Origin of the sequence: Streptomyces sp. NPDC002734, assembly GCF_040295685.1 — a bacterium.
Lineage (GTDB): Bacteria > Actinomycetota > Actinomycetes > Streptomycetales > Streptomycetaceae > Streptomyces.
This window is the reverse complement of record NZ_JBEOVU010000005.1, coordinates 1-55,632: the sequence shown is the minus strand read 5'-3', so window position 1 is coordinate 55,632 and position 55,632 is coordinate 1. Positions and strand designations below refer to the sequence as shown.

Genomic DNA, 55,632 nt, shown 5'->3' with positions numbered 1-55,632 from the left:
GGCCTGATCGAGGGCCGGGACGGCGGCGGCCAGGGCGAGCGGCTGGGCGAGGACGGCATGGCGGACCTGGTCCGGCACCACCTGGCGGCCGGTCTGAGCGGCGAGGTCCTGCTACGCGAGACGCTGGCGGAGGTCCGCTCGCTCAACGGCGGCGAGCTCACCGACGACGTGGCCGTCCTGCTCCTCGAGCGCGGCTGAGGGTCCGCGGACGCGCCCGGCGCACGGGGTGCGGGGCGCACCGCCCACTGGCTGCACCGCCCACCGGGTGGACCACCCACCGACCGACAACGCCCACGACGCCGGGCCGGCGTCGTGGGCGTGCGTGTGGGGCGGGCGGCGGACGGCGGGGGTCAGCGGCCGCCGTTGTACGGGCCGTAGGGGCCGTCGCTGCTGGAGCCGCCCCGGGTGCGGTTGCGCCCGCCGCCCGGGAGGTTCCGCAGGGCGGGACGCACGTCGACCATGTACACGATCGTCGCGATCAGACCGATGATCGGCAGGAACGACAGGATCGGGAAGATCAGGTTCACCACGAAGGCGAGCCCGAGGATGATCAGCCAGAACGGCTTGGTCTTCTTGTCGGCGGCCCGGTAGCCGTCCTCACGGCGGATCGCCGCGTCCACCAGCGCGAACCCGCTGAACACGATCAGCGCGAGGTTCAGCAGATACATCAGGTTGCTGAAGCCCTGCATCAGCACAACGTCCACCACCAGTCTCAGGTCGCCCGGGCCCGGAAGCGGGTCCTGGGGGAGGTCCTGTCAGCCACGGTACTCGTCTCCCGCCCGTGGCTCCCTACGGCTGTCCGTGGACCCTTACCCGGCGGGCGGGCCGGGCACCCAGGGGGCGCCCGGCCTTACCGCGCACGGCCGACGGCGACGGCCGCGGGGTGCTCACTCGGCGGGCGGCGTGGACTTCTTCGCCGTGCGCCGGGCGGGGGCCTTCCTGGCCGGGGCGGCCTTCTTCCCGGCGGCCTCCGCGGCACCGGCCTCACCGGCCTCCGCGTCGGTCTTCGCCTGCGCCGGCTCGTCCTGCGGGACGGCGGAGGCGGGCGGCTGCGCCACCGGGGTCTCGGCGGAGGCCGGCTTCGAGGCCCGCGGCTCGACCGCCGCGGCGGCGTCGACGATGCCGTCCGCCGCCTCGCCGCGCCAGACGCGGACCGCCTGCTCGCCGTGCTCGGCGACCCGCTCGTAGGTCTCGCGGGCCTTGACCGCGTACTCCAGCGCCCGGCCCACGCCGCGCAGCGCCAGGCCCTGCGCGGTCTCGCCGAGCTTCTTCAGGTCGGGCTCCAGGCCGGACACGACCTCGGTGACCTTGGCCTGGACGACCGTGGTGGTCTCCTTCACCCGGGCCACGGCCTTCTCCTTCACGGCCTCGGGGTCGGCGGCCTTGACCGCCTCGATCCGGCCCGGGGCCTCCGCCCGGATCTGCTCGACCAGAGCGGGCACCTTACGGGCCTGCTGAAGGGCCAGGTCGGCGGTGCCGGCGGCGAAGTAGAGGGGCGTCGGGTCGCTGAGGGTCTTGCGCAGGTCGTCGGTGATGGCCATGAGGATGGTCCTTCCCGGATCGCTTACTTCTGGAAGTCTGGTGGTGCCGGTGGCGTGCCCCCGCCGTCGGCCGGGCGAGGTCCGCCTGCCGCCGCGTCGTCCGCACCGTTCTCGTGGCGGAACGCGTCGTAGATCTGGACCAGCGCCTGCTTCTGCCGCTCGGTGAGCACGGGGTCGGCGAAGATGACGGTTCGGGTGTCCGGACCGTGCGTGGCGTCGTCCGCAGTGCCGCTGCCCCGTTCGGCGTCGAGAATGCCCGCCCGGACGTAGAGAGTCTCGGCGGAGATCCGCAGGGCCTTGGCGACCTGTTGGAGCACCTCGGCGCTGGGCTTGCGCAGGCCTCGCTCGATCTGGCTCAGGTAGGGGTTCGACACCCCTGCGGCGTCCGCGAGTTGCCGCAACGACAGTTGTGCGTTGCGTCGCTGCTCGCGCAGATACTCCCCGAGACCACCGACGTTGAGCGATGCCATGACCACACCGTGCCACCTCGCGCTAACTTTTGCAAGCGCCCTGCTAACAGGCTTGCGCGTCGCTCCCGGGGCGGTGTCCTCACGCCGATGCCGTTCCCTGCGGACGGAGTTGACGCATCACCAGTGACCGGCGCGCGGCACCGTCCCCTGCGGCAGCCGACCGACCCGGTGGCCGGCAGGGCGGTGCCGGCACAGCGTGCACAGCCGCGGCCGGAGCGCCTCCGTCAGCCGCCACTCACGCCTCGCCGTGGTCCGCCCTGGCCGGGACGGGGCAGGGCTGGAGCGCGTCGAGGACGAACTTCAGGGAGCCGACCAGGTGCTGGGCGCCGGCCTCGAGCAGGGATGCCTCCCGGGCCGCGCTGCGGGCGTGGCCGAGGAAGGGGACGCGGGCCGCGCGGGCGGCGGCGAGGTGGGCGGGGGTCTCGCCGACGAACAGGGCCTCCCCCCGCTCCGCGCCGAGCGAGGCGAGCGCCCCGGCCAGCGTGTAGCGGAACTCCTCGCGGCGGCCGGTCCCCCGGCCGCACACCCGGGGCAGCGCGTCCGTCAGCCCGCGCCCGGCCACGTAACGGCTCCCCGCCTCGGCGTCGTGGCGGGTCACCACCGCGGTGCGCACGCCCAGCGAGGCCCAGGTGCGCACCAGCGGGTCGGCCCACGGTGTGGGCGACGCCTTCGGCACGGCGCGGAGTTCGGCCGCGGTCAGCCGTGCGCGCAAGGCGGTCGCGACCGCCTCGTCGGGGCCCTCGGCCACGGCTGCGAGGACCGCGTAGGGGTCACGGCCGGCCCGGACGGCGGCCGGAAGCGTGCCGCCCGCCCCGGTGCCGTCGAGCCAGGCGATCAGGTCGTCGGCGAGCAGCCGCTCCTCGTCGCCGCCGGGGGCGAAGAGCCGGCACAGGGGTCCGTCGAGGGCGAGCAGGACGACACGGGCGTGGGAGACGAGGCGGTCCGCCTCGGCAGTCATCACATGAGGGGCCATCAGGACAGTGTCAGGTCAGTGGTGATGGTTGCCCAGAGGGCGTCGAACCACTTCTGCGACTGTTCCACGAACGCCGCGTCCCGCGAGGCCCCGGCGCGTTCGAAGGAGAACAGCAGGGACTCCGCGCTCATCCCGTCGAACACCTCGACCGCCTCGCTCTCCCCGACCGTCTCCTCCCGCCGGGTGATCATGTAGTAGGCCATCAGCGCCTCGGAGCCGTTGAGCAGGTAGAGCTTCATCGGCGGGGTGAACGGCAGCGCCCGGAAGGTGACCCGGACGTCGACGCCGTGCGAGTGGCGCAGCATCCGCAGGTTGTGGCGCAGGACGTGGCCCTGGGCGTTGCGCTGCGCCAGCCACCACTCGTGGACCGGGTCGGGCGGCTCGATGTCGCCGTCGGCCCGCCTGCGGCGCCCCTCGACCGGGACCGGGAAGGCGAGGTTGATGTTCCGGGAGGGGACCAGGATCCGCACGTCGATGGACTCCGGCCGGACCCGGCCCTCGTGGACCAGCCGCAGCGGCTCGGCGAGCGCCAGCATCAGCGTCTCGGCGGTCAGGCAGACCGCGTCGATCCGCACCGCGGGCTCCTGGAACGCCTGCACCAGCCGGGGCGCGAGGCCGACCATGGCCGGGCGCGGCTCGCCCGAGGCGGGGCGGCGCTCGGCGATCCTCGGTGGGCTCCCCTTGCTGACGTTGGTGAGCAGGCCGAGCTCCTGCAGGGTGCGAAGGGCCTGACGCACCGCGCCGCGCTCCACGCCGAACTCCTCGGCGAGCTCGGCCTGGGTGGGCAGCCTGTCGCCCGCCTTCAGCTCGCCGGCCTGGATCCGGTCGCGCAGCACCTCGGCGATCTCATGGGACGAGAGTCTCCTGTTGCCAGTCACTGCCACGTTCTCCTGAGTCACGACCAAACGGTACAACTTCCGTGCAGATTACGGAGGTTGGTTTCGCGAACCGCCAACTGGACATAACTCCAACCAACTTCCACACTTGGCAGAGTTGGACCGAGTTGGCCCCACTTCCATCACCGGGAGCGAACCACAGACCGCACCGCCCCACGAGACCGAGACCCCCTGGAGGCACCGTGCCCGCCCTCGCCGCCCTCGCCGCAGCCGTCGCCGTCGTCATGGTCGAGCGGTACGTCGAGATGAGGTACGGCACGGCCGGTCTCGTCGGCCTGCTGCTCCTCACTGTCGGCCACAAGGCCAACAGCCCGACGTGCAGCTCCGCGGGTGCGGTGGTGCTCGCCGTGACCGTCACCTCGCCGGCGGTCTGACCCGGCAAGCGTACAACTTCACGCCATTTCCGGGGAGTTCAGGTGAAGGTGGTTACCCCGCAGGGCGAGATGGATACAACTACAGATGAGTTGGTCGCCAACTCTTCCAACCTGGCGCAGGAGCCGGGCGGTTGGCGTCAGAGCCGGAGATCACGGCAGCGTTCCTCTCCGGAGGGGAGCCGGGAGCGCACTCCTACAACTGAAGAGCACGCTACGGATGCACCACCCAGCACAGTCCCGTCCACCACCGGCCGGCGCGTACCGGGCAGGAAGGAGGTCCGACCAGGAGAGTTCACGGCAGGGCGCCCGCCCGACCGGGCGGGGCCCCTGCGGCCCCCACGACAAACCGCGCGTAGAACCCCGCCGACCGCGCCCCGTCGGACGTCCCCGGCCTCAGAAGGCCGCGCGGACCGCCCCGACCTCCCGGCCGCCGCCCAGCAGCGGCGCGTGGCCGATGCGGTCCAGCACGGGGGCGTCGACCCCCGCCAGGCGCAGCACCCGTGCCAGCACCGGACCGAGCACGCGGGTCGCGCCGTCCTCCACCTTGAACGCCAGCGCCCGCCCGTCCGGCAGGGCCACGGCCTGCACGGCCTCGGCGCCCATCTTGGACAGGACTCCCGGCACCTCGCGCATCAGCCAGGTGTCCGGACGACGGGTTCCGGCCACGTACTCCGGGTGCGCCCGCATCGCGTCCGCCACCTGGCGCTCCGCGCTGCCCGGCTCCGCCAGCACGAAGGAGCGGAAGGCACGGGCCAGACCGGTGAGGCCGATCGCCATCAGGGGCGCGCCGCAGCCGTCGGTGCCCACCGCGGTCACCGGCTCCCCCGCCGCCTCCTCGACCGCCGTGTGCACCAGCCGCTGCAGCGGGTGCCCCGGGTCGAGGTAGTCCTCCAGCGACCAGCCGTTGAGGGCGGAGGCGGCCAGCATGGCGGTGTGCTTGCCGGAGCAGTTCATGGCGACCCGCTCCCGGACGCCGCCTGCGGCCAGGTACGCCTCCGCCTCCACCGGGTCCAGCGGCAGGTCGACGGGGCAGCCCAGCTGCTCCTCGCGCAGGTGGAACTCGTCGAGCATCTCGCGCACCAGCTCACGGTGGAACGTTTCTCCGGAGTGGCTGGCCGCCGCGATCGCCAGCCGCTCGCCCTTCAGCGTCAGCCCGGCCCGCAGGATGGCCGCGGCCTGCATGGGCTTGTTGGACGACCGGGGGAAGACGGCGACACCCGGATCACCGAGGGCGAACTCCACCGACCCGTCCGGCGCCAGCAGCACCAGGTGCCCGCGGTGCCGCCCCTCCACGAAGCCGGAGCGCACCACCTCGGCCAGCGGCACCGGCTCGACGGTGTGAGCGGCCGCGGCGAGAACGGCCTGCGCGTCAGCGGTGGGCGCGGGAGCGGCCGGCGCCGCCGCGGCGAAGGCCCGGTCGTCCCGGGATGCCCGGGCGGCCCGTTCGGCCTGGTCCGCCGGATCGACCCGGTCGGCCCGGGCGGCGGCCGGGGCGGGGCGGTCGTCGGCGGGGACGCGGGTCGGCTCGGAGGTCGGCTCGGACACGGTGCGGGGCCTTTCAGGAGGACTCAGAGCAGCAGGTCGTCCACCTGCGCCTCTCCTTCACGGTACCTGCGCGCCAGCTCTGCCCCGCACGCGTCGGCGGTGCGCTGCAGCTCCTGGCGGCGCGACGACACCCCGCGCTCGTGCCGCACCAGCCGGGCGAGGGCCACCCGCAGCTCCACGTCGGTCCGGGCGGCCAGGTCGGAGAGGCCGACCTCGTCCAGCATCCCGGCCACCTCCCGCCGGTACTCCTCGCTCCGCGGGGCGGAGAAGGTGACGTGCCGGGCCGACGAGGGGTGGCGGGCGGGGGCGTCCCGGAGGATCTCCGGCAGCCGCTCCATGACCCGCGCCGGCTCGGCGAGCGGCCCCTGCCCGGTACCGCCGCCCGGGCCCCTGCGGCCCAGCTCGGCGCGGAGGATGTCGATCCGGCCCTGCAGCAGCCGCCGCAGGTAGCTGAGGTCCGTCTCCTCGGCCTGCGCCCGGCGCCGCAGCGCGCGGATCTCGGCCATCGGCAGCCCGGCGACCGGGGCGACCGCCGGCGGCGTGCCCGCCCCGCAGGCCGCGCCCTGCGGGGTCGAGGCCGCGGAGGCAGCCGCCATGTCGTGCGAGGGCGTCCGCTGCGCGAAGGCGCGGCCCGCCACCGCCTGCCCGTCCCGCTCGGCCGCCCGACCGCCGATGTGCGTTCCCGGTGTCCTCATCTGCTCCAGCATCTCCTTGGTCGCCCGCGACCGGCGTGTGGACTTGCATCGTGCCACCCCAAGTGGCCGCAATGTGCGCGAGTGTCCATGATCGTCCCCTGATGGGGGGCGTCCGAACCTCCCGGGGCCGGGCTGAACCACCGTTCGGCGGCACGGCATGATGGGGCCCATGCGAGCGGTGGTACAGCGGGTGGACGGCGCGAGCGTCGTCGTCGAGGGCGAGACGGTCGGAGAGATCACTGGTGAGGGGCTGTGCGTCCTCGTCGGGGTCACCCATGACGACACCCCGGAGAAGGCGGCCCAGCTGGCCCGCAAGCTCTGGTCGCTGCGGATCCTGCACGAGGAGAAGTCGTGCAGCGACGTGGACGCGCCGCTTCTGGTGATCAGCCAGTTCACCCTTTACGGGGACGCCCGCAAGGGTCGCCGGCCCACCTGGAACGCGGCGGCGCCCGGACCGGTGGCCGAACCGCTGGTGGACGAGGTGGTCGCGCGGCTGCGCGAGCTCGGCGCGACGGTGGCGACCGGCCGGTTCGGGGCCGAGATGAGGGTGTCCCTCACCAACGACGGCCCCTTCACCGTCCTGCTGGAGATGTAGGGCCCGCGCGCGGCCCTACGGCTGCACCACGACCTCCTGGGCGGCCGCCGTCGACCCGGCCAGCAGCCGGGCGTCGACGGGCACGTTGCGCTTCACCAGGGCCAGGGCGACCGGGCCCAGCTCGTGGTGGCGCACCGAGGTCGTCACGAAGCCCAGCTTGCGGCCCTCGGGGCCGTCGTCCGCGTCGCGGATCTCCGTCCCCGGCGGCGGCAGGTGCACCTCGCTGCCGTCCAGGTGCAGGAAGACCAGCCGCCGCGGCGGCTTCCCCAGGTTGTGGACACGGGCCACCGTCTCCTGGCCGCGGTAGCAGCCCTTCTGCAGGTGCACCGCGCTCTCCAGCCAGCCCAGCTCGTGCGGGATGGTCCGGTGGTCCGTCTCGAAGCCCAGGCGCGGCCGGTGCTGCTCGACCCGCAGCGCCTCCAGCGCGAGGATGCCCGCGGCCGGCCCGTTGGCCTCGGCGAACTCCTCCAGACCCTCACGGGGCAGGAACAGGTCCCGTCCGTACGGCGTCTCCCGGGCGACCGCGCCCTCGGGGGTGGCGGCGATCGACCCGGCGGGCAGGTGGACGAGGGCGTACTCCGCGGTGCGGTCGGCGACCTCGACCCGGTAGAAGAACTTCATCGACTCCAGGTAGGCGATCAGCGCCTCCTGGGTGCCCGGCTCGACGTGCGCCCAGGTGGTGGCGCCGTCGTCCACCAGGTACAGCGCGTGCTCGATGTGCCCGTGCGGGGAGAGGATCAGCGCCTCGGTCGCCCGGTGCGCGGGCAGCTGCTCGACGTGCTGGGTGAGCAGCAGGTGCAGCCAGGCCAGCCGGTCGTCGCCGGTGACGGTGACCACCCCGCGGTGCGAGAGGTCCACGAAGCCCCTGCCGTCGGCCAGCGCCCGCTGTTCGCGGAACAGGTCTCCGTAGTGCGCGGCGACGCCTTCGTCCACACCCTCGGCGGGGACGGCGCCGGGCAACAGCAGCAAGGGACTCTTCATACGGATCACCCTACGTGTCTCGGTCGGCTCGATCCCCGGGCGCGGGAGCGGGGTCCGCGGCGGAGGGCGGTTCCTTGCCGCACCGCTCGCACCGCCCGAAGATCGCGAAGTGCTTCATGTCGGTGTCGAACCCGAAGGTCGCCCGGAGCTTGGCGGTGAACTCCTCCGCCACCGCGACGTCCGCCTCGATCACCTCGCCGCAGTCCCGGCAGACCAGGTGCAGGTGCTGGTGCCGGTCGGCGAGGTGGTAGGTCGGGGCGCCGTGCCCCAGATGGGCATGGCTGACCAGGCCGAGCTCCTCCAGGAGCTCCAGGGTCCGGTAGACGGTGGAAATGTTGACCCCCGACGCCGTTCTCCTCACTTCGCCGAGGATGTCGTCGGGGGTCGCGTGCTCCAGTGTCTCGACCGCTTCGAGCACGAGTTGCCGCTGCGGGGTCAGCCGGTAGCCGCGCTGCCGCAGGTCAGTCTTCCAGTCGGTGCTCACCACACCGAAAGTCTAGGTCTCTCCGGCCTACTTGAAGAAGGCGATGCCGTCGTCGGGCATATCGTCGGGCAGGGCCTTGGCCCAGCGCTCGACCTCCTCCGGCGTGACGACCTTCTTCAGGTGGGCCGACATGTAGGGGCGCAGCTCGACCTCGGGGGTCTGCTTCTCACCGACCCACATCAGGTCGCTCTTCACGTAGCCGTACAGGCGCTTGCCGCCGCTGTACGGCCCGGAGGCGCGGGTCCGCGCGACCGCGTCGGTGACGACGTCGATCTGCGGCTTCTTGTCGGCCATCTGTCCGTACCAGACCTCGACCACGCCGTCGTCGCGGGTCATCACGATCTCGACGTTGCGGTCCTTGTCGATCCGCCAGAAGCCGGACTCGGTCTCCAGCGGGCGGACCTTGTTCCCGTCGTTGTCCAGCACCCAGGTGTGGGAGCGGTACTCCAGGAAGTCCCGGCCGTCGTGGCTGAAGGTGACCTCCTGGCCGAAGTTGCACTTCTCGGAGCCGGGGAAGTCGTGCACGCCCGCGCCGGCCCAGCTGCCGAGCAGGAAGGCGAGCGGGACGAGGTCCGGGTGAAGGTCGGACGGGATCTCGATCATGAGTTGCTCTTCGTCGCGAGTGGCTTGAACGGATCGGTCGTGGCGCGCGTCAGCGCTGGCCCTGGTACAGCTTCTTCACGGTCAGGCCCGCGAAGGCGAGAACGCCGAGGCAGACAAGAACCAGCAGGGCCGAAAAGAAGATCTCCACGGGTGCTCCTCAGATGAGCGCGGTATAGCGGTGTACACAAGAGCCGGACCCCAGCTTACGCGCCCGGGGTCCGGCTCTTCCTGCGAGGTGCGGTCGCACCCGGTGGTCAGCTCAGCAGCTGGGACTGCAGCACGGCCGTCTGCTGGAAGGGGATCGCCGCGGCGGTGCCCTTCCTGGTCTGCGTGATCACGGCCAGGGTGTCGCCGGCGCTCAGGTAGGCGTGCCGGCTCTGCTCGTCGCCGTAGGGCTTGGCCTCGACGTAGGCGAGGAGCGGGACGTCCGCGACCTCCGCCTTGGCGGGCCAGTCCTCGTCGGCCTCCCACGCCTCGCTGCCCGCGGGCAGGAAACCGGGTTCGCCGTAGGTCGCCATGGAGTCCCAGACGCCGACCTCGAGCTGCTCGGCGGTGTTGAAGTGGAGCAGGTAGATCTCGGTGCGGGTGCCGTCCGGCATGGTCCAGCCGCGGGCGGCGATGTGCCGCAGGCCGTTGTCGGTGAGCAGCTGCGACAGATCCTCCCGGCCGTCCTTCTCGAAGGCGGCCAGGAAGGTCTTCTTCTTCAGCCAGCCGTTCTCGTCGCCGGCCAGCTCCTTGACCGCGGTGGCCCCCGCGGGCGCCGGCAGCAGGAGTTCACGCAGGTCGGCGTGGTGCGCGCCGGCCGGGTTGTCGTCGGCGAAGGGAGCGGGGCTGCCCTCGGGCAGCGGCGGCCGCACCAGTTCGGGGTAGTCCCAGCGGCCGTCCGACTCGGTGGCCAGACCCGGCACCTCGGTGCGCTCCATGGACGTGATGCCGTACGCGGCGCCGGTGCCGACGGCGGCGAACACCACCACGGCGGCCGTCCACCGCCCCACGGCCCGCAGCATCCGCCGCCGGTCCCTGGCCGGCTTGGCCGGCTCGGCACCGGCCGCCACCTGGGGGGCGGCGAAGGGATTGCCGGTGCCGGCCGGCGGGGCTCCGACGACCGGGGCGTCCGCCGGCAGGGCGGGCGCCGGCGGCGCGAAGGCGGCCGGGGCGTCCGTCACGGGTGCCGACGGGGCGTCCACTGCGGGCTGCCCGGCGGGCGGCGCGGTGGGCTGCCCGGCGGGCGGCGCGGTGGGCTGCGCGGGCAGTTCCGTGGTGGACTGCTGCGGCACCACCGGCGTCGGCTCCTGCGGCTGTGCGGTCTGATCGACGGTCTGCTCGCTCATACCGCCTCCCCCGGGGTCTCGATGCGGTCCAGCTGCTTGCCCATGAGTCCGGCGATGTCCTTCTTCTCGACCGGCCGGGGCGCGAACGCGGAGAGGCTGACCGACACCTCGCCCTGGTGGCCGACGCAGTGCACGAACTCGTTCTGGCCCTTCTTGTCCGCCTCGATCACGTAGCAGCGGGCGTTCTTCGCGTGCCCCGGGACCTTGGGACCGGACGTGGCGATCCCCAGGTCCTTGATGCTCTCGAAGATCTGGCGCCGGCCCGTGGCGGAGTCCTTGGCGTCCTTCTCGTTGCTCATCTGCGTGAGGACGACCTCGGTGACGTAGGCGTCGTGGCGGCCCTGCACGGTGTAGCTCCGCATCGCGAGGCCCTTGATGCGCTGCTTGTCGATCTCCCGCTCGAGCTGCCTGCGCTGGCTCCGGGGAAGCTCGTCGAAGCTCTCCTTGGCCAGTGCGGCAGCCTCCTTGCCGTTGAGCTCGGCGTCGGAGCCGTACTCGCCCATGTCCGGCCCCTGGGAGAGGTCGTCCTCCCACAGCAGCAGCATCCCGCGCAGTCCGTCGGCCTCGACGGACGCCGGCTTCTCGTCCGACGCCTTGGCGTACTTCCAGACCGGCTTGCCCGCGTCACGGTCGGCGTCCCGCACGGTCACCCAGGTGAAGCCGGACACGCCGATCGCGGCGGCGGTCACCAGGGCGATGCCCGAGAGCGCCGCGATGCGGCGGCCCCGGCCGGGCTTCTTCGCCGGCTTCGCCGCGGCCTCCGGGCTCCCCGCCGTCTCCGCCGTCTCCGGCGTCTCCGCCGTCTCGGAGGTCTCCGCCGTTCCAGGGGTCTCGGCCGTCCCAGGGGTCTCGGCCGTCACCGGCGCCTCCGGCGACGCGGCCGCGAAGGCGTCCGGTGTTCCGGCGCCCTCGGCGGTCTCGCCGGTTCCGGGGTTCTGCGCCTCTTCGTTCCTCGCCTCGGTCACAGCCGCTCCATCTGCTGCTCGGCCAGCTTCGTGGCCATCTTCTTGCCGACCGGTCTGATGTCGCTGACCCAGATCTGGAGCGCGATGTCACCGCGAACGGCGGTCGCGTGCGCCTGGTACGACGTCATGTAGCCGGGCTCGGTCTCGGGCTTCAGCACCAGGACCGCGCCGTCCTCGGCCCCGGGGAAGGGGTACTCGCGGGCGCCCTCGTGGGCGAATCCCATCTGGCCCTCATGTGCCCTGACCGATCCGAGCGCCGACTCGTTGCGGAACTGGACGAGCCGGATGGTCACCCAGCGGGTGTCGGTGTCCTCCCAGGTCACGGTCGCGGCCCGGCGGAACTCGTCGGTCAGCTCGTCCGGCAGCGAGGACATGTCGTCGTCGTGGAAGCTGGAGAACTCGTCGACGCCGATCCACCCGCGCTCCTTCTCCTTCTTGCCCTTCGGCGTCTTCAGGAGCAGTTTGCGCAGGTCGCCGTCGGTCCTCACCTTGCGGTCCTGGGCGGCCGGAAGCGGGTCCGGGCCCTCACCCTTGGCCTGCTTCAGCTCGGGCTGGGACAGGGAGGGCAGCTTGGTGGGCTCCCGCTCGGCCTGGACCAGGTAGCCGGTGCAGGTGCCTCCGACCAGGCCGAGGACGGCCGCGGCGGCGATCAGCATCGCGGTGCGGCCCCTGCGGCGCGGGGCGGGCGCGGCGGCGGGCACGGGCTCCGCGAGCGTGGGCTCGGCAAGCGCGGGCTCGGCGGGCGTGGCCTCCGCGGGCGTAACCTCCGCGGTCGGAGCCTCCGCCGCGGGGGCGGGCTCCGGTGCGGGCCCGCCGGTGTGCGTGGCCTGGGGCTCCTCGGGGGCCGCACCCGGCGCGGGCGCGGCCTCCTCGGGTTCCCTCGGCGTGTCGTGTGACAAGAGAGTCGTCCCCCCAGTAAGGATTCGGGGCACCTCCGCGAGGTTTTCGCGTGCATGCCAACGGGAAGACTCTTCGACCGGCCTCAGGGTTGCAAGCGAGTTTGGTTACGATCCGGCCATGGCCAAAAAACTAGTGATCAAGGTGACCGCGGGCGCGGACTCCCCCGAGCGCTGCTCCCAGGCGTTCACGGTGGCGGCGGTGGCGGTCGCCAGCGGCGTGGAGGTCTCGCTCTGGCTGACCGGCGAGTCGGCGTGGTTCGCGCTGCCGGGCCGGGCCGCGGAGTTCGAACTGCCGCACGCCGCCCCGCTGCCGGACCTGCTGGACGCGATCCTGGCCGGCGGCTCCGTCACCCTGTGCTCGCAGTGCGCGACGCGCCGGGAGATCACGGAGGCGGACGTGCTGAAGGGCGTCCGCATCGCCGGCGCGCAGGTGTTCGTGCAGGAGGCGCTGGGCGAGGACACCCAGGCCCTCGTCTACTGAGCGTCTCCCGACCGTCCACCGGCCGACGCGCCGGTCAGCGCGGCGGCGGCCGTCGCCTGTCGTCCAGCTCGTCCCACCACTCGTCGGACCGCCGGTCGCCGCTTGTCTCGTCCCACCAGCGGTCGTCCGGCCCCCGGCGGTTGGCGACCACCGCCGCGACGGGCGGGATCACCATGGCCACCACGCACATGGCCACCGCCGCCGGGACGGACCACAGCCGCACCACGCCCCAGGCCAGGACGAAGAGCCCGAGGCAGATGCCCATCAGCACGAAATAGGCGTGGCGCCGTCGCGCGTACATACCTCCAGCGTAGGCATGCGCACGCGACGGCGCCGGTGTCGTCACGGAGACGGAGTCACGGAGTCACGGAGTGACGGACCGCCGTCAGACGGCGATGGCGACCTCCGCCAGGCCGCCCTGCTGGGCGACGACGGTGCGGTCCGCGGTCAGACCGCCGGGGATCAGGGCCCGCAGGGTCCAGGTCCCCTCGGCGGCGTAGAACCGGAACTGACCGGTGGCCGAGGTGGGCACCTCGGCGGTGAACTCGCCGGTCGAGTCCAGCAGCCGGACGTAGCCGGTCACCGGCTCGCCCTCGTGCAGCACCTGGCCCTGGATGGTGGTCTCGCCGGGCCGGACGGCGGCGTCGGGGCCGCCTGCCTTAGCTCCACACATGGTCGTCCGTCCTCACTTACCGGGGCCGAGCTCGATCGGCACGCCGACCAGCGAGCCGTACTCGGTCCACGAACCGTCGTAGTTCTTCACGTTCTCCACGCCCAGCAGCTCGTGCAGCACGAACCAGGTCAGCGCGGAGCGCTCACCGATGCGGCAGTAGGCGATGGTGTCCTTGGCCAGGTCGACGTCGGCCTCGGTGTAGAGCGCCTTCAGCTCGTCGTCGGACTTGAAGGTGCCGTCGTCGTTGGCGTTCTTCGACCACGGGATGTTGCGGGCGCTCGGCACGTGGCCGGCGCGCTGCGACTGCTCCTGCGGCAGGTGGGCCGGGGCGAGCAGCTTGCCGGAGAACTCGTCGGGCGAGCGGACGTCGACCAGGTTCTGCTTGCCGATCGCGGCCAGCACGTCGTCGCGGAAGGCGCGGATCGCGGTGTTCTGCGGCTTGGCCTTGTACTGGGTCTCGACGCGCTCGGGGACCTCTTCGACCAGCTCGCGGGCGTCCAGCTCCCACTTCTTGCGGCCGCCGTCGAGAAGCTTGACGTTCTCGTGGCCGTAGAGCTTGAAGTACCAGTAGGCGTAGGAGGCGAACCAGTTGTTGTTGCCGCCGTAGAGGACCACCAGCGAGTCGTTGCCGACGCCCTTGGCGGAGAGCAGCTTCTCGAAGCCCTCCTGGTCGACGAAGTCGCGGCGGACCGGGTCCTGGAGGTCCTTCGTCCAGTCGAGCTTGATGGCGTTGCGGATGTGGTTCTTGTCGTAGGCGGCGGTGTCCTCGTCCACCTCGACGATCACCACGTTCGGGTCGTCCAGGTGCTCCTGGACCCAGTCGGCGTCGACCAGGACGTCGTTGCGGCTCATGCTCCATCTCCTCCGGGGCAGTTGGCGGGGGTGTCGGCTGGGAAGCTGAAAGCTGGCGAACACAGGGGTGCGGGCGCGCGGGGCGCGATGCGGCGCGGTGCGTCTTCGTCGCCACGGGCACACGCGAGGGGCCCGCCGGGCGGGCCACGGGGAACGGGAGAGCTCTCCCGTCAGGAAGTGCGACAGAGCATGGCGGCCACGCGGCACAGGTCCACTGCCCGCCGCTTGGTGAGATCCGCCTGTCGCTTCATGTCCCAGATCCTAAGGAGGGAGAACCGGGCATGTCACCGGCGTGTCGCATTCTGAGACGTAAATGTCCGCCATGTGGACGATCTGTCGCCGCGAGGCCACTCCCAAGGGCTCGGCAGGGTCTCCAGGGGCCCTCGGGGCCCCTGCGGCGGACAGGCCGTCTCGCTGTACGGACCCCTGGGACGTGCCCGGGTGTCCGCACCCGATGCCGCCTACCAGGTGGAGAGGTCCACGTCCTTGCCGGTCACCGTGACCCGCACGCCGTCGTCGTCCGGGTGGACCGAGGTGAGCCGCAGGCCGGGCGGCAGCTCGGACAGGGCCTGGTCGAAGTCGGTCACCGACCGCACCGTCTCCTCGGGCACCTTCACACCGAGGTCGGGCAGCGAGGCCGCGCGCACGCGCAGCTTCCCGTCCTCCACCGCGACCTTCCCGAGCACGTTCAGCGCCGGCAGCTCCTGCCCGAACAGGGCCGGCTGCACCTTGACCTTGATCCGCCCCTGGCCGCCGTCGGAGAGCCCCACGACCGCCGCGGTCAGCCCGGGGGCGACCCGCTGCGGCTCGGTGCGGGTGGCCTTCAGCAGCTCGTCGTAGCGGACGAGCAGGTCGCCCTTGACCTGGGCCGCCTTCGACGGCGTGAGGTCGCCGTCCAGGCGGACGCCACGGAGCCGGGCGTCGAGGTCCTCGACGGTCATCTTCTTGCCGTCGGACCCCTCGACCGGGAACTCGGCGATGGACAGCCGCACGTCGTGCAGGTCGCCGTCGGCCAGCTGGGTGAGGAAGGGGAAGCCCTGGATCGCGACCTCGGGGGTGTCCCGCAGCCCCTGCGAGGTCTTCAGCCCCTCCGCCGTCCGGTCCTCGGCGATGTGCACGGCGATCCGGTCGGCGGCCACCAGCAGTCCGCCGAGCAGCAGCGCCACGACGAGAAGTGTTCGAACGGCACGCACCTACGGGTCTCCCTACCTGGACGGCGTCTGGACGGTCGGCGGAGTACTCGGATTCGACGGTAACGCCGTGGGCCGCTCGGCAGGGAAGCCTGTCGATCAGCTGTGACAAGCCTCGCGTACGCCCGTCACGGCTGCCGCGGTTGCTCGTCGCAGCCGCAGGAGCGCCGGACCACCAGGTGGGCGGGGACGACGCGCAGCCGGTCGTGCCCGTTGCCCGGCAGCCGCACGGTGTCGTCCAGCACCAGGTCGACCGCCGCGCGGGCCATCGCCTTGCGGTCGGTGGCGACCGTGGTCAGGGGCGGGTCGGTGAGCGCCGCCTCCTTGATGTCGTCGAAGCCGACCACCGCCAGCTCGCCGGGCACGTCGATCCGCAGCTCGCGGGCGGCGCGCAGCACGCCCACGGCCTGGTCGTCGGTGGAGCAGAAGATCGCCGGCGGGCGGTCCGGGCCGGCGAGCAGCCCGAGCGCCACCTGGTAGGCGTCGTAGCGGTTGTAGGGGGCCTCGAAGCAGCGGCCCTCGGTGGTCAGGCCGAAGTCGGCCATGGCCAGGCGCCAGCCCTCGACGTGGTCGGAGACCGGGTCGCCCACCTCGGGGGTCTCGGCGGTGCCGCCGATGCAGGCGACGTAGGGGTGACCGTGCTCCAGCAGGTGCCGCACGGCCCCGCGGGCGCCGCCCACGTCGTCGGTGACCACCGCGACGTCGTCGATCGCCTCGGGGCGCTCGTGCAGCAGCACCACCCGGGCGTCCCAGGCCTCGATCTCGGCGGCGGCCTGGTCGTTCAGGGCGTGGCTGACGAGGATCAGGCCGGAGACCCGCATGCCGAGGAAGGCACGCAGGTAGTGGACCTCGCGCTCGGCCACGTAGTCGGTGTTGCCGACCAGGACCATCTTTCCGCGCTCGGAGGCGGCCTGTTCCACCGCGTGCGCCATCTCGCCGAAGAAGGGCTGGCGGGCATCCGGGACGATGAGGCCTATCAGGTCGGTCCGTCGCGAGGCCATGGCCTGCGCGACCCTGTCGGGCCGGTAGCCGAGCTGCGCGATGGCGGCCAGCACACGTTCGCGGGTGGCCGGGGCGACCGGCCGGGGTCCGTTGTTGATGACGTAGCTGACCACGGCGGTCGAGGTACCCGCCAGCCGCGCCACGTCGTCCCGAGTCACCTTGGCCACGCGCGGAGTCTACGCGTATGGAAACACCTCTGGGCAGGACATCTACGCTTTGCTGTCGACCCCGCACCCGCCCCTTGGCGGGCCGGGAACGGGCCGACGGGTGCCCGCTGGGCCGGTCGGTCAGGCGTCGGCGGCCATTTCCGGGACGCTCTGCCCCGTTTCGGCCTGCTTCGCACCCGGGCGGGCGCCGCGGGTTCCGGAGGCGGCCGGGCGCTTGGCGTCCTCGGCGGGGCGTTCGCCCTTCTCAGGAGTTACGAACCGGTAGCCCACATTGCGGACAGTCCCGATCAAGGATTCGTGCTCCGGACCGAGTTTCGCGCGCAGCCGCCGCACATGGACGTCGACCGTCCGGGTGCCGCCGAAGTAGTCGTAGCCCCAGACCTCCTGGAGCAGCTGGGCGCGGGTGAAGACCCGGCCGGGGTGCTGGGCGAGGTACTTCAGGAGCTCGAACTCCTTGAAGGTGAGGTCCAGGACCCGGCCCTTGAGCTTGGCGGAGTAGGTGGCCTCGTCGACGGAGAGGTCGCCGTTGCGGATCTCCATCGGCGAGTCGTCGCCGGTGAGCTGCAGGCGGCCGACGGCGAGCCGCAGGCGGGCCTCCACCTCGGCGGGGCCGGCGGTGTCGAGCAGGACGTCGTCGACGCCCCAGTCGGCGGTGACGGCGGCCAGGCCGCCCTCGGTGACGATCAGGATCAGCGGACAGCCGGGCCCGGTGGAGCGCAGGAGCTGGCACAGGCTGCGGACCTGCGGGAGGTCACGGCGGCCGTCGACCAGGATGACGTCGGCGCTGGGCACGTTCACCAGCGCGGGGCCCTCGGCGGGGGCGACGCGCACGTTGTGGAGCAGCAGGCCGAGGGCGGGCAGCACCTCGGTCGACGGCTGGAGGGCGTTGGTGAGGAGCAGCAGTGAGCTCATCGGTTCTCCACACTGTCGGTGGTCCGGTGGTGCACGGTTCGCTTGCCCATAACGTCTGGTTCCTCCTGGGTCCCCGCGAGGACGTTTGCGGCACTGCATCTCGGCGCGTGGCGGGCTCCGTCGCCCCCGGGCCCCTCACCGCACCGCGTCGTGCTGGAGAAGTCCCGTGCACCTGCGCTTTCCGACTCGTATACAACTCGCTCTAATGCGCGAAAGGACCCGGGGGCTGCGTCGCCCGAGTCCTCTGCCCAGCAGAATAACCCACATGAGCACTGGCGCGGCAGGTCAAACGGCTGATTCGGGTGACGTCCCGAAGGCTGAGACAAAACGGCGGTACCCCCGAACAGCCTTTCTGCGTACGGCCGACGGGGTGAGCATCCACGCCGCGTACGAGCCGGGAACGGCTGTATACGATCCACCCGGAGCGGAATCCGATCACCCGGTGATTGTGATCGCGCACGGATTCACCGGAGATCTGGGCCGGCCCCACGTGCGGCGAATAGCGCGTTCCTTTTCACATTTCGCGGCGGTGATCACTTTCTCCTTCCGGGGCCACGGCGCGTCCGGCGGGCACTCCACCGTGGGCGACAAGGAAGTCCTCGACCTGGCGGCCGCGGTCGCCTGGGCGCGGGAGCTGGGGCACCGGCGGATCGCCACGGCCGGCTTCTCCCTGGGCGGCTCGGTGGTGGTGCGGCACGCCGCCCTGCCCGACGCCGGCGTGGACGCGGTCGCGACGGTCAGCGGCCCGGCCCGCTGGTACTACCGGGGGACGGCGGCGATGCGGCGGCTGCACTGGGTGGTGATGAGGCCGGCCGGGCGGCTGGTCGGGCGGCTCGCCCTGCGCACCCGCATCCACCACCGCGACTGGGACCCGGTGCCGCCCTCACCGGTGGAGTCGGCGCCGCTGATCGCGCCGGTCCCTCTGCTGGTGGTGCACGGGGACAGCGACCCCTACTTCCCCCTCGACCATCCGCGCTCGCTGGTCGAGGCGTCCGGGGGCCACGCCGAGTTCTGGCTCGAGGAGGGGATGGGCCACGCGGAGAACGCGGTCGACGAGGCACTGGCCCGGCGGCTCGGGGCCTGGCTGGCCGACGCCGCCCGCCGGGGCCGCTAGCCTGACCGTGTTCACACATCAGTTCACTCAGCCGAGGAACGGTATGGCACAGGTCATGGTGCGCTATTGGGCCGCCGCCAAGGCCGCGGCCGGCGTCGCCGAGGAGTCCTTCGACGCGGACACCCTCGCCGACGCGCTGGACGCGGTCCGCACACGGCACCCCGGGGAGCTCACCCAGGTACTGCGGCGCTGCTCGTTCCTGATCGACGGCGATCCCGTGGGGACCCGCGGGCACGACACCGTACGGCTGGCTCCGGGCGGCACGGTCGAGGTGCTCCCGCCGTTCGCAGGAGGGTGACCCCCACAGCATGAGCAACCAGTACGAGCAGCCGTACCCGGGGCCGCACCACGGCCCCGGCGACGGCTACCCGCAGGCGCCGTCGCCGTCGGAGACCACCCAGCAATGGCAGGGCAACACCTGGGACTCCCAGATGCAGCCCCACCTCGGCGCCTCGCCCGCCCGCGAGCCGCAGGCCGCGCGCGCGGCGTACCCCCCGCCGGCGGCGCAGCCCGGCGCGGCGGTCCCGTACCCGCACTCCAGCGGTCCGATGCCGGGCGCCGAGGCTCCCGGGACGCACGGCGGCGGGTACCCGGGGCACGGCGGGTACCCGGGGCAGTACGACGGCGCGCGGGCGGACGTCCACGCCCCGGCCGGACCGCAGGCGTCACCGGCGCCGGCCCCGCAGGCCGCCGCCCCGCACGCCTCGGCGATGCCCGGCGGGGCCCCGGCCGACGCCTCCCAGGCCGGGTCCTCACAGGCCGGCCCCTCCCAGGGCGGTCCCGACCTCGCGGGCTACGGCCCCGCGACCGTCGGCGGCAACACCCGGGTGACGGACGCCCAGCGCGCCCGCGCCGAGGGCCGCTCGCCGATCATCGACCCCGGCATCCAGCCCGCCGCGCTGACCGCCGTGCTGTCCCTGCTGCTGGCCGGGGGCGCGGCCCTCGGCACCTGGGCGCTGCTGCTCCCGCTGGTCGTGCTCCAGGGCCTGACCGCGGCCGGCTGGTTCCGCCTGAACGGCATGTGGCCCGCCCGCCAGGGCATCGCCCTCGGCTTCCTCGGCGCGCTTGCCGCCGACGCCGCCGTCCTGGCCGTCGGCCGCGAGCACGGCACCGGCGCGGTCCTCGGCACGCTGGGCGTGTGGGTCCTGCTCACCCTGGTACTCCAGCTCCGCAGCCATGCCGAGCCGGACGAGCGGATGTACGGCCTCACCGCGGCCCTCGCCGCCGCCGCGCTGGCCATCCTGGCCACCGGGCACCTCGCCGCCGCCCCGCGGGCGGTGACCACCGGCGGTGTCGCGGTGGCCGCCGCGATCCTGGTCCGCGCCGTCGTCGCCAAGCCGCCGGCGGCCGGCATGGTCCTCGGGGTCGCCGTGGCGGCCGGTGCGGGCGCGCTGGTGGGCGACGGGCTCAGGGGCGCGCTGCTGGGCGCGGTCGCCGGTCTGTGCGCCGTGGTGGGTCACCGGGTCGCCGCCTACGACTACCCGTCCCGCTTCGTGCACTTCACGGCGGGCGTCGCCCTGCCGCTCGCCCTGGCCGCCCCCGCGGCGCTCCTGCTGGGCTGACTCAGGCGAATCGGGCCGCCCCGTCCCCCGGGGTGACGCCTGTGCCTGGCGGAAACGGCACGTCGGCCGGTGCGGGACCGCCCGCGCCGGCCGATGGCCCAGGTCACCTGACGTTGGGTCACCGGCTCACGGTGAAGGCGCACCAAGCTCCGTGCCGAGGACCGCTCGCCGCCGGTCCGCACGACGGAACCGGGCGGGACGCCCGGCAACTCGCCCGCGCCAGGACGAAGGGGAACGTCACTACAGCGAACGGAAGAGCCGCCCCGTGCGATGTGCACGGGGCGGCTCCTGCGCGTCGGGGCCTCAGGCCCGCGAGTCCCCAAACCCGCGGGCCTTCGGGCTCATTCGACGACGGTGATGCGCTTCGCCGCGGACGGCGCGATCGGCGAGGCCGGGGAGGACGTCGCGGTCATGTAGTCCGCGAGCGCCGTCAGGTCGTCGGTCCCGACGACCATGTCCGTGCCCTTGGCCAGCGCCGGGTAGTTGTCCCCGCCGCCGGCGAGGAAGTTGTTCATCGCGACCCGGTAGGTGGCCGTGAGGTCCACCGGCTGACCGTGGATCCGGATCGAGTCGGCGATCACGCGGTCCGCGCCGGACTTCGTCATGTCCAGCGTGTACGTGAGTCCCTCGGAGACCTGGAGGATCTTCGGGGCGGCCTCGTTCTTGCCACTGACCTGCTGCTGCAGCGCGGCGACGATGTCGGCGCCCTTGAGGTCCACCATGTTCACCGTGTTGCCGAACGGCTGGAGGGCGAAGCCCTCGGCGTAGGTGACGACGCCGTCACCCTCGCCGGCGCTCTGCGCGTACTTGAGCGCCTCCACACGGATGCCGCCCGTGTTCATCAGCGCGAACGCCGTGTCCGGGTCGACGGTGCGGGCGTGGGCCAGCTGCGCGTCCGCGATCAGGTCGCCCAGCTGGCTCTCCCGGCCGGCCTTGGTGATGTCGGCGCTGATGTAGCCGATGGGACGCTTGGCCACCGGCTCCGCCAGCGGCTTCCAGCGGTTGATGACGTCGGTGATGTCCTTGTCGGGGTCCTGGGTCCGGCTGACCACGTGGTTGGCCGAGTCCACCGCGGTGCGCACGATGTCCTTGGTCGCCCGGTCGTAGGTCAGCGTGGTGTCCGTGTACAGACGTCCGAAGGAGGCCGCCGAGGTCACCATGCGGGAGTTGCCCGCCGGGTCCTTGATGTCGCACACGTAGGCGTTGTGGGTGTGACCCGTCACCAGTGCGTCGACCTTGGGGCTGACGTTCTTGGCGATGTCGACGATCGGACCGGAGATGCCGCCGGCCTCCGCGTCGCACAGGTAGTTGTACGCGCCGTTGGCGGGCACGCCGCCCTCGTGGATGAGCGCCACGACGGACTTGACGCCCTGTGCGTACAGCTCGTCCGCGTACTTGTTGATCGTCTCGACCTCGTCGTGGAACTCGAGGCCCTTGATGCCCTCGGCGGTGACGATGCCGGGGGTGTTCTCCAGCGTGACACCGATGAAGCCGACCTTGACCGGGCCCTGCTTCCAGACCCAGTACGGGGCCAGAGCCGGCTCGCCGGTCTTCTCGTCGGTCACGTTGGCGCCGAGGTACGGGTAGTCCGCGCCTTCGAACGGCGTGTCGGTGTAGCAGCCGTCGGTCGGGTGACAGCCTCCGTCGCGGATGCGCTTCAGCTCGGTGAGGCCCTCGTCGAACTCGTGGTTGCCCACGCCGGACACGTCCAGGTCGAGCTCGTTGAGCGCCTCGACGGTCGGCTCGTCGTGGAACAGGCCCGAGAGCAGCGGGCTGGCGCCGATCAGGTCGCCGGCCGCGGCGGTCACGCTGTACTTGTGCCCCTGGCGCGCGGCGCTCAGCGAGGCCGACAGGTACTCGACGCCGCCTGCGGGGACGGGATTGGGGTTGCCGATCTCCGTCACCTGGCCGTCCTTGCCGGCCGGCGGCTCCAGGTTGCCGTGCAGGTCGTTGAAGGAGAGCAGCTGCACGTCGACCGTGCGGGCGCTCGCGGCCTGGGCGTCGTCGGACGCGTCGGCGGGAAGCGCCGCCGTCAGCGCGCCGACGGTGGCCAGCGCGGCGCCGGTGATCAGAATGCGGTGGGTACGTCTCTGCCGGGTGATCCGCGGCATGGTCCCCCCTCTTGAATGAGTAGGTGCACAGTGGGGTGGCTGAGCGGCAGCTTAGGGTCAACGCGCGTAGCTGCGACAGGGGACGCGGGTCACATCCTGGTTTCGACTGTCCGAAAACCCGTCACACCACCGGCCGGCCGGCACGCCGTCCTCCGCCCGCGACCGGGTGGACCTCCGGACGCGGGACCGCCCGGACGACCACGCCGAACGGCCGGCGTACCGGGCGCAGGCCATACGCTCGAAGCATGACCAGCCCTCTCAGTCCTCGCCAGATCGACACCCTGGACCGCCTCACCCCCGCTCAGGTCGACGCGGTGACCGCCCTGCTGTCGGCCGCCTCGGACGCGGACGGCCAGCACGCCGTGTCCGAACAGGGCCGGCTGCACCTGAGGAGCGGTGAGCCCCGCCCCGGCATCCTCCACCTGCTGCTGACCGTGGGGGACGACGGCGAACTGGCCGGTTACGCACAGCTGGACGGCTCCGAGCTCGTCGAGCCGCCCGCCGCCGAGCTGGTGATCCATCCCTCCCACCGCGGCCGGGGCCACGGCCGCGCGCTCGGCAGCGCCCTGCTGGCCGCCACCGGCAAGCGTCTGCGGGTGTGGGCGCACGGCGGCCACGCCTCCGCCCGCCACCTCGCGCAGGTCCTCGGCCTCACCCTCTTCCGCGAGCTGCGCCAGATGCGCCGCCCGCTGACCGGCCCCGACGCCCCGGAGCTGCCCGAGCCGGTGCTGCCCCCGGGCGTCACCGTCCGCACCTTCGTGCCCGGGCAGGACGACGCGGCCTGGCTCGCCGTCAACGCCGAGGCCTTCGCCCACCACCCCGAGCAGGGCTCGCTGACCCAGCGGGACCTGGACGACCGCGAGGCCGAGGCCTGGTTCGACCCGGAGGGCTTCTTCCTCGCGGAGAAGGACGGCGAACTGGTCGGCTTCCACTGGACGAAGGAGCACGCCGAGGAGAACCTCGGCGAGGTCTACGTGGTCGGGGTGCGCCCCGGCGCCCAGGGCGGCGGGCTGGGCAAGGCGCTCACCGTCACCGGTCTGCGCCACCTCGCCGCCCGCGGCCGGCCCACGGCGATGCTCTACGTGGACGGCGACAACAAGGCCGCCGTCACCGTCTACGAGCGTCTCGGCTTCACCACCCACGAGACGGACCTGATGTACCGCACGGAGCTCTGACCTCGACAACGGCACGCAGGGGGCGGCGACTTGACGCCGCCCCCTGCTTTGCACCACCCTTCCACTACTCAATTAGTGAAAGGGTGTTGTCGAGTGGTCGAGTACCGCATCGACCGGCGCAGCGGCGTCGCCACCTATCTGCAGATCGTCCAGCAGACCAAGCACGCCCTGCGGCTGGGCCTGCTGGAGCCGGGTGACCGGCTGCCCACGGCACGGGAAGTCGTGGCGGCCACCGCCATCAATCCGAACACCGTCCTCAAGGCCTACCGCGAACTGGAACGCGAAGGCCTGGTGGAGGCCCGGCGCGGCCTCGGCACGTTCGTCCGCCGCACCCTGGGCCCCGCAGCCGCCGACTCGGCGCCGCTGCGGGACGAGCTCACGGCGTGGGGCCGCAAGGCCAAGGCCTCCGGCCTGGACCGCGACGACGTGTCCGCGCTCCTCACCTCCGTCCTGGACGACCTCTATCCCATTGGGGGGGACCACCGATGACCGAGACCGCCATCGAGGCCGAGGCGCTGGGCAGGCGCTACACCCGCCTGCTGCCCCGCCGCCGCGTCAACTGGGCGCTCCGGGGCTGCTCGTTCAGCCTCCCGGCCGGCCGTGTCTGCGCGGTGGTCGGCCCCAACGGCGCCGGCAAGTCCACGCTGCTGGCCCTGGCCGCGGGCCTCGACCGCCCGACCGAGGGCGCGATACGGGTGCTCGGCGGCAGCCCCGCCGACGCGCGCGAGCGGGTCGCCTACGTCGCGCAGCACAAGCCGCTCTACGGCCAGCTCACGGTGCTCGACACGCTGCGTCTTGGGCACGCGCTCAACCCGGCCCGCTGGGACCAGGCCACGGCCGAACGCATCGTCGCCCAGGGCGACCTGGACGTCACGGCCACGGTCCGCAGCCTCTCCGGCGGCCAGCGCACCCGGGTCGCGCTGGCCCTGGCGCTGGGCAAGCGGCCCGAACTCCTGCTGCTGGACGAGCCGATGGCCGACCTCGACCCGCTCGCCCGCCACCAGCTGATGGGCGAGCTGATGGCCGAGGCCGCCGAACACGGCACCACGGTCGTCATGTCCTCGCACGTCATCGCGGAGCTGGAGGGGTCCTGCGACCACCTTCTGCTGATCCGCCGCGGCCGGGTCCGCCTCCAGGGCGAGCTGGACGACGTGCTGGCCGCGCACACCCTGGTCACCGGCCCCGCCGACGCCTCCCTGGACGGCCACACGGTGATCGAGTCCCGCACCACCGGCCGCCAGGTCACCGCCTTGGTCCGCCCCGACGGCCCGCTCCCCGCCGCCCACGAGGCGGCCGCGCCGACCCTCGAGGAACTGGTGCTGTCCTACCTCAGGGAGCCCGTCGCATGACCCGCACCCTCACCTCACCCGCCCCGTACGAGGCCGAGGACGCCGCGACGCCGGTGAAGGCGCCGGGCGGCCTGCCCTGGACCGTGCTGCGCCTCCACCGCTGGGCCCTGTGGCTGTGGATCGCCTACGTATGCCTGGCGTCGGGGGTGCTCCTGTGGGCGTGGGGGCCCGCGGTGGGCGAACTGCGGCCACTGGCCGCGTCGTGCGAGCTCGGCGGGGCGGTCCAGCCTGCCTGCGCGCGAGGTGTGTACGCGGCCCTGGGGAACTACCAGGAGTTCATGGACCTGGGCTTCTTCGCCATCCTGGGCGCCCCGCTCCTGGTCGGCGGCTGGGCGGCCGCCGCGCTGACCGCCCGGGAGACGGAGACCGGTACCGCCGGCCTGGCCTGGACCCAGTCGGTGTCGCCCGCCCGCTGGCTCACCACCAAGCTGGCGCTGCCGGCCGTGGCCGTCACCGCGGGCATGGCCCTGCTGCTCGCCCTGTACCGGCTCGCCTACCTGGAGGGCGTGGAGCTCTTCATCGAGATCCGGAAGTGGACACCGTCGTGGTGGAACGAGAACCTCCTCACCGCGATGGGCGTCGTCATGCTGCCCCGCGTCCTGTGCGCGGTGGCCGTCGGCGTCCTGCTCGGCCTGCTGCTGAAGCGGACCCTGGCCTCGCTGGGCACCGGGCTGCTGCTGATCGCCGCGAGCACCTTCGCCGTCACGGTCGGCCGCCACGCCTTCTGGCCGACCCTGGTTCGCCACGGCAGGGAGAGGACCGGCGAGTCGCCGTACCTGAGCCACACCGGCTCCGAGTGGCAGATCTCCACCGGCGCGGTGACGCAGTCCGGCGAGATGACCGGGGAGGCCGGGGAAAGGGCCGGGTACGGGTGCATGGAAGCCGGCTACCGGGAGTCGCATCGGGGTTTCGACACCGACGCCTTCTACGCCTGTCTGAAGGACAAGGGCTACACCGACGTCTGGATCGCCTACCACCCCAAGAGCCACTACTGGCCGCTCCAGCTCGTGGAGTCCGGCGTCTGGCTCGCCGTCGCCGCCCTCGCGGTGTTCCTCTCCTACCGCCTGCTGCGCAACCGCACGGCCGTCGGGAGGGGTGCGGCGTGACCACGACCCTGACCACGACCCCGGCCGACGCCCCGGCCACCGTTAAGCGCCCGGGGGGTCTGATCCGCACCGTGCTGCGCCTGCACCGGTGGGCCCTGTGGGTGTGGATCGCCTACGTCGCCCTCGGAGCTGGACTGCTGCTGTGGGCGTGGGGGCCCCTCCTGGGTGACGCCCAGGCCGCGGTGGACGCCTGCGCCGGCCTGCGGAAAGGCCCGCGCTGCGGCGGAAGCCAGTTCACCGCCTTCAGCTGGTACGAGAACCACCTCCGTTACGGCTTCTACGTCATCTTCATGGCTCCGTTCCTGGTCGGCGCCTGGGCGGCGGCCTCTCTGACCGCCCGCGAGATGGAGACCGGCACCGCCCAGCTGGCCTGGACCCAGTCGGTCACCCCGGCCCGCTGGCTCACCGTCAAGCTCGCCGTCCCGGCCGTCGTCGTGACCGCCGGCACCGTCCCCCTGCTGGCGCTGTACCGCCTCGCGTACCGCGCGGGCGACGACCTGCGCGCGCAGGTGTGGCCGATGGGCAAGGAGTGGTGGGGGGAGGAGTTCTTCACCGGGCTGGGGATCGCCACGGTGCCCCGCGTGCTGTGCGCGGTGGCGGTCGGCGTCCTGCTGGGCCTGCTGATCCGACGCACCCTGGCCTCCCTGGGCACGGGCGTGCTGTTCATGACCGCGGCCTCGGTGAAGTTCCTCGTCGCCCGCCACCTCCTGTGGCCGACCGAGATCCGGTACGGCTACTCGCACGACATCCACACCACCTACGTGGGCGTCTCCGACGGCGAATGGCTGCTCGAGAGCGGGGCGGTCACCCCGTCCGGGGACCGTGTCCCGTACGACTTCGGCTGCATGGACGCGGCGTTCGACGCCCGCCAGGGCAAGCGGGACGAGGCGGAGGCCTTCTACGCCTGCCTCAAGGAGAACGGGCTCAGTGACGTCTGGGTGACGTACCACCCCAAGAGCCACTATTGGCCGCTGCAGTTCGCTGAGTCCGGTGTCTGGCTCGCCGTCGCCGCGCTCGCGGTGTTCCTCTCCTACCGCCTGCTCCGCCGCCGCACGGCCCTCCGGAAGGGTGCCGCATGACCACGACCTTGACCCCGCCCGAGACCCGTCAGGCGCCTGCCGCGCCGACGAAGGCCCCGGGGGGAACGGCCTGGGCCGTGTACCGCGTCCACCGGTGGGCCCTGTGGGTGTGGATCGCCTACGTCGCCCTGGGCGCCGCGGCGCTGCTGTGGGCGTGGGGGCCGGCGGTGAACGACCTCGCGGCGCAGCTGGAGGCCTGTCCTCCGTCCGCGACGACCGCGCCTCCCGCCTGCCCGGGAGGGCTGAGCGACTCCTTCGACGCGATGGAGGTGTACAGCGGCGCGCTACGGCTCGGCTTCTACCTCATCGTCCTCGCACCCCTGCTGGTCGGCGCCTGGGCGTCCGCGTCCCTGACCGCACGCGAGGAGGAGACCGGCACCACGCGTCTGGCGTGGTCCCAGTCGGTCGCTCCCGCCCGCTGGCTCACCGCCGCACTCGCCCTTCCCGCCGTGGCGGTCACCGCGGGCATGGCGCTGCTGCTGGCGCTCTACCGCCTCGCCCACCAGGCGGGGGAGAGGACGAACCTCGCCCTCTTCCGGGGGGCCAGGAGCAGATGGGCCGAGGACATCTTCACCGGGACCGGCGTCGTCATGGTGCCCCGGATGCTGTGCGCGGTCGCCGTCGGCGTGCTGCTCGGCCTCCTGCTCAGGCGCACCCTGGCCTCCCTCGGCGCCGGGGTGGCGCTGATGACCTTCGGCACCGCGTGGTTCCTGGAGCAGCGCCAGCTGCTCTGGCCTGCCGAGATCCGGTTCGGCTACAAGCTGGGCGCCCCCTCGCCCCGCTGGTATTCCGCCGACGACGAGTGGCCGATCGACAGCGGCGCGGTCACCGCGTCCGGTGACCGGGTCGGGTACAACGGCAGCTGCCTCGACGCGGTCCACCCCAGCGAGGGCCCGGCCGGGGACGCCGGCGACTTCTACGCCTGCCTGAAGGAACAGGGGCTCACCGACGTCTGGGCCACCTACCACCCGACGAGCCATTTCTGGCCCCTCCAGCTCGTGGAGTCCGGCATCTGGCTCGCCGTCGCCGCCCTCGCGGTCATCCTGTCGTACCGCGTCCTCCGGCGCCGTACCGCCTGACGCCTGGCAGCCAACTGCCCGTAACCCGGTATTCAGGCGCGCTTGAAACCCTTCCCCGGTGGTGAACACCCCTCCTACCGATGCCGGCGCCCCGCCCCCCGAGGACCCCTCGGGGGGCGGGAGCACGTCCTCGACCCCGGCGAAGTCGCGCAAAGGCGGCGTGAGCAGGCGGAATGCTCACCTCCGGGTGCTTCCACGCGCCCGGTCCGACATGCCATTCGACGCCGCCACGCGGAACAATGGGGTCATGAGCGAGCCCAGTGCCCAGGACCCCATGCCCCAGGACCGCAGCGCCCAGGATTCCGCCGCGCAGCTGTCGCAGGCCGCCGTCGGACTGATATCCAAGCGACAGGCGGGACACGAACCGCCGCGCCGGCCGCTCCGTGACGAGGAGCAGGAGGCGGGTCCGGACTTCGAGGGGTACCAGGAGGTCCGCCACGAGGACGGTCCGCTCCCCGAGGGCCGTTTCCTGGACCGCGAACGCAGCTGGCTCGGCTTCAACGAGCGCGTCCTCGAGCTCGCCGAGGACCCGAACACGCCGCTGCTGGAGCGGGCGAACTTCCTCGCGATCTTCGCCAGCAACCTGGACGAGTTCTTCATGGTCCGCGTCGCCGGTCTCAAGCGCCGCATCGCCACCGGCGTCGCCCAGCGCTCCGCGTCCGGGCTCCAGCCCCGCGAGGTGCTGGAGATGATCTGGGCCCGCTCCCGCGAGCTCATGGCCCGGCACGCCGCCTGCTTCCACGAGGACGTCGCCCCCGCGCTGGCCGACGAGGGCATCCACGTCGTGCGCTGGGGGGAGCTGACCGAGAAGGAGCAGGCGCGGCTCTTCACGCTCTTCCGTTCCAAGATCTTCCCGGTCCTCACACCGCTCGCCGTGGACCCCGCGCACCCCTTCCCCTACATCTCCGGCCTCTCGCTCAACCTGGCCGTCGTGGTCCGCAACCCGGTCTCCGGGCACCGGCACTTCGCCCGGGTCAAGGTGCCGCCGTCGCTCTCCCGCTTCCTGGAGGCCTCCCCCGAGCGCTACGTCCCCATCGAGGACGTCATCTCCGCGCACCTGGAGGAGCTGTTCCCGGGCATGGAGGTGCTGCAGCACCACGCCTTCCGGATCACCCGCAACGAGGACCTGGAGGTCGAGGAGGACGACACCGAGAACCTCCTCAAGGCGCTGGAGAAGGAGCTCATGCGGCGCCGCTTCGGCCCGCCGGTGCGCCTGGAGGTCGAGGAGTCCATCGACCGGCACGTCCTGGACCTGCTGGTGCGCGAGCTGAAGATCACCGAGGCCGAGGTGTACCCGCTGCCCGGGCCGCTGGACCTCACCGGCCTCTTCGGCATCGCCGGCCTGGACCGCCCCGAGCTCAAGTACCGCAAGTTCATCGCCGGCACCCACCGCGACCTCGCCGAGGTGGAGTCCGCCTCCGCACCCGACATCTTCGGCGCCCTGCGCGAACGGGACGTGCTGCTGCACCACCCCTACGACTCCTTCTCCACCTCCGTCCAGACCTTCCTGGAGCAGGCCGCCGCCGACCCGGACGTGCTGGCCATCAAGCAGACGCTCTACCGCACCTCCGGCGACTCGCCGATCGTCGACGCCCTGATAGACGCGGCCGAGGCCGGCAAGCAGGTCCTCGTCCTGGTCGAGATCAAGGCCCGCTTCGACGAGCAGGCCAACATCAAGTGGGCCCGCAAGCTGGAGGAGTCCGGCTGCCACGTCGTCTACGGGCTGGTCGGCCTGAAGACGCACTGCAAGCTGTCGCTGGTGGTGCGCCAGGAGGGCGACACCCTGCGCCGCTACTCGCACGTCGGCACCGGCAACTACCACCCCAAGACGGCCCGCCTCTACGAGGACCTCGGCCTGCTCACGGCGGACCAGCAGGTCGGCGCGGACCTCTCCGACCTGTTCAACCGGCTCTCCGGCTACTCCCGCCGGGAGACCTACCGCCGCCTGCTGGTGGCCCCCAAGTCGCTGCGCGACGGGCTGGTCTCCCGCATCGGCAAGGAGATCCGCCACCACCGGGCCGGCCGGCCCGCGTACGTGCGGATCAAGGTCAACTCGATGGTCGACGAGGCGGTCATCGACGCCTGCTACCGCGCCTCCCAGGCGGGGGTGCCGGTGGACATCTGGGTCCGCGGCATCTGCGCGGTGCGGCCCGGCGTGCCGGGGCTCTCGGAGAACATCCGGGTCCGGTCGGTCCTCGGCCGGTTCCTGGAGCACTCGCGGATCTTCTCGTTCGCCAACGGCGGCGAGCCCGAGGTCTGGTTCGGCAGCGCCGACATGATGCACCGCAACCTCGACCGGCGCATCGAGGCGCTGGTCCGGGTCACCGACCCGACCCACCGGGCCACCCTCAACCGGTTCCTGGAGACCGGCATGTCCGACTCCACCTCGTCCTGGCACCTCGGCCCGGACGGCGAGTGGACCCGGCACTGCATGGACCCGGACGGGAGGGCGCTGCCCCACGTCCAGGAGATGCTCATCGACGCCCGGAGGCGCCGGCGTGGTCCAGCGACACCCTGACAGCGATGCCCTGGCGGCCTACCTGCGCGCGCAGGCCACCGAGTTCCTGCGCGCGCCGAAAGGGCTCGCCGCGGGCGGAGGCGAAGGCGGAGGCGCCGAGTGCGCGCCCGCCCTGCTCAGGGCCGCGCGCCGGATCGGAGCGACCCTGCACACCTTCCACGCCGCGCTCGACCCCGCCTGGTCCACGGCCTTACGGCGCGAGCTCGCCTGGTTCTCCGGCGTCCTCGCGCAGGAACGCCTGCACACGGCCACCCTGGGGCGGCTGCGGGCCGCGCTCCAGGAGCCGCGGGGAGACCTGGGCGCGGCCAAGGCGGCAGCGTTGCTGGAACGCCGCCTCACGCCGGCCCGCGGCCGGGCGCACTCGGCGGTGCTGGAGGCGCTCGGCTCGGCCCGGTTCCACGCCCTGGCCGACGCGGTGGCCCTGCTGGCCGGTGAGGTCCCCCTGCGGGGCGGCGGGCCCGCGTACGGTGCGGCCGACGGCCGGGGCGCGGTCGACGTCCGCGGTCGCGGCCGCGCGGACGGCCCTGGCCGGGGCGGCACCGCGGGGCTCGACGGGCTCGAGGACGGTGGCGGGGCCCCGCAGGCGGGCGGCGGCCGCGCCGACGCGGGAGACGGTGCGGAGGCCGGCGACCGGACGGGCCTGCGCGTGCACGCCGACACGGCGGGGCGGCGGCTGGCCGAGGCGGTGGCGGCGCTGCCCGAACCCGACGCGGGGCCGGACCGGGCCCCCTACCCCGCCGACCAGCCCGGCGACGGCGACGCCCCCTGGCACCAGGTCCGGCTGCTGCTCCGGCTGCACCGGTACGCGCTGGAGGCCCTCACCGAGCCGGTGCCGCCCCGGCTGGTGTCCGCGGCGCGGGCGCTGGACCTGCACCGGGACGCGGCGGAGGCCGCCTCGGTCGCCGCCGCGGCCGCCCGGACGCCGCGGATCGCGCCGGCCACGGCGTACGCGCTGGGCAACCTGCACGCGCACCAGCGGCACGAGGTGCTCGCCGCGCGCCACGACTTCCACCGGGCCTGGGGCTCCGCGGCGCCGCCCCGGGCGGTGTCCCCGGCGGCATCCCTCCCCCACCCGAGCACGAGCACGGTGACGGTCCCATGAACGACGACGACAGCGACGACACGATCCTGGCGGCGGGCTGCGTCCTGTACCGCCGCGGCCCGGGCGGCGGGCTCGAGGTCTGCCTGGTGTACCGGCCCAAGTACGGCGACTGGTCCTTCCCCAAGGGGAAGCTGGAGCCGGGGGAGACGGCGGAGGAGGCCGCGGTCCGGGAGGTCGCGGAGGAGACGGGCCACCACGTGTCCCTCGGGCCGCGGCTGCCGACCGTCCGTTACACGGTGGGCGGGCGGCCCAAGCGGGTCGACTACTGGGCAGCGGAGACGTCGGCGCCCGACACCTTCACCCCGACCCATGAGATCGGCGCCCTCGCCTGGCACCCCGCGTCCACCACCCACCACCACCTCACCCACCCCCACGACCACCCCGTCCTGACCGCCTTCATCACCCGCCTCCTCTGACCCGACCCCGGCGCCCTCCCGCTGCCGCACCCACGCGCCAACGACCCACCCACGCGCCCTTTGCCGCCCCCTGACCGGCACGACCAGAACCAGCACGGCCCCACGTGCCCCCGGCCCCTGCCGCCTCGGCGGGCCAGCCGCACCACCACCCCGCGCCCTGCGGGCAATCGTGCCGCTGGGCGGCACGGGTGGGCGCAGGGCCCACGTCCCCACGAGACAGCTCGCTCCACGCGACGTAAGCCCTCCGGGAAGGGGGCGGGTCGGGGGATCGAACGACGCTGACCACCCGGGCTGCGCTTGCCCCGCCCTGCGGCAAGGTCACGCGGGACAGGACCGTCGGCTCACGCACGGTGGACCGCAAGGGGGCCGGAGTCACCGCCCCGCAGTGGCCCCAGGCCCCGGCCGGGGTGGAGGCCTGCCCCGGACGTCCGCGCGGCGGGCGGCGTGGAGGCGGCGTGAACTCGCGCGGACGCGGCGCGGCGCGAACCGAGGACGCGCGAGGACGCGGCACCGCCCGGGCCCCCGCGCGAGCCCCCACGGGCCACCGCGCGGCGGCGGGAAGCGCGGGTCACCAGGGAAGAGGGAGCCGCACCGCACCGTCCCCGCGGATTCACCCCCCGTTCACTCTCCCCCGTCGACCCCGTCACCTCCCCGGCCTAATTTCGGCCTTGACGGCGGGGAAACCGTCGCAAGGCCAACCCCCCGCCACCGAAACTTCGCACGCCGCCACGCGAACGAAACGCACCCGGCGGCTCCCGGAAGGAATCCACGAAAAGTGACGCTTCAGCGCAAGACCCGGCGCAAGACCCCGCGGGCCCTGACCCTCGGCGCTCTCGCCGTTTCCGGCGCCCTGGCCCTCACGGCGTGCGGCTCGGACGCGACGAACGAGACCGGCACGAACGACAGCGCGGCCAGCGCTCAGGCCGGCGACATCGACTGCGGCGACGCCAAGGGCCAGCTCCTCGCGGACGGCTCGTCCGCACAGAAGAACGCCATAGACGCCTGGGTCAAGCAGTTCGCCGCCGCGTGCAAGGGCGGACTGCAGATCAACTACAAGGGCTCCGGCTCCGGCGCGGGCATCACCGCGTTCACCCAGGGCCAGGTGGCCTTCGCCGGTTCCGACTCCGCGCTCAAGCCGGAGGAGATCGAGGCGTCGAAGAAGATCTGCAAGGACGGCCAGGCGATCGACCTGCCGATGGTCGGCGGCCCGATCGCGGTCTCCTACAACCTGCCCGGCGTGGACGAGCTGGTCCTCGACGCTCCGACCCTGGCGAAGATCTTCGACTCGAAGATCACCACCTGGGACGACGCGGCGATCAAGAAGCTGAACCCGGACGCCGAGCTGCCGTCCACCAAGATCCAGCCCTTCCACCGCTCGGACGAGTCCGGCACCACGGACAACTTCACCAAGTACCTGATCGCCACCGCCCCCGACAACTGGAAGTACGAGGGCGGCAAGTCCTGGCAGGCCAAGGGCGGCCAGGGCGCCTCCGGCTCCAGCGGCGTGGCCCAGCAGGTGAAGCAGACCGAGGGCGCCATCGGCTACATGGAGCTCTCGTACGCGAAGGACGGCCAGACCGTCTCCATCGACACCGGCGCCTCCGCCCCGGTCGCCGCCAGTGTGGAGAACGCCTCCAACGCCATCGCGGACGCCAAGATCGTCGGCACCGGCAAGGACCTGGCGCTGGAGCTCAACTACGCCACGAAGGCCGACAACGCCTACCCGATCACCCTCGTCACCTACGAGATCGTCTGCGACAAGGGCAACAAGGCCGAGACCCTCCCGGCGACCAAGTCCTTCCTGAACTACATCGCGAGCGAGGACGGCCAGGCGCTGCTCGCCGACGCCGGCTACGCCCCGATCCCCGACGAGATCATCGGCAAGGTCCGCGAGACCATCGACGGCCTCGCCTGATCCCCCGAGCCCGGCCCAGGGCCGGGCTCCGTCCGGTGCACCGCCGCCAGGAGCCGTCCGGACCGCCCCAGCCCCGACCGGGGCGGTCCGGCACCGGCCTCCGCAGACCGGAGATCCCGATGGACATATCCACGCAGAATTCACAGCCTTCACCGACGTCACCGACGACCGGCGCCGACGCCCGCCCCGCGACAGGGGCCACGCCCGGCACCCCGGACGCCACCGGGCCGGACCGCACGCCGCACGACGAGCCCCCGCCCGCCCCAAGCCCCGCCGCCCCCGCGAAGCCCGCGCCCCGCACCGCGACCCGCCGCGGCGACCGCGTCTTCCTCGGCCTCTCCCGCGGCTCGGGCATCCTGCTGCTGGCCGTGATGGCCGCGATCGCGGTGTTCCTGAGCTACCGCGCCGCCCTCGCCATCAGCAGGGACCAGGGCAACTTCCTCACCACCTTCGAGTGGGACCCCAACAGCACCGAGCCGGTCTTCGGCATCGCCGTGCTCGCCTTCGGCACCGTCGTGTCGTCGGTGATCGCCATGCTCATCGCGGTCCCGGTCGCGGTGGCCATCGCCCTCTTCCTCACCCACTACGCCCCGCGGAAGCTGAGCGGCCCCATCGCCTACGTGGTGGACCTGCTCGCGGCCGTGCCGTCGATCGTCTACGGCCTGTGGGGCGCGCTGGTCCTGGTCCCTCACCTGAACGGCCTGTTCAGCTGGCTCGACACGTACCTGGGCTGGACCGGGATCCTCGCCTGGCAGGGCGGCGCCCCGCGCTCCATGCTCACCGTCGGCATCCTGCTGGCGATCATGATCCTGCCGGTCATCACCAACGTGAGCCGCGAGGTCTTCCGCCAGGTCCCGAAGGCGCACGAGGAGGCGGCCCTCGCCCTCGGCGCCACCCGCTGGGAGGTCGTCCGCATCTCGGTCCTCCCCTTCGGCCGCTCCGGCGTGATCTCGGCGTCGATGCTGGGCCTGGGCCGGGCGCTCGGCGAGACCATGGCCGTGGCGACCGTGCTGTCCCCCAGCTTCGACATCCAGGCCAGCCTCCTGGACCCGGGCGGCGGCACCTTCGCGCAGAACATCGCCAGCAAGTTCGGTGAGGCCAACGAGCAGGGCCGCGACGCCCTGATCGCCTCGGGTCTCGTCCTGTTCGTGATCACCCTGGTGGTCAACGGCGCCGCGCGCATGATCATCGCCCGCCGCAAGGAGTACTCGGGGGCCAACGCATGAGCACCGCAACCGTCCTCAAGCCCGTCTCCCTGCAGGGCGCGCGGCTCCCGAAGTGGGCCCCGTGGGCCGTCGCCGTCACCGCGGTCGCCGTCGCGGTCGCCGTCGGCCTGGCGGCCGGCCTGGACAGCCGCGTCCAGTGGGGCCTGATGGCCGCCGTCCTGTTCGTGCTGGGCACCTACGCGCTGTCCGCCAAGGTCGAAGGGCGCCGGCAGGCCAAGGACCGCGTCGCCACCAGCCTCGTCTGGGTGGCCTTCCTGCTGGCCGTCGTCCCGCTGCTCTCCCTGGTCTGGGAGACCGTGGCGCGCGGCGTGAAGGTCCTCGACGGGTACTTCCTCACCCACTCCATGGGCACCGTCGCCGACGCCGAGCCCGGCGGCGGCATCTACCACGCCATCCTGGGCACCGCGCAGCAGGTGGGCCTGGCCACCCTGATCGCCGCGCCGGTCGGCGTGCTCACCGCGATCTACCTGGTCGAGTACGGCCGCGGCGCGCTGGCGAAGGCCGTCACCTTCTTCGTCGACGTGATGACCGGCATCCCGTCCATCGTGGCCGGCCTGTTCATCCTGAGCCTGATGCTCATGTTCGACCTCCAGCCCTTCGGCTTCGCCGGCTCGCTGGCGCTGGCCATCCTGATGATGCCGGTCGTCGTCCGCTCCACCGAGGAGATGCTCAAGCTCGTCCCCAACGAGCTGCGCGAGGCTTCCCTCGCCCTGGGCGTGCCCAGGTGGCGGACCATCCTGAAGGTCGTCCTGCCCACCGCGATCGGCGGCATCACCACCGGTGTGATGCTCGCGATCGCCCGGATCGCCGGCGAGAGCGCCCCGGTCCTGCTGCTGGTCTTCGGCAACCCCTTCATCAACGCCAACCCCTTCGAGGGCGCCCAGGCGTCGCTGCCGCTGTACATCTACCAGCAGTACGTCAACAGCGCCGGCTCGACGGCGGCCTACGACCGGGCCTGGGCGGCGGCGCTGACGCTGATCGCCTTCGTGATGGTCCTCAACCTGGTGGCCCGCGGCATCGCCCGCTGGAAGACGCCCCGCTGAACTTCTGGAAGTGACTGAAATGGCCAAGCGAATCGACGTCGGCGGGCTCTCCGCCTTCTACGGCGCCCACAAGGCCATCGAGGACATCTCGATGACCGTCGAGCCCCGCTCGGTGACCGCCTTCATCGGCCCCTCCGGCTGCGGCAAGTCCACGTTCCTGCGCACCCTGAACCGGATGCACGAGGTCGTCCCCGGCGGCCGCGTCGAGGGCAAGGTGATGCTGGGCGACGAGGACCTGTACGGCCCCGGCATCGACCCGGTGTCGGTGCGCCGGGAGGTCGGCATGGTCTTCCAGCGGCCCAACCCGTTCCCCACCATGTCGATCTTCGACAACGTGGCGGCCGGGCTGCGCCTGAACGGCGACCACAAGAAGTCCACGCTCGCCGACATCGTCGAGCAGTCGCTGCGCGGCGCCAACCTCTGGAACGAGGTCAAGGACCGCCTCAACAAGCCCGGCTCCGGCCTCTCCGGCGGCCAGCAGCAGCGCCTGTGCATCGCCCGGGCCATCGCCGTGCAGCCCAAGGTGCTGCTGATGGACGAGCCCTGCTCGGCGCTCGACCCGATCTCCACCCTCGCCATCGAGGACCTGATCGGGGAGCTCAAGGAGCAGTACACGATCGTCATCGTGACCCACAACATGCAGCAGGCGGCCCGCGTCTCGGACCGCACCGCCTTCTTCAACCTGGCCGCGATCGGGCAGCCGGGCCGGCTGATCGAGATCGACGACACCGAGCGGATCTTCTCCAACCCGTCGGTCAAGGACACCGAGGACTACATCTCCGGCCGCTTCGGCTGACCGGGCCGTCCTCACCAGCTCCTCGCGGTGCTGCATGGCGGTGCCACCGCGAGGCCCAGGGGCCCGCGCCCGACCGGCGCGGGCCCCTTCACATCCTCCGCACCCACCATGCGCGGGAGCCGTCGTGGGCCCTTGGGACTAGCCCGTCCGTGCCATGCGCGAAGCGCCTCCGTCTCCCTACCCTGGGAAGCCCGTACGGCTTCCGGCAGAAGGAGGGGTGATCGGCGTGGCCCCGCTCGGCGCTCCGGGACAGGTCCAGGACCAGATCGCTCTCGCCGAGATAGAGCTCTGCGGCGACCTGATGATCGCCGCCTCCTCGGCGAACGTGGACCGTCTCAGCCAGGCGAGCATCGACGAGATCCTTCGCGTCGGCGAGGACCGCCGCGGCTCACGCTGACCGCCGCGGCTCACGCCGCCCGACGAGCGTCGCGGGTCACGCCGACCCGCCGCGGGCGGGCGGCTCAGGTGCGCAGCATGCGGGCGATGGCCTTGGTGGCCTCCTCGACCTTGGCGTCGATCTCGTCGCCGCCCCTGACCGCCGCGTCGGCGACGCAGTGCCGCAGGTGCTCCTCCAGCAGTTGCAGCGCGAAAGACTGCAGGCCCTTGGTGGAGGCGGACACCTGCGTGAGTATGTCGATGCAGTAGACGTCCTCCTCGACCATCCTCTGCAGGCCGCGGATCTGTCCCTCGATCCGCCGCAGCCGCTTGAGGTGGTCGGCCTTGCGGGCGTGGTAGCCGTGGTGCTGCCCGTGCTCCTCGGCGGCGGGCGCCTCCCCGGCCGACCCGATCTCCGGCATCGTCGCCATCTCCGGCAGCCCTCCTCGCCTCACATGTCGCATTCGTCACGTCCGGGCCCTGGCGGCCGGCGCGAGATGCATACCCCTGGCGGGTATATGGTACTCGCGTTCGGTGGGTAGATGGGGGTACGGCCGCCCCGGAGCGGATGGGCGACACTGGATCCCGGCCAGCACGCTCCATTAGCAGCGGCCCCCCGATGGGCCTAGCATCACCCTGACCGATTCGACAGCCTCCGAGGACCCCACGTGCGCTTTCGTCTGACCCCGAGGGAGACGAGCTTCTACGACATGTTCTCCGCATCCGCGGACAACATCGTCACCGGCTCCAAGCTCCTGCTGGAACTGCTCGGCGCGGAGCCGTCCGCACGGGCCGAGATCGCCGAGCGGATGCGGGCCGCGGAACACGCCGGTGACGACGCCACCCACGCGATCTTCCACCAGCTGAACTCGTCCTTCATCACGCCGTTCGACCGCGAGGACATCTACGCCCTCGCGGGCTCGCTCGACGACATCATGGACTTCATGGAGGAGGCCGTCGACCTGGTCGTCCTCTACAACGTCGAGGAACTCCCCAAGGGAGTCGAGCAGCAGATCGAGGTGCTGGCGCGGGCGGCCGAACTGACCGCCGAGGCCATGCCCAACCTGCGCACCATGTCCAACCTCACCGAGTACTGGATCGAGGTCAACCGCCTCGAGAACCAGGCGGACCAGATCCACCGCAAGCTGCTGGCCCAGCTCTTCAACGGCAAGTACGACGCCATGGAGGTGCTCAAGCTGAAGCAGATCGTGGACGTCCTCGAGGAGGCGGCCGACGCCTTCGAACACGTCGCCAACACGGTGGAGACGATTTCGGTCAAGGAGTCCTGAGCTCCGACATGGACACCTTTGCCCTGATCGTGACCGTCGGCGTCGCGCTCTTCTTCACCTATACCAACGGCTTCCACGACTCCGCGAACGCGATCGCCACCTCGGTCTCCACCCGGGCGCTGACGCCGCGGGCGGCACTGGCGATGGCGGCCGTGATGAACCTCCTCGGCGCCTTCCTCGGCTCCGGCGTCGCCAAGACCGTCAGCGAAGGACTGATCGAGACGCCCGAGGGCTCCAAGGGCATGGGCATCCTGTTCGCGGCGCTGGTCGGCGCGATCGCCTGGAACCTCGTCACCTGGTACTTCGGCCTGCCCTCGTCCTCCTCGCACGCCCTCTTCGGCGGCATGGTCGGCGCGGCCCTGGCCGGCGGGATCACCGTCTTCTGGGACGGCGTCCTGATGAAGATCGTCCTGCCGATGTTCATCTCCCCCGTGGTCGGCCTGGTGGCCGGCTACCTGGTGATGACGGCCATCATGTGGATCTTCCGCCGGTCCAACCCGCACAAGGCCAAGCGCGGCTTCCGCATCGCCCAGACCGTATCGGCGGCGGGCATGGCGCTGGGCCACGGTCTCCAGGACGCCCAGAAGACCATGGGCATCGTGGTGATGGCCCTGGTCATCGCCGACGTCGAGGAGTACGGCGACGCGATCCCGGTCTGGGTCAAGATCGTGTGCGCCCTGATGCTCTCGCTGGGCACCTACGCGGGCGGCTGGCGCATCATGCGCACCCTGGGCCGCAAGATCATCGAGCTGGACCCGCCGCAGGGCTTCGCCGCCGAGACCACCGGCGCGTCGATCATGTTCGTCACCGCGTTCATCTTCAAGGCGCCCATCTCGACGACCCACGTGATCACCTCCGCGATCATGGGTGTCGGTGCCACCAAGCGCGTCAACGCGGTGCGCTGGGGCGTGGCCAAGAACATCGTGCTGGGCTGGTTCATCACCATGCCGGCCGCCGCCCTGGTGGCCGCCGCCTGCTACGGACTCGTCCACCTGGTCGCGCTGCTCTGACGCGGCCCCCGCTGCCCGGCCGGCTCCTTCGCCGGCCCCGCCGACGGCCTCGTGCCGCCCCCACGCCCGGGGGCCGCGCGGGGCCGTCAGCGTGTGGCGATCCGTCCGTCGAAGATGTCGCCGGCGGCAGGCAGCCGGACGTCCACCGGGGCCCCGAAGTCGTACAGCGTCGTCGTGGACGTCACCACCACCGTGCGCCGCGCCTCGTTGAGGAAGCTGAACTCCTGCCTGACCTTGCGGATCCGGCCCTGGCCGTCCAGGTAGACGTCGAACGGGACCTCGGCACTGGCGAACCCTTTCGCCGCCGCCCGCAGTCCTTCCCGCCATCCCGACCGGGCGAGCGCGGCGGCGTCCCCGAGGTGCGCCACGCCCTCGTAGCGCCGCACCTGGGTGCCCGCGAAGTCCATCGTCCCCCGGTACTCGGCGCGCCGCGCGCCCCGCAGCAGCTCCGCCGCCGCCAGCGGGTCCGTCGCCCCGCCGGTCACCAGGTTGCCGTCGGCGGAGTCCCCGGCGTCCACCCGCACCCACTTGTCCTCCGGGACGCCCTCGCCGCGGTTCTTCAGGTACACCGCGTCGGGGGTCAGCAGCTCGGTGATCGGCCGCCGCGCCGCCCGCCCGGCGGGCTCCTCGGGCAGCGTCACCCACAGCTCGCCGCGCCGCTTGCGGTAGTCGTAGACACCCTCGCCCCGGATGACGATCCGGGTGCCGCCGGTGGCCATCGCCATCGAGGTGCTGGCCCGCGAGCTCCCGGCCGCCGCCAGCCGGCCCGCCGCCTGCCGCACCAGTTCCCTGGGCTCCCGCGCCCCGTCCGCGCCGCCGGACCTCCGGTCGTCCGCGGCGGCCCCGCCGGAGCAGCCGACGACGCCGGTCATGGCCGCGGCCGCCGCGGCCGCCACGGCAGCGTCCACACCGGCACGCCGCATCCGCCGCCACCGTTCCATCGCCTGCACCCCCATGCCGGTTCGTCCGCCCACGGGCCCTTGCCGTTCCGGTTAACGACGGGTAGCACCCCCCGTCACGCACAGCGGCCCCGGTTTCCCCACATGGGCGGGGCCCGTACCTCCAAGAGGTACGGGCCCCGTCGTTCGTTGCCGCCCGCGCGGGCGGCGGGGTCGGGCGCTCAGGCGGCCAGGTCGCGCGCCCCGCCCGGCCCGGCGGGACGGTCCCCGGCCGCCCGGCCGTCCGTCCGCGCGGCGCCACCGTCGTGGTCCTCGCGCGCCACGTCGCCCAGCAGCAGCCGGCCGATGCCCGGCACCCCGCCGAGCCAGCCGACCAGCGGCGTCAGCACCGCCATGGCCACCGGCGACAGCAGCAGCGCCACCGCGGTGCCCAGCGCGAAGCCGCCCGCCACGTCCGTCGGGTAGTGGACGCCCATGTACACGCGGGACAGGCCTGCCAGCACCGCCAGCAGGATCGCCAGCACGCCGAACTTCCGGTGCGCGAGGAACAGCGCGACCGCCATGGCCATGGCCAGCGTGGCGTGGTCGCTGACGAACGAGAAGTCGTCCTTGCCCTCGACCAGCACCTCGAGCCCGCGGTGCGTCATGAAGGGCCGCGGTCTCTCCACGAAACCGCGTATGGGTATGTTCACGATCACGGCCAGCAGCGCGGCCACCGGCATCCAGACGATCGCGGCCACCGAGGCGACGACCGACTCCCGGTCGGCGAGGCCGTCCCGCCCGAGCCGCCGGACGCGGACCAGGCACCACAGGCCCAGCGCCACGATGACCAGCGGCAGCCCGTACTCCCCGACGTACTCCATGATCCGGTCGAACCAGGTCGGGGCCGCCTCGGCCAGGCCGTTTATCTCGAAGAGCAGGCCGACATCGGGATTCGACCCGGATTCGGCGAGTCCAGCCATCGTGCAGTCGGCCCCTTCATCTGTGCCTTCCGGCGCGTGTCGTTCATGCCGCCGGCGCGCCCGCGCTTCCTTCGCGCGTCCGCGCCGCTTCTCCACCCCCGTGGTGCGACGTACGGGCCCCTGCGGTCCCGTACATCAAAGGAACGCATGAACCTCGCTCAAGGGTTCCATTTCCCGGCGGAAGATCACCGAGACGTTACCCAAGAGCAACCCGTCCGTGCAGCTCAGGGCAGAGCTTCACGTCACGCACACGTCCCACCGCTGTGCGCACACGATCCCTCCGCGTCGCACATCGGCCTCACGCGGCGCGCGGGAGCGCCGCGGCGCCGGCTGCGGTCACCCGGGTCGCACCGAAGTACTTGGGAGTGTCCACCGGGTCGAAACGGATCACGGCACCGGTGTACGGCGCGTCGATCATGTACCCGCCGCCAACATAGATGCCTACGTGATCGATTGCCCGAGAATCAGTGGGGTCGTCCGAAAAGAATACGAGATCGCCCGGAAGAAGTTCATCCCGCGACGGATGCGGCCCGGCGTTGTACTGATCGTTCGCCACCCGCGGCAGGTCGATCCCCACGCTCGCGTAGGCCGCCTTCGTCAGCCCGGAGCAGTCGAACCGGCCGCCCTGGTCGGCGGTGCCATTGCCGCCCCACAGGTAGGGCGTACCCAGCTTGTCCTGCGCGTACATGATGGCCGAGGCCGCCTGCCGGCTCGGCTCCAGCCGCGTCTTCGGCCGGGCGAACGACTTCTCCAGGGCCCGGATCCGCTTCACGTAGTTCTGCGTCTCCGTGATGGCCGGCACACCGCCCGACCGGATCACCCGGTACGCCCCCGCGTTGTACGCCGCCAGCATGTTGTCCGTCCGGTCACCCGGCACGTCCTCGACGTACTTGGCCAGTTCGCAGTCGTAGGAGGCCGCCGACGGGATGGCGTCCTTCGGGTCCCAGATGTCCCGGTCCCCGTCCCGGTCGCCGTCGATGCCGTGGGTGGCCCAAGTGCTCGGGATGAACTGCGCGATCCCGCGCGCGTCGGCGTGGCTCACCACGTCCGCGTCCCAGCCGCTCTCCTGGTACAGCTGGGCGGCCAGCAGGGCGGGGTTGATTTCCGGACAGAGATTCCCCCAGGTACGCACCAGCTCCGTGTACGCCGCCGGGACGGACCCCTCGGCGACGTCCACCGCGCCCTGCGCCGCGCCGCGCACCAGGTTGCCGGCGACGACGTACACGCCGACGACCAGCACCAGCACGAAGCACATGACGGCCCCGAGGACCGCCCCTCCGGTCAGCCACGCCTTTCGCACGACCACAGCCCTCCCCCACACGGTGACCCCGCCGGCGCCTGGCCGGCCCTTCTCCTCCGCACGGCCGTCCCCCGCCTACTCCGGAACGGTGAAGCCGTCGCAAGCGACACTGGCGTACTTCTTCGGCGCCTCGACGTGCATGAACATGACTGTCCACTGTCCGGGGTCGTCACGCAGCGGCAGGGCGGTTCCCCGTTTCTTCCCGTACACATGGAGGGCGAAGTCGTCGGGGTAGGTGAACTTCACCCACTCCGTCGCGCCCGGGCCGGACAGATCCACCGGCTTGCTCGCGAACCCGAGCGAGCGGTTCTCCATCAGCCCCAGCCCGGACTCCGCGGCCTCCTTGGCCGGCACGTCGTGCGGAGGCTTCACCACGGCGGACACGTGATATCTCCCCTCCGGCGGCCGCTTCCCGTCCAGCCGCATGGCGATGTCGATCTTCCCGGTGGAGATCTCCTCCTGGCTCCGCGGTACGGACCACTGGAAGGACTGGGAGACCTCCTCGGTCGTGAGGTTGCACTCCCCACCGGACCAATCACCGGGATCCGCCTCCCAGAACACCACGTTGGGCGCGGTCTGCTCGATGTACCGCGGCGGCTGCGGGCCCTCGTCGTTCCCCTTCGCCGGGGAGGCGGAGGCTCCCCGAGTGGGTTCGGCGGTGCCCGCCGCCCGCTCCTTGCGGTCGTCGCCGTCCTCCCCGCCGTCCGGCAGGGCCAGCAGCACGCCCCCTGTCACCGCCGCCGCCAGGGCGACCGCGCCCGCCACCGTCCAGGCGCGCCGCCTTCGCGGTTCCCCACCGGGCCGGGTCAACTGCGTGGGCGTGTAGCCGTCGGCCGTGGGCAGGTCGTACGGGGCGGCGGGCGGCGCGGAGACCGGCATGGGCGGCGTCGCCGTCGGGTCCGCACCGGCGAGGGCCCCGGGGACCGGCCCGGTGTCGGCGGTGAGGGCCGCGTAGTGGGCGTCGCCCACCAGCGCGCCGGCCACCGCGCACCGCTCGATCACCCGCTCCAGGGCCGGCCGCGCCGCCGGGTCCTTGGCCACGCATTCCCGCACCAGCCGCGCGAGGTCCTCCTCGACGCCCTCGACGTCGATCTCCTCGTACACCGCGCGGAAGGCCACCCCCGCCGCGGACCCGGACCCGAAGGGCGGACGCCCGGTGGCCGCGAAGGCGACCGTGGCGCCCAGGGCGAACACGTCGGCGGCCGGGCCCACCTCGTTGTGCAGCAGCACCTCCGGGGCGGTGAAGCCCGGGGTCCCGGGGCCGGACGCCCCGGTCTCGGTGACCGCGGTCTGCTCCACCCCGCGAGCGATGCCGAAGTCGATGAGCTGCGGCCCCCGCCGGGACAGGATCACGTTCTGCGGCTTGAGGTCCCGGTGGGTCACCCCGCAGGCGTGCACCGCCGCCAGCCCCTCGGCGAGCGCGGCGAACAGGCCCCGGCAGGTCCGCCCGGGCAACGGCCCGCGCGCGGCCACCGCCGCGGCGAGGGTCGGTCCCTCGACGTACTCGGTCGCCAGCCAGTACGGGGCCTCGTCCAGGGAGGCGTCGATCAGGTTGGCCGTGTAGGCGCTGCGCACCGCGCGGGCGGTGTCGACCTCGCGCCGGAAGCGCGGGAGCGCCTCGGGGTGCTCGGTGATCCCGTCCCGGATGACCTTCAGCGCGACCAGGCGTCCTCCCGGGGACCTCCCCAGGTACACCTGACCCATGCCGCCCGCCCCCAGCCGCGCCTGGAGGACGTAACGGCCAAGCACCGTCGGGTCGTTCACCTTCAACGCGTCCACGGCAAAGACAGTGCCACAGACCGCCGCGGAATGCGGAGGGGACGGCCGTCCCGCCGGACGCGACGTCACGCGCCCCGCCCGCGCTCCCCTGCCACCGCCCGAACGCCCCCACGCCACCGAGGTGTCCGGAACCGCGCCCTGCCCGCGGCCGGGATCCACGGCGACCGGTCCGGGCCGGATCGTTGCCCGTAGCGACCCGCCGTGATACACAGAGTGATAATACGACTACTGACGACTACTGCGGGTCAGATCGGGGCGGCACGGGCCCTGCCCGCCCACCCCGGCACCACGACAGCCGCACAAATCCAGCCATACAAAGACGTCAAGTCGACATGACAGCTCGTCATCGTCGGCGACAATGAGGCCTGTCCTCCGCAACCCGCGGAGGGGACGCTGAATCACCCAACAGGGGCGGTGAGTTACATGCTTCTTGCAGCTGACGAGGGAGACATCACCACCATCATCGGCGGGATCGCTCCGGACTGGGGCCCCTTCGGCACCCTGGGCAACGAAGCCAAGGTGATGATCGAAGTGGTCATGGCCATCGCGATCCTGCTCTGCCTCGGCATCGCCATCTGGGGCGCCGCCAAGCAGCGCATCGGCGCCACCGCGCTGCGCGACACCTTCAGCGCGGAACAGGGCAAGGGCCTCATCATCGCCGGCCTCACCGGCGTCTTCATCATCGGCTCGCTCGGCACGCTGTTCACGATCGTGTACGGCATGGCCGTCTAGCCGGGCCCGGACCACCCCGCGCACGGCACCCCGTCCAGTCCCGGCCGGAGCGCCCCCGGATGCTTCCGCGACCCCTACATGTCCGCTGTCCCACCGGCTGAGGATGCGTCACCCTGATGTCCAGTCACCACACCGCGCCCGCGCGTGGTCCAGGAGGGCTACCGTCGTACCTTGGCACGTTCCGGTACGACGAACTCCCGTACGGCGAGACCGAAGGGGCGAACGGCGCATGAGTCTCGGGGACGACTACGGCGACGGTCAGACGCGCACGCGCATGCCCGAACGCAGTGGCGTGCCGCCGCGCGGGGGGCGCGGAACGGGCGGCGGCCGGCCCTCGCGGGGCCTGGTGACGGGCGTGGGCGTGATCGTCCTGCTCATCGCCGCGATCGCCTTCGCGAACCGTGACGGCGACGACACCCCCGCCGCCGACAAGTCCTCCGCCGCCGCCCCCACCGCCCCCACGGGCGAGCGCCCCGTCGCCTCCGGCTTCGCCCACGACGAGCAGGGCGCGCAGAGCGCGGCGGCGAACTACGCGGTGGCCCTAGTTTCGCCGGAGATCCTCAGGCCCGCCGAGCGCGGCAAGATCGTCCAGCGGTTGTTCGTGGCCGAGAAACAGGAGACGCTCGCCGCGAAGTTCGACAAGGCGTACAACGCCGAGTTCCTGCGCCAGGTGGGCCTGGACGAGAACGGGAACAACGCTGCCGGGCAGACCTACGTCTCGCGCACCGTCCCTGTGGGGACCAAGGTGACCGAGTACCAGGAAGCCACAGCCACCGTCGAGGTGTGGTGCACCGGCGTGTTCGGTACAGCCGGTGATTCCTCGGTCAACCCGGTGACCAACGATTGGTTCACCATGACTCTCGGCCTGCGTTGGGTGGACGGTGACTGGAAGGTCGAGAGCTTCGACCAGAAGGACGGGCCGGCTCCGGTCAACTCCGATAACAAGGTCGCCACCGCCGAGGACATCTCCAAGGCCGTGGAGGAATTCGGAGGCTTCACCTATGCCCGGTAGCACGCGTCGCTTCCTCACGCTCACGGGTGTCACGGCAGCTCTCCACCTGGCGGTGGCCCGTGCCGTGGCCGCGCCGTCACCACCGGCGGAGGACAACTGCGACCTGATCGTCGGCCCCGCCAAGAACTACTGCGAACGCGGCGGGAGCGGCGGCGGTGGCGGCGGCGTGGACGCGAACAGCATCCCCGGCGACCCCACCACCGCCCTGGACCCCCTCGCCAACCTGGCCAAAGGCTTCGCCGACGCCGCCGCCTGGACCGTCACCAAGCTGAGCGAGCTGGTCGAGGAGACGGCCACCGTCGACTTCACCAACCCGCAGTTCATCAAGCAGTACGCCGTCGTCTTCGCCGCCTCGACCGTCCTGACCCTGGTCCTGTGGCTGCTCGCCGTGGCCAAGCGCGCCGTCCGCGGCGTCCCGCTGTCCACCGCGCTCGGCGAGGCCGTCGGCTTCCTCTGGCTGACCGTGCTCGCCAGCGCGTTCACCCCGCTGATCCTGTACACCGTCGTGTCCGCCACCGACGGCGTCACCGACGTCCTCGCGGGCGCCACCGGGGACGACACGACCGCCTTCTTCGGCACCTTCTCCGAGGCGTTGAAGAAGGGCGACGACATGGGCGGCGGCCCGATCATGCTGATCCTGGTGTCGCTGATCTCCATCGTCGCCGCCGGCGTCCTCTACCTGGAGCTCTACCTGCGCGCCGTGCTGCTGTACGTCGGCGCGCTGCTCGGCGTCGTCGTCTACTCGGGCCTGGTCGACAAGAACCTGTGGGGGCACGTCCGCCGCTGGGCCGGGATCATGATCGCCGTCATCCTGGTGAAGCCGGTCATCGTGATCGTCCTCGGGCTGGCGGGCGCGCTGGCCGGCGACGACGGCCCCGACGAGCTGGCCGCGATCGTCTCCGGCCTGGCCATCATCCTGCTGGCCATCTTCGCCAGCGCGATGATCTACCGCTTCGTCCCCGGCTTCGGCGACGAGATCGCCAACGGCCGCAACAACCGCCTGATGCAGGGCGCCGAGAGCAAGGCCGCCGCGGTCATCAGCTCCCCGGCCACCCTGGTCGCCCAGGGCATCAAGACGCACTCCACCCGCGCCGACAGCGGCGGAGGCGGCGGCGCGAGCACCCCGCGCCCCGCCAACCCGGTCTCCGGCGGCGTCGCCGCCCACGGCGCCCGCGGCGGCCCGGCCACCCCCGCTCCCCGCCCGGCGAGCCCCGCGGCCCCGGCGGGCAGCCCTCACGCCTCTGACAGCCGCACCCACCGCACAGGAGGTGAAGGGCGTTGACGACCCACCCGCAGGTGTCCCACCCGGTCACGCCCCGCCGTACGTATCTGATCGGCCGCGCCCGCCCGAACGCGATCATCGGCCGCAACCGGGAGACCGGCGAGATCGCCCTGATCGTCGTCGGCGCGTTCCTCGGCATGATGTGCGGCCTGCTGGTCCCCGTGCTCTCCGCGCGGATCGTCCTGCTGACCGGCTTCCCCATGCTGTCGATCGCCGCGGTGTACGTGCCGTACAAGGGCCGCACCTTCTACAAGTGGTTCGAGATCAACCGCAGCTACAAGCGGACGGTCCGCGGCCCCAACGCCGTCTACCGCTCGGACGCCATGGAGGCCGGCACCCGGCTCGACGGCCGCCAGGTCGAGGTCGGCCCGCCGCCCGGCATCGGCCGCATCACCTGGCTGTCCGCCCCCTTCGGGCCCGACGAGATCGCCGTCCTGCTGCACGCCGACCGGCGCACCGTCACCGCCGCCATCGAGATCGAGGGCCCCGGCGTCGGCCTGCGCGACAGCGAGGACCAGGAGGCACTGGTCGACCGCTTCGGCACCCTGCTGAAGCACGTCGCCAACGGGGACGGCTTCGTCACCCGCATCCAGATGCTCGCCCGCACCCTGCCCGCCGACCCCGACGCGCACGCCAAGGACGTCGCGCTGCGCGGCGACGAACGCTCGCCGATGTGGCTGCGCCGCTCCTACGACCAGCTCCAGTCCATGGTCTCCACCAGCAGCGAGCAGCACCGCGCCTACCTGGTCGCCTGCATGCAGCACAGCCGCGAACTGGCCGCCGAGGCACACGCCATGGCCCGCGCCGCCCGCCGCGGCGGCGGCCGCAGGCTGGACAAGGACGCCGGGCTCGCCGTCGTGATGGCCAGGGAGCTCACCGACATCTGCTCGCGCCTCCAGGAGGCCGACATCCGGGTCCGCCAGCCGCTCGGCCAGGCCCGCCTGTCGTCGCTGATCCACTCCATGTACGACCCGGACCACCCCATCGACCACATCCAGGCCATGTCGAAGCGCAACGCCTGGCCGGCCGAACTGGACGCCCGGGAGCCGAACTACCTCCAGGCCAAGACCCGCGAGTCGTCCACCCGCGACCCCTGGTGCCACGCCACCGCCTGGGTCAAGGAGTGGCCGATGACCCCGGTCGGCGTCAACTTCCTCGCCCCGCTCCTGGTCCACACCCCCGACGTCATCCGCACGGTCGCCGTCACCATGGACCTGGAGCCCACCGAGGTCGCCATCGAGCGGATGCTGACCGAGAAGACCAACGACGACGCCGAGGCCAGCCGCGCCGCCAAGATGAACCGCACCGTCGACCCGCGCGACATGGCGGCCAACTCCCGCCTCGACCAGCGCGGCGAGGACCTGGCGAGCGGCGCCGCGGGCGTCAACCTGGTCGGCTACATCACCGTCTCCTCCCGCAACCCCGAGGCGCTCGCCCGGGACAAGCGGACCATCCGCGCGTCGGCCGGCAAGTCCTACCTCAAGCTCGAGTGGTGCGACCGCGAGCACCACCGCGCCTTCGTCAACACGCTCCCGTTCGCGACCGGAATCCGAAGGTAGGGGCTGATGCTCTGATGAGGGACCCGCTGACCGTCCTCACGGAAGCCTTCACGTCCTTCCTGTTCGGGAAGGTCGAGTCGACCCGGCTGCCGGTGCGCACCTCCACCGGCCAGGCGCAGGCCGTCTACCTGCCGACCGCCGCACCCGGACTCGGCGACTCCGGTGTGATCATCGGCCGCGAGGTCTACTCCGGCAAGGGCTACATCTACGACCCGTTCCAGCTGTACGGCCAGCAGCTGCCCGCCCCGCACTGGCTGGTCCTCGGCGAGTCCGGCAACGGCAAGTCCGCGCTGGAGAAGACCTACGTCCTGCGCCAGCTCCGCTTCCGCGACCGCCAGGTCGTCGTCCTGGACGCCCAGGGCGAGGACGGCGTCGGCGAGTGGAACCTGGTCGCCCAGGAACTCGGCATAACCCCCATCCGCCTGGACCCCACCGCCGCCCTCGACCACGGCATCCGCCTCAACCCGCTGGACCCGGCGATCACCTCCACCGGCCAGCTGGCGCTGCTGCGCACCATCATCGAGGTGGCCATGGGCCACGGCCTCGACGAGCGCGCCGGCTTCGCCCTCAAGGTGGCGCACGCCTACGTCAACGCGACCATCGTGGACCGCCAGCCGGTCCTCACCGACATTGTCGAGCAGCTGCGCCACCCCAAGCCGGAGTCCGCGGAGGCGATGAACGTCGCCCTCGAGGACGTCCGCGCCTGGGGCCTGGACGTGGCCCTCGTCCTCGACCGGCTGGTCGACGGCGACCTGCGCGGCATGTTCGACGGCCCCACCACGGTCGGCATCGACCTGGACGCGCCGCTGATCGTCTTCGACCTCTCGCACATCGACCGCAACTCGATCGCCATGCCGATCCTGATGGCGATCGTCGGCGTGTGGCTGGAGCACACCTGGATCCGGCCGGACCGCAAGAAGCGCATCTTCCTCGTCGAAGAGGCCTGGCACATCATCAACAGCCCGTTCGTGGCCCAGCTCTTCCAGCGCCTGCTCAAGTTCGGCCGCCGCCTCGGCCTGTCCTTCGTCGCCGTGGTCCACCACCTGTCCGACGTGGTCGACGGCGCGGCGGCCAAGGAGGCCGCGGCGATCCTGAAGATGGCCTCCACCCGCACCATCTACGCCCAGAAGGCCGACGAGGCCCGCGCCACCGGCCGCGTGCTGGGCCTGCCCCGCTGGGCGGTGGAGATCATCCCGACGCTGACGCCCGGCATCGCGGTGTGGGACGTCAACGGCAACGTCCAGGTGGTCAAGCACCTGGTGACCGAGAGCGAACGCCCGCTGGTCTTCACCGACCGCGCCATGACCGAGTCGGCCAGCGCCATGGCCGAGGAGGAGCTGTCCGAGGCCCTGCGCGCGGCGGAACTGGAAGCGGAGGAGAGGGCGACCGCCTTTATGCACCACCAGTACCCCGAGTCGAAGTCGTCGGTGGCCTGACCGTGCCGCCCGAGGACAAGCGCGCCCCGTCCGCGGGCCAGGGCGGGATCCCGGACGGGCTGCTGGTCGGCCTGCTCGCCTTCCTGCTCGGCCTCAACGTGCTGGTGTGGACGGCGACCGGCCTGGCCGCCCTGTTCGCCCGCGGCTCCTGGCCCACGGCAGTGGCCTTCACCCGCGCCCCGCTCGCCATACGGCACCTGGTCGCCGCCCCGCACGACCTCGCGGGCGCGTGGCCGGACGCGGCGCCGCAGGCGCTCTCCGGCTACGGGCTCTTCTGGGGGCTGTTCATCGGCGAGCTGATGGCGCTGATCGTCCTCACCGTCTTCGTCCTGGGCACCGTGGCCCGCTGGAAGGCGGTCCGCGCCGCCCGGCGGGCCGGTCTGCCGCTCCCCGGACAGCAGGACCGCGCCACCGCCGAGCCCACGGCGAAGCCCGACCCCCGCCTCCCCGCCACCGCCGTGCCGGGCGGGACGGCGCAGGCCGCGGGCGGTCCGGCACAGGCCGCGGGCGGGACGGCGCAGGCCGCGGGCGGTCCGGCGACGCAGCCGCCCCACGCATCCGGCCACCTGCCCGGGCACACCGAGCCCGGCCCGGCCGCGGACGCGTCGGCCCCCGCCCAGCACGTCCCCCACCCGGCACAGGGATCCGCCGTGCCCGGCGCGGCCACCGGCACCGGTGCCGCCCCCACGTACGGCACGGCCGGCGGGCCCGGGGCGCACCCCGCCGCGGGCACGGCCGACGCACCGGGGACACACCCCGCCGCCGGCCCGGTACCGCAGCAGACGGCGGTCGCCCCCCTGCCCCCGGCCGTCCCGGCCCTCGTCGGCCCGCTGGTCTACGCGCCGCCCCAGGAGCGCCTCCCGCTGGCCGTGGAGACCGTGCTGGCGGCCGAGGGACCCGTCGTGGTCGTCACGTCCGACCCGGCCCTCTGGGAGGCCACCAAGGACGCCCGGGCCAAGCTCGGCCCCGTCCTGGTCCACGACGCCTCCCGCCTCTGCGACACCCCGGCCCGCCTCCACTGGTCGCCGCTGGCCGGCTGCCAGGACAAGGACACCGCGGCCGCCCGCGCCACCGCCCTGCTGGCCCCCGTCCGCCCCGCGGCCCGCCTGGACGCCGCCGTCGCCGACACCGCCGAGACGCTGCTGCGCTGCTACCTGCACGCCGCCGCCGTCGACGGCCGCACCCTGCGGCACCTCCACCGCTGGGCCCAGGGCAACCAGGTCCAGGACGCCGTCCGCGCCCTGCGTACCCACCCGTCCGCCGTCTCCGGCACGGCCGGCGAGCTCGAGTCCGCGCTCACCTCGCACCCCGAACGCCGCGACATGGCTTCCCAGCTGACGGCCCGTGCCCTCGCCTGCCTCGGCGCCGTCCACATCCGTGAGGCCTGCACCCCGAACCGGAACGATTCCCTGGTCCTGGATTCCTTCGTCCACGAAGCGGGCACGCTCTATGTGATCGGCGAATCCGTCGAGGACCCGAGGACCGACCCGGGAGCCATGCCGCTCCTGACGGCCCTCGCCTCCAGCGTGGTCGAGCGCGGCCGGCGCATGGCCGAACGGTCATCCTCCGGCCGCCTCGACCCACCAATCACCCTGGTCCTCGACGACGTCGCCGCCGTGGCCCCGGTCCCCGGGCTCCCCGACCTCCTGTCCGCGGGCCCCGCCCTCGGCCTCCCGACCCTGGCGCTGCTCCGCTCCCGGGAGCAACTGCGCGCCCGCTGGCCGCACTCGAACCTGTGAACCCCAGGCCCAACCCTCAGTTCTCGCTCAAAACCCATGGCTTTCCCTCTCACGGGGTGCAACCGTGAGCCCCTGCCCACCGTCTCCGGGGGCAGAGGCGCAACATCGGTGAGGGGTGGGCGACATGGTCTGGTTCCTGGGCCTCGGATTCGCGGGACTTCTCGTCCTGACCGTCGCGCTCGTCTTCGACGGCCTCCTCGAAGGCCTCTTCAGCGGCGTCGAGGCACTCAACGGCTTCTTCGACGGACTCATCTCGCTGCCCGTGGTCGCCGGCTTCGTCTCGATGCTCGGCTTCGCCGGAGCGATCGTCACCGGCACCACCGGTCTCGGCCCGGTCGCCGCGACCGCCCTCGCCCTCCCCGCCGCACTGCTCACCGCCTGGGGCGCCTACCGCGCCGCCCGGGCACTCATGAACGACGGCTCCGGCGCCGCCCCGCGTGAGGGGGACGTCGTGGGCGTCGCCGGAACCGTCGTCACCGCCATATCGGCGGACGGCTACGGCGAGGTCCTGGTGCGCCTCGCCGGACAGCCCGTCAAGCTCGCCGCCCGCGCCGACACCCCGCTGCCCCGCGGCACCGAGGTCTGGGTCGACCGGTCGCTCTCCAGCACCTCCGTCTCGGTACGCCCGGTCGAACGCTGACCGATCCGGCGCCACCGGGCCCGCCGAGACCCCCGATCTCAACGACCAACGACTTCACAACAGCGTCATTCCGTTCCCTGGGGGGAAGCCATGCCAAGCCCTGTCGTCATCGCGTCCGTCGGAGTGGTCGTACTCCTGTTCCTTCTGGGCCTGATCGTGGCCAGCCGTTACAAGGTGGCCGGCCCCAACGAGGCCTTCATCGTCACCGGCCGCCGCGGCAAGAAGTCCACCGACCCCGAGACCGGGGCCGTGTTCACCGACAACAGCGGCCAGAAGGTCGTGGTCGGCGGTGGCGTATTCGTCGTCCCGTTCGTCCAGCAGCGCTTCAGCCTCGACCTGTCGTCCCGGCAGATCCCCGTGCACGTCCGCGGCGCGGTCACCCTGCGCGGCGTCAAGGCGAACCTGGACGGCGTCGCCATCGTCAAGGTCGGCGGCACCGAGGACGCCATCCGCGCCGCCGCGCAGCGTTTCCTCGGGCAGCAGGACGACATCGTCAGCTTCACCCAGGAGGTCCTCTCCGGCGCCCTGCGCGCCATCGTCGGCCGCATGTCGGTGGAGGACATCATCCGTGACCGCGCCGTCTTCGCCGGCCAGGTCGCCGAGGAGGCCGAGGCCAGCCTCTCCGGCCAGGGTCTGATCATCGACGCCTTCCAGATCCAGGACATCACCACCGAGGGCTCCTACCTTCAGGACCTCGGCCGTCCCGAGGCCGCCCGCGCCAAGCAGGAGGCTGACATCGCCGAGGCGATCGCCCGCCGCGCCGCCGAGCAGGCCCGCCTCAAGGCCGAGGAGGAGATCGCGATCGCCCAGCGGACCTACGCCCTGAAGCAGGCGGAGATCCAGGCCGAGACCGACGAGGCCAAGGCCCGCGCCGCAGCCTCCGGCCCGCTCGCCGAGGCGGCCCGCCAGCAGGAGATCCTCCAGGAGCAGGAGAAGGTCGCCGAACGCCAGGCCGCCCTGACCGACCGCCAGCTCGACACCGAGGTCCGCAAGCCCGCCGACGCCAAGCGGTACGCCGCAGAGCAGGAGGCCGAGGCCAAGCGCGTCGCCCGCGTGAAGCAGGCCGAGGCCGAGCGCCTGGCCGGCATCGCCGCCGCCCAGGCCGAGGCCGAGCGGGCCCGGCTCACCGGTGAGGGCGAGAAGCAGCGCCGTAGCGCGCTCGCCGAGGCCGTCCGCCTCGAGGGTGAGGCCGAAGCCGCCGCGATCGGCGTCAAGGGCGCCGCGGAGGCCGACGCCATGGAGAGGAAGGCCGACGCCTACCGCCAGTACGGTGACGCGGCCATCCTGCAGATGCTGGTGGAGATCCTTCCCCAGGTCGTCGAGAAGGCCGCCGAGCCGCTGAGCGCCATCGACAAGATGACCGTCATCTCCACCGACGGCGCCTCCCAGCTCTCCCGCACCGTCACCGACAACGTCGCCCAGGGCCTGGAGCTCCTGAGCTCCACCACCGGCGTGGACCTCCCGTCCCTCCTGAAGAACCTCACCCAGCGGAACGGCAGCGACAACCACACCGACGCCGCCCCCACGAAGCGAAGCGTTCCGATCAGCGAGTAACCGTCGCACGGGTACGACAAAGGGCCCTGGCCCGCCCCATGATGTCCATGGGGCGGGCCAGGGCCCTTCGGTCTTCCCGTACCGGCATGTGCGGGGTCACCCTGCCGCTTTCGCCTTCGCCAGGACGAACTCCAGCTCCACGTCGTCGGGGCCCTTCGGCACCCGCACCCCGCTGGGCTCGAACCCGAGCCGCCGGTACGCACGGATCGCCCGCTCGTTGCGCTCGTGCACGTAGAGCCGCACCCGCTCGGCCCCGCGCTCGTACGCCCAGGCCACGGCCGCCTCGAACAGCTCCTCCACGACCCCCGAACCGCGGTACTCCGGCCGTACGAACACACCGACGACCTGGCCCTGCCGGCACGCGATCGGACGGCCCAGGAAGTCCTTCTCCCCCGCCTCCTCCATCAGCACCGTGGCCGATCCCGCCCAGACCCCGCGCTGTCCCGGCACCTCGGCGACGAACTGCCGTACCGCGGTGCCTCCTTCGGCCGCGCCGGCTGTCCGCGCCTGATAGAACGCATCGGGCTGGGCGGCGGCCGCCTCGTAGGTCTCCGCGTACGCCAGGTGCGCCACCGGATCCCGCAGGGCAGCCAGCCTCAGCGCCTTGTGCTCACGCCATTCGCCGGCGCGGATGACCCGTACAGCGGGTCGTCGTGTGTCGTCCATGCGACGACCCTAGGCACCGGCGTCGCGGCCCGACAGTGAAATAAATGCCCCGGAAATGCGGAAAGCCCCCGCACAAGGTGCGAGGGCTTTCCCAATATTTGTTCGGCGGCGTCCTACTCTCCCACAGGGTCCCCCCTGCAGTACCATCGGCGCTGTGAGGCTTAGCTTCCGGGTTCGG

58 protein-coding genes and 1 rRNA gene (1 of these 59 only partly in view) are annotated in these 55,632 nt (G+C 72.4%); 31 read left to right on the top strand and 28 right to left on the bottom strand.

Annotated elements, in window-relative coordinates; translation table 11 throughout:
* Positions 1-198: the 3' end of a PP2C family protein-serine/threonine phosphatase gene (locus ABT026_RS06655; protein ID WP_351112909.1), read on the top strand. The gene continues 1,251 nt to the left of window position 1, outside the view; 198 of the gene's 1,449 nt are visible here — the last part of the coding sequence; its start codon lies beyond the left edge, outside the window; its stop codon occupies positions 196-198.
* Positions 199-350: 152 nt separating this feature from the next.
* On the opposite strand, the gene ABT026_RS06650 is transcribed toward ABT026_RS06655, so the two are convergent.
* From ABT026_RS06650 to ABT026_RS06630, 5 genes are all read right to left on the bottom strand, one after another.
* Positions 351-707 (bottom strand): DUF2516 family protein, encoded by a 357-nt coding sequence (locus ABT026_RS06650; protein ID WP_351112907.1) that lies wholly within the window; start codon positions 705-707, stop codon positions 351-353.
* Between the two features lie 180 nt (positions 708-887).
* Positions 888-1,541 carry a hypothetical protein gene (locus ABT026_RS06645; protein ID WP_351112905.1) on the bottom strand — a complete coding sequence of 218 codons (654 nt, stop codon included), beginning with the start codon at positions 1,539-1,541 and terminating at the stop codon, positions 888-890.
* 23 nt (positions 1,542-1,564) lie between these two features.
* Complete coding sequence (locus tag ABT026_RS06640; RefSeq protein WP_351112903.1) at positions 1,565-2,011, bottom strand: helix-turn-helix domain-containing protein; 447 nt, start codon at positions 2,009-2,011, stop codon at positions 1,565-1,567.
* 235 nt (positions 2,012-2,246) lie between these two features.
* Positions 2,247-2,984 (bottom strand): HAD family hydrolase, encoded by a 738-nt coding sequence (locus ABT026_RS06635; RefSeq protein ID WP_351112901.1) that lies wholly within the window; start codon positions 2,982-2,984, stop codon positions 2,247-2,249.
* Entirely contained in the window at positions 2,984-3,889 is a 906-nt protein-coding gene (locus tag ABT026_RS06630) for a winged helix-turn-helix domain-containing protein (RefSeq protein ID WP_351112899.1), read from the bottom strand. The genes ABT026_RS06635 and ABT026_RS06630 overlap by 1 nt, the downstream gene beginning before the upstream one ends.
* A gap of 173 nt (positions 3,890-4,062) precedes the next feature.
* On the opposite strand from ABT026_RS06630, the gene ABT026_RS06625 reads away from it, so the two are divergent.
* Positions 4,063-4,254, top strand: a complete 192-nt coding sequence (locus tag ABT026_RS06625) for a hypothetical protein (protein WP_351112897.1) — start codon at positions 4,063-4,065, stop codon at positions 4,252-4,254.
* Positions 4,255-4,647: 393 nt separating this feature from the next.
* On the opposite strand, the gene ABT026_RS06620 is transcribed toward ABT026_RS06625, so the two are convergent.
* Together ABT026_RS06620 and ABT026_RS06615 are read right to left on the bottom strand one after the other, a co-directional pair.
* On the bottom strand, positions 4,648-5,580 hold the full coding sequence (locus ABT026_RS06620) for an asparaginase (protein WP_351113124.1): 933 nt from the start codon (positions 5,578-5,580) through the stop codon (positions 4,648-4,650).
* 242 nt (positions 5,581-5,822) lie between these two features.
* Positions 5,823-6,506 (bottom strand): RsiG family protein, encoded by a 684-nt coding sequence (locus ABT026_RS06615; protein ID WP_351112895.1) that lies wholly within the window; start codon positions 6,504-6,506, stop codon positions 5,823-5,825.
* Positions 6,507-6,663: 157 nt separating this feature from the next.
* Here ABT026_RS06615 and dtd point away from each other — a divergent pair, with 157 nt between their 5' ends.
* Positions 6,664-7,089 carry a D-aminoacyl-tRNA deacylase gene (gene dtd, locus ABT026_RS06610; protein ID WP_351112893.1) on the top strand — a complete coding sequence of 142 codons (426 nt, stop codon included), beginning with the start codon at positions 6,664-6,666 and terminating at the stop codon, positions 7,087-7,089.
* Between the two features lie 15 nt (positions 7,090-7,104).
* On the opposite strand, the gene ygfZ is transcribed toward dtd, so the two are convergent.
* The 6 genes from ygfZ to ABT026_RS06580 form a co-directional block, all read right to left on the bottom strand.
* Complete coding sequence (ygfZ, locus tag ABT026_RS06605) at positions 7,105-8,070, bottom strand: CAF17-like 4Fe-4S cluster assembly/insertion protein YgfZ (RefSeq protein ID WP_351112891.1); 966 nt, start codon at positions 8,068-8,070, stop codon at positions 7,105-7,107.
* Positions 8,071-8,080: 10 nt separating this feature from the next.
* Entirely contained in the window at positions 8,081-8,557 is a 477-nt protein-coding gene (locus tag ABT026_RS06600; protein WP_351112889.1) for a Fur family transcriptional regulator, read from the bottom strand.
* A gap of 24 nt (positions 8,558-8,581) precedes the next feature.
* Positions 8,582-9,157, bottom strand: a complete 576-nt coding sequence (locus ABT026_RS06595) for a heme-binding beta-barrel domain-containing protein (RefSeq protein WP_351112887.1) — start codon at positions 9,155-9,157, stop codon at positions 8,582-8,584.
* A 254-nt stretch (positions 9,158-9,411) separates the two neighbouring features.
* Positions 9,412-10,488, bottom strand: coding sequence for a hypothetical protein (locus ABT026_RS06590; RefSeq protein WP_351112885.1), 1,077 nt, complete (start codon positions 10,486-10,488; stop codon positions 9,412-9,414).
* On the bottom strand, positions 10,485-11,453 hold the full coding sequence (locus ABT026_RS06585; protein WP_351112883.1) for a hypothetical protein: 969 nt from the start codon (positions 11,451-11,453) through the stop codon (positions 10,485-10,487). Before ABT026_RS06585 ends, ABT026_RS06590 begins: the two co-directional genes overlap by 4 nt.
* The gene (locus tag ABT026_RS06580) at positions 11,450-12,352 is read right to left on the bottom strand and encodes a hypothetical protein (protein WP_351112881.1); all 903 of its coding nucleotides are present in this window, start codon (positions 12,350-12,352) and stop codon (positions 11,450-11,452) included. Before ABT026_RS06580 ends, ABT026_RS06585 begins: the two co-directional genes overlap by 4 nt.
* Positions 12,353-12,470: 118 nt before the next feature.
* On the opposite strand from ABT026_RS06580, the gene ABT026_RS06575 reads away from it, so the two are divergent.
* Positions 12,471-12,833: a DsrE family protein gene (locus ABT026_RS06575; RefSeq protein ID WP_351112880.1), complete on the top strand. Its 363-nt coding sequence runs from the start codon at positions 12,471-12,473 to the stop codon at positions 12,831-12,833.
* A 34-nt stretch (positions 12,834-12,867) separates the two neighbouring features.
* Here ABT026_RS06575 and ABT026_RS06570 read toward each other — a convergent pair whose 3' ends face one another.
* From ABT026_RS06570 to ABT026_RS06540, 7 genes are all read right to left on the bottom strand, one after another.
* A complete protein-coding gene (locus tag ABT026_RS06570) occupies positions 12,868-13,134 on the bottom strand; it encodes a DUF3099 domain-containing protein (protein WP_351112877.1) in 267 nt (88 codons plus the stop codon).
* 84 nt (positions 13,135-13,218) lie between these two features.
* Positions 13,219-13,506 carry a DUF1416 domain-containing protein gene (locus ABT026_RS06565; protein ID WP_351112875.1) on the bottom strand — a complete coding sequence of 96 codons (288 nt, stop codon included), beginning with the start codon at positions 13,504-13,506 and terminating at the stop codon, positions 13,219-13,221.
* Positions 13,507-13,518: 12 nt separating this feature from the next.
* On the bottom strand, positions 13,519-14,358 hold the full coding sequence (locus ABT026_RS06560; protein ID WP_351112873.1) for a sulfurtransferase: 840 nt from the start codon (positions 14,356-14,358) through the stop codon (positions 13,519-13,521).
* 170 nt (positions 14,359-14,528) lie between these two features.
* Positions 14,529-14,609, bottom strand: coding sequence for a putative leader peptide (locus tag ABT026_RS06555; protein WP_350240574.1), 81 nt, complete (start codon positions 14,607-14,609; stop codon positions 14,529-14,531).
* A gap of 210 nt (positions 14,610-14,819) precedes the next feature.
* Positions 14,820-15,551 (bottom strand): LmeA family phospholipid-binding protein, encoded by a 732-nt coding sequence (locus ABT026_RS06550; RefSeq protein WP_351112871.1) that lies wholly within the window; start codon positions 15,549-15,551, stop codon positions 14,820-14,822.
* Positions 15,552-15,676: 125 nt separating this feature from the next.
* The gene (locus ABT026_RS06545; RefSeq protein WP_351112869.1) at positions 15,677-16,717 is read right to left on the bottom strand and encodes a LacI family DNA-binding transcriptional regulator; all 1,041 of its coding nucleotides are present in this window, start codon (positions 16,715-16,717) and stop codon (positions 15,677-15,679) included.
* Positions 16,718-16,837: 120 nt separating this feature from the next.
* Entirely contained in the window at positions 16,838-17,629 is a 792-nt protein-coding gene (locus ABT026_RS06540) for a response regulator transcription factor (protein ID WP_351112867.1), read from the bottom strand.
* Between the two features lie 265 nt (positions 17,630-17,894).
* On the opposite strand from ABT026_RS06540, the gene ABT026_RS06535 reads away from it, so the two are divergent.
* Genes ABT026_RS06535 through ABT026_RS06525 form a run of 3 tightly spaced genes read left to right on the top strand, consistent with a single transcriptional unit; the run spans position 17,895 to position 20,305 of the window.
* Positions 17,895-18,743: an alpha/beta hydrolase gene (locus ABT026_RS06535; RefSeq protein ID WP_351112865.1), complete on the top strand. Its 849-nt coding sequence runs from the start codon at positions 17,895-17,897 to the stop codon at positions 18,741-18,743.
* A 43-nt stretch (positions 18,744-18,786) separates the two neighbouring features.
* Positions 18,787-19,041, top strand: coding sequence for a MoaD/ThiS family protein (locus tag ABT026_RS06530; RefSeq protein WP_351112863.1), 255 nt, complete (start codon positions 18,787-18,789; stop codon positions 19,039-19,041).
* A 10-nt stretch (positions 19,042-19,051) separates the two neighbouring features.
* Positions 19,052-20,305 carry a hypothetical protein gene (locus ABT026_RS06525; protein ID WP_351112861.1) on the top strand — a complete coding sequence of 418 codons (1,254 nt, stop codon included), beginning with the start codon at positions 19,052-19,054 and terminating at the stop codon, positions 20,303-20,305.
* A gap of 341 nt (positions 20,306-20,646) precedes the next feature.
* Here the strand turns inward: ABT026_RS06525 and ABT026_RS06520 are convergent, their stop codons facing one another.
* On the bottom strand, positions 20,647-22,416 hold the full coding sequence (locus ABT026_RS06520; protein ID WP_351112859.1) for a bifunctional metallophosphatase/5'-nucleotidase: 1,770 nt from the start codon (positions 22,414-22,416) through the stop codon (positions 20,647-20,649).
* Positions 22,417-22,661: 245 nt separating this feature from the next.
* Here ABT026_RS06520 and mshD point away from each other — a divergent pair, with 245 nt between their 5' ends.
* The 14 genes from mshD (at position 22,662) to ABT026_RS06450 (ending at position 37,617) form a co-directional block, all read left to right on the top strand.
* On the top strand, positions 22,662-23,591 hold the full coding sequence (gene mshD, locus ABT026_RS06515) for a mycothiol synthase (RefSeq protein WP_351112856.1): 930 nt from the start codon (positions 22,662-22,664) through the stop codon (positions 23,589-23,591).
* Between the two features lie 93 nt (positions 23,592-23,684).
* Positions 23,685-24,080, top strand: a complete 396-nt coding sequence (locus tag ABT026_RS06510) for a GntR family transcriptional regulator (protein ID WP_351112854.1) — start codon at positions 23,685-23,687, stop codon at positions 24,078-24,080.
* Positions 24,077-24,940: an ABC transporter ATP-binding protein gene (locus tag ABT026_RS06505; RefSeq protein ID WP_351112852.1), complete on the top strand. Its 864-nt coding sequence runs from the start codon at positions 24,077-24,079 to the stop codon at positions 24,938-24,940. Before ABT026_RS06510 ends, ABT026_RS06505 begins: the two co-directional genes overlap by 4 nt.
* Entirely contained in the window at positions 24,937-26,046 is a 1,110-nt protein-coding gene (locus ABT026_RS06500) for an ABC-2 membrane transporter-related protein (protein ID WP_351112850.1), read from the top strand. The genes ABT026_RS06505 and ABT026_RS06500 overlap by 4 nt, the downstream gene beginning before the upstream one ends.
* Entirely contained in the window at positions 26,043-27,125 is a 1,083-nt protein-coding gene (locus ABT026_RS06495) for an ABC-2 membrane transporter-related protein (protein WP_351112848.1), read from the top strand. The genes ABT026_RS06500 and ABT026_RS06495 overlap by 4 nt, the downstream gene beginning before the upstream one ends.
* Entirely contained in the window at positions 27,122-28,204 is a 1,083-nt protein-coding gene (locus tag ABT026_RS06490; protein ID WP_351112846.1) for an ABC-2 membrane transporter-related protein, read from the top strand. The genes ABT026_RS06495 and ABT026_RS06490 overlap by 4 nt, the downstream gene beginning before the upstream one ends.
* A gap of 247 nt (positions 28,205-28,451) precedes the next feature.
* The gene (locus tag ABT026_RS06485; protein WP_351112844.1) at positions 28,452-30,722 is read left to right on the top strand and encodes an RNA degradosome polyphosphate kinase; all 2,271 of its coding nucleotides are present in this window, start codon (positions 28,452-28,454) and stop codon (positions 30,720-30,722) included.
* A complete protein-coding gene (locus ABT026_RS06480; RefSeq protein ID WP_351112842.1) occupies positions 30,703-31,824 on the top strand; it encodes a CHAD domain-containing protein in 1,122 nt (373 codons plus the stop codon). Before ABT026_RS06485 ends, ABT026_RS06480 begins: the two co-directional genes overlap by 20 nt.
* Positions 31,821-32,240, top strand: coding sequence for an NUDIX hydrolase (locus ABT026_RS06475; RefSeq protein WP_351112840.1), 420 nt, complete (start codon positions 31,821-31,823; stop codon positions 32,238-32,240). Before ABT026_RS06480 ends, ABT026_RS06475 begins: the two co-directional genes overlap by 4 nt.
* A 775-nt stretch (positions 32,241-33,015) precedes the next feature.
* Positions 33,016-34,155: a phosphate ABC transporter substrate-binding protein PstS gene (gene pstS, locus ABT026_RS06470; RefSeq protein WP_351112838.1), complete on the top strand. Its 1,140-nt coding sequence runs from the start codon at positions 33,016-33,018 to the stop codon at positions 34,153-34,155.
* A gap of 119 nt (positions 34,156-34,274) precedes the next feature.
* A complete protein-coding gene (pstC, locus tag ABT026_RS06465) occupies positions 34,275-35,381 on the top strand; it encodes a phosphate ABC transporter permease subunit PstC (RefSeq protein WP_351112836.1) in 1,107 nt (368 codons plus the stop codon).
* Positions 35,378-36,424, top strand: coding sequence for a phosphate ABC transporter permease PstA (gene pstA / locus ABT026_RS06460; RefSeq protein ID WP_351112833.1), 1,047 nt, complete (start codon positions 35,378-35,380; stop codon positions 36,422-36,424). Before pstC ends, pstA begins: the two co-directional genes overlap by 4 nt.
* 19 nt (positions 36,425-36,443) lie before the next feature.
* A complete protein-coding gene (gene pstB, locus ABT026_RS06455) occupies positions 36,444-37,220 on the top strand; it encodes a phosphate ABC transporter ATP-binding protein PstB (protein WP_351112831.1) in 777 nt (258 codons plus the stop codon).
* Between the two features lie 226 nt (positions 37,221-37,446).
* Positions 37,447-37,617, top strand: a complete 171-nt coding sequence (locus ABT026_RS06450; protein ID WP_351112829.1) for a hypothetical protein — start codon at positions 37,447-37,449, stop codon at positions 37,615-37,617.
* Between the two features lie 64 nt (positions 37,618-37,681).
* Here the strand turns inward: ABT026_RS06450 and ABT026_RS06445 are convergent, their stop codons facing one another.
* Positions 37,682-38,017: a metal-sensitive transcriptional regulator gene (locus ABT026_RS06445; RefSeq protein ID WP_351113122.1), complete on the bottom strand. Its 336-nt coding sequence runs from the start codon at positions 38,015-38,017 to the stop codon at positions 37,682-37,684.
* A gap of 246 nt (positions 38,018-38,263) precedes the next feature.
* Between ABT026_RS06445 and ABT026_RS06440 the strand changes: the two genes are divergently transcribed.
* The gene (locus ABT026_RS06440; protein WP_351112827.1) at positions 38,264-38,884 is read left to right on the top strand and encodes a DUF47 domain-containing protein; all 621 of its coding nucleotides are present in this window, start codon (positions 38,264-38,266) and stop codon (positions 38,882-38,884) included.
* An 8-nt stretch (positions 38,885-38,892) separates the two neighbouring features.
* Positions 38,893-39,894, top strand: coding sequence for an inorganic phosphate transporter (locus tag ABT026_RS06435; RefSeq protein WP_351112825.1), 1,002 nt, complete (start codon positions 38,893-38,895; stop codon positions 39,892-39,894).
* Between the two features lie 86 nt (positions 39,895-39,980).
* On the opposite strand, the gene ABT026_RS06430 is transcribed toward ABT026_RS06435, so the two are convergent.
* The 4 genes from ABT026_RS06430 to ABT026_RS06415 all read right to left on the bottom strand — a co-directional run bounded on the left by ABT026_RS06430 (position 39,981) and on the right by ABT026_RS06415 (position 44,834).
* Positions 39,981-40,835 carry an SCO4651 family lipoprotein gene (locus ABT026_RS06430; RefSeq protein ID WP_502967917.1) on the bottom strand — a complete coding sequence of 285 codons (855 nt, stop codon included), beginning with the start codon at positions 40,833-40,835 and terminating at the stop codon, positions 39,981-39,983.
* Positions 40,836-41,014: 179 nt separating this feature from the next.
* Positions 41,015-41,755 (bottom strand): phosphatase PAP2 family protein, encoded by a 741-nt coding sequence (locus ABT026_RS06425; RefSeq protein ID WP_351112821.1) that lies wholly within the window; start codon positions 41,753-41,755, stop codon positions 41,015-41,017.
* Between the two features lie 298 nt (positions 41,756-42,053).
* On the bottom strand, positions 42,054-43,055 hold the full coding sequence (locus ABT026_RS06420; RefSeq protein WP_351112819.1) for a C40 family peptidase: 1,002 nt from the start codon (positions 43,053-43,055) through the stop codon (positions 42,054-42,056).
* A 75-nt stretch (positions 43,056-43,130) separates the two neighbouring features.
* Positions 43,131-44,834, bottom strand: coding sequence for a serine/threonine-protein kinase (locus tag ABT026_RS06415; protein WP_351112817.1), 1,704 nt, complete (start codon positions 44,832-44,834; stop codon positions 43,131-43,133).
* A 423-nt stretch (positions 44,835-45,257) separates the two neighbouring features.
* Between ABT026_RS06415 and ABT026_RS06410 the strand changes: the two genes are divergently transcribed.
* The 8 genes from ABT026_RS06410 to ABT026_RS06375 all read left to right on the top strand — a co-directional run bounded on the left by ABT026_RS06410 (position 45,258) and on the right by ABT026_RS06375 (position 54,788).
* Entirely contained in the window at positions 45,258-45,566 is a 309-nt protein-coding gene (locus ABT026_RS06410; protein WP_351112815.1) for a DUF8827 family protein, read from the top strand.
* 229 nt (positions 45,567-45,795) lie between these two features.
* Entirely contained in the window at positions 45,796-46,578 is a 783-nt protein-coding gene (locus ABT026_RS06405; RefSeq protein WP_351112813.1) for a DUF8175 domain-containg protein, read from the top strand.
* Complete coding sequence (locus ABT026_RS06400) at positions 46,568-47,860, top strand: hypothetical protein (protein ID WP_351112811.1); 1,293 nt, start codon at positions 46,568-46,570, stop codon at positions 47,858-47,860. Before ABT026_RS06405 ends, ABT026_RS06400 begins: the two co-directional genes overlap by 11 nt.
* 14 nt (positions 47,861-47,874) lie before the next feature.
* Entirely contained in the window at positions 47,875-49,419 is a 1,545-nt protein-coding gene (locus ABT026_RS06395; RefSeq protein WP_448315684.1) for an SCO6880 family protein, read from the top strand.
* A 14-nt stretch (positions 49,420-49,433) separates the two neighbouring features.
* Positions 49,434-50,855: an ATP-binding protein gene (locus ABT026_RS06390; RefSeq protein ID WP_351112807.1), complete on the top strand. Its 1,422-nt coding sequence runs from the start codon at positions 49,434-49,436 to the stop codon at positions 50,853-50,855.
* Between the two features lie 2 nt (positions 50,856-50,857).
* The gene (locus ABT026_RS06385) at positions 50,858-52,594 is read left to right on the top strand and encodes a type IV secretory system conjugative DNA transfer family protein (RefSeq protein WP_351112805.1); all 1,737 of its coding nucleotides are present in this window, start codon (positions 50,858-50,860) and stop codon (positions 52,592-52,594) included.
* A gap of 124 nt (positions 52,595-52,718) precedes the next feature.
* Entirely contained in the window at positions 52,719-53,234 is a 516-nt protein-coding gene (locus ABT026_RS06380; RefSeq protein ID WP_351112803.1) for an NfeD C-terminal domain-containing protein, read from the top strand.
* Between the two features lie 90 nt (positions 53,235-53,324).
* A complete protein-coding gene (locus tag ABT026_RS06375; RefSeq protein WP_351112801.1) occupies positions 53,325-54,788 on the top strand; it encodes a flotillin family protein in 1,464 nt (487 codons plus the stop codon).
* A gap of 96 nt (positions 54,789-54,884) precedes the next feature.
* Here the strand turns inward: ABT026_RS06375 and ABT026_RS06370 are convergent, their stop codons facing one another.
* Positions 54,885-55,454, bottom strand: coding sequence for a GNAT family N-acetyltransferase (locus ABT026_RS06370; RefSeq protein ID WP_351112799.1), 570 nt, complete (start codon positions 55,452-55,454; stop codon positions 54,885-54,887).
* A 100-nt stretch (positions 55,455-55,554) separates the two neighbouring features.
* Positions 55,555-55,632: ribosomal RNA gene (gene rrf, locus ABT026_RS06365) — 5S ribosomal RNA — on the bottom strand; the annotation flags it as partial.

Bases quoted from the DNA above. Each gene is read 5' to 3' on its own strand.
- ABT026_RS06575 (WP_351112880.1), top strand. From the start codon at position 12,471: ATGGCCAAAAAACTAGTGATCAAGGTGACCGCGGGCGCGGACTCCCCC.
- ABT026_RS06490 (WP_351112846.1), top strand. From the start codon at position 27,122: ATGACCACGACCTTGACCCCGCCCGAGACCCGTCAGGCGCCTGCCGCG.
- ABT026_RS06380 (WP_351112803.1), top strand. From the start codon at position 52,719: ATGGTCTGGTTCCTGGGCCTCGGATTCGCGGGACTTCTCGTCCTGACC.
- ABT026_RS06535 (WP_351112865.1), top strand. From the start codon at position 17,895: ATGAGCACTGGCGCGGCAGGTCAAACGGCTGATTCGGGTGACGTCCCG.
- ABT026_RS06540 (WP_351112867.1), bottom strand. From the start codon at position 17,629: ATGAGCTCACTGCTGCTCCTCACCAACGCCCTCCAGCCGTCGACCGAG.
- pstC (WP_351112836.1), top strand. From the start codon at position 34,275: ATGGACATATCCACGCAGAATTCACAGCCTTCACCGACGTCACCGACG.
- ABT026_RS06645 (WP_351112905.1), bottom strand. From the start codon at position 1,541: ATGGCCATCACCGACGACCTGCGCAAGACCCTCAGCGACCCGACGCCC.
- ABT026_RS06370 (WP_351112799.1), bottom strand. From the start codon at position 55,454: ATGGACGACACACGACGACCCGCTGTACGGGTCATCCGCGCCGGCGAA.
- ABT026_RS06410 (WP_351112815.1), top strand. From the start codon at position 45,258: ATGCTTCTTGCAGCTGACGAGGGAGACATCACCACCATCATCGGCGGG.
- ABT026_RS06640 (WP_351112903.1), bottom strand. From the start codon at position 2,011: ATGGCATCGCTCAACGTCGGTGGTCTCGGGGAGTATCTGCGCGAGCAG.
- ABT026_RS06430 (WP_502967917.1), bottom strand. From the start codon at position 40,835: ATGGAACGGTGGCGGCGGATGCGGCGTGCCGGTGTGGACGCTGCCGTG.
- ABT026_RS06500 (WP_351112850.1), top strand. From the start codon at position 24,937: ATGACCCGCACCCTCACCTCACCCGCCCCGTACGAGGCCGAGGACGCC.
- ABT026_RS06425 (WP_351112821.1), bottom strand. From the start codon at position 41,755: ATGGCTGGACTCGCCGAATCCGGGTCGAATCCCGATGTCGGCCTGCTC.
- ABT026_RS06375 (WP_351112801.1), top strand. From the start codon at position 53,325: ATGCCAAGCCCTGTCGTCATCGCGTCCGTCGGAGTGGTCGTACTCCTG.
- pstB (WP_351112831.1), top strand. From the start codon at position 36,444: ATGGCCAAGCGAATCGACGTCGGCGGGCTCTCCGCCTTCTACGGCGCC.
- ABT026_RS06400 (WP_351112811.1), top strand. From the start codon at position 46,568: ATGCCCGGTAGCACGCGTCGCTTCCTCACGCTCACGGGTGTCACGGCA.
- ABT026_RS06635 (WP_351112901.1), bottom strand. From the start codon at position 2,984: ATGGCCCCTCATGTGATGACTGCCGAGGCGGACCGCCTCGTCTCCCAC.
- ABT026_RS06615 (WP_351112895.1), bottom strand. From the start codon at position 6,506: ATGCTGGAGCAGATGAGGACACCGGGAACGCACATCGGCGGTCGGGCG.
- ABT026_RS06405 (WP_351112813.1), top strand. From the start codon at position 45,796: ATGAGTCTCGGGGACGACTACGGCGACGGTCAGACGCGCACGCGCATG.
- ABT026_RS06565 (WP_351112875.1), bottom strand. From the start codon at position 13,506: ATGTGTGGAGCTAAGGCAGGCGGCCCCGACGCCGCCGTCCGGCCCGGC.
- ygfZ (WP_351112891.1), bottom strand. From the start codon at position 8,070: ATGAAGAGTCCCTTGCTGCTGTTGCCCGGCGCCGTCCCCGCCGAGGGT.
- mshD (WP_351112856.1), top strand. From the start codon at position 22,662: ATGACCAGCCCTCTCAGTCCTCGCCAGATCGACACCCTGGACCGCCTC.
- ABT026_RS06570 (WP_351112877.1), bottom strand. From the start codon at position 13,134: ATGTACGCGCGACGGCGCCACGCCTATTTCGTGCTGATGGGCATCTGC.
- ABT026_RS06590 (WP_351112885.1), bottom strand. From the start codon at position 10,488: ATGAGCGAGCAGACCGTCGATCAGACCGCACAGCCGCAGGAGCCGACG.
- ABT026_RS06520 (WP_351112859.1), bottom strand. From the start codon at position 22,416: ATGCCGCGGATCACCCGGCAGAGACGTACCCACCGCATTCTGATCACC.
- ABT026_RS06485 (WP_351112844.1), top strand. From the start codon at position 28,452: ATGAGCGAGCCCAGTGCCCAGGACCCCATGCCCCAGGACCGCAGCGCC.
- ABT026_RS06560 (WP_351112873.1), bottom strand. From the start codon at position 14,358: ATGAGCCGCAACGACGTCCTGGTCGACGCCGACTGGGTCCAGGAGCAC.
- ABT026_RS06390 (WP_351112807.1), top strand. From the start codon at position 49,434: ATGAGGGACCCGCTGACCGTCCTCACGGAAGCCTTCACGTCCTTCCTG.
- ABT026_RS06555 (WP_350240574.1), bottom strand. From the start codon at position 14,609: ATGAAGCGACAGGCGGATCTCACCAAGCGGCGGGCAGTGGACCTGTGC.
- ABT026_RS06435 (WP_351112825.1), top strand. From the start codon at position 38,893: ATGGACACCTTTGCCCTGATCGTGACCGTCGGCGTCGCGCTCTTCTTC.
- ABT026_RS06445 (WP_351113122.1), bottom strand. From the start codon at position 38,017: ATGCCGGAGATCGGGTCGGCCGGGGAGGCGCCCGCCGCCGAGGAGCAC.
- pstA (WP_351112833.1), top strand. From the start codon at position 35,378: ATGAGCACCGCAACCGTCCTCAAGCCCGTCTCCCTGCAGGGCGCGCGG.
- ABT026_RS06595 (WP_351112887.1), bottom strand. From the start codon at position 9,157: ATGATCGAGATCCCGTCCGACCTTCACCCGGACCTCGTCCCGCTCGCC.
- ABT026_RS06505 (WP_351112852.1), top strand. From the start codon at position 24,077: ATGACCGAGACCGCCATCGAGGCCGAGGCGCTGGGCAGGCGCTACACC.
- ABT026_RS06525 (WP_351112861.1), top strand. From the start codon at position 19,052: ATGAGCAACCAGTACGAGCAGCCGTACCCGGGGCCGCACCACGGCCCC.
- ABT026_RS06475 (WP_351112840.1), top strand. From the start codon at position 31,821: ATGAACGACGACGACAGCGACGACACGATCCTGGCGGCGGGCTGCGTC.
- dtd (WP_351112893.1), top strand. From the start codon at position 6,664: ATGCGAGCGGTGGTACAGCGGGTGGACGGCGCGAGCGTCGTCGTCGAG.
- ABT026_RS06530 (WP_351112863.1), top strand. From the start codon at position 18,787: ATGGCACAGGTCATGGTGCGCTATTGGGCCGCCGCCAAGGCCGCGGCC.